The organism is Microcoleus sp. N9_B4 (assembly GCF_036701635.1).
Taxonomy (GTDB): Bacteria; Cyanobacteriota; Cyanobacteriia; order Cyanobacteriales; family Microcoleaceae; genus Microcoleus.
The window spans coordinates 1-57,671 of sequence record NZ_JAUBRC010000043.1; the positions used below are offsets into that span (position 1 = coordinate 1).

41 protein-coding genes, 2 tRNA genes and 1 pseudogene (1 of these 44 running past the window's edge) are annotated in these 57,671 nt (G+C 46.6%); 22 read left to right on the forward strand and 22 right to left on the reverse strand.

The window, feature by feature from the left end:
* Nucleotides 1–31: 31 nt before the first annotated feature.
* From QUA43_RS23950 to QUA43_RS23965, 4 genes are all read right to left on the reverse strand, one after another.
* Nucleotides 32–7,285 (reverse strand): DUF4347 domain-containing protein, encoded by a 7,254-nt coding sequence (locus tag QUA43_RS23950; protein WP_333377036.1) that lies wholly within the window; start codon nt 7,283–7,285, stop codon nt 32–34.
* A gap of 388 nt (nt 7,286–7,673) precedes the next feature.
* On the reverse strand, nt 7,674–8,552 hold the full coding sequence (locus tag QUA43_RS23955; protein ID WP_333377038.1) for an inositol monophosphatase family protein: 879 nt from the start codon (nt 8,550–8,552) through the stop codon (nt 7,674–7,676).
* Nucleotides 8,553–8,851: 299 nt separating this feature from the next.
* Nucleotides 8,852–9,976, reverse strand: coding sequence for a cupin-like domain-containing protein (locus QUA43_RS23960; RefSeq protein ID WP_333377039.1), 1,125 nt, complete (start codon nt 9,974–9,976; stop codon nt 8,852–8,854).
* Between the two features lie 232 nt (nt 9,977–10,208).
* Nucleotides 10,209–11,069, reverse strand: a complete 861-nt coding sequence (locus QUA43_RS23965) for a PfkB family carbohydrate kinase (RefSeq protein WP_333377041.1) — start codon at nt 11,067–11,069, stop codon at nt 10,209–10,211.
* A gap of 74 nt (nt 11,070–11,143) precedes the next feature.
* On the opposite strand from QUA43_RS23965, the gene rsmI reads away from it, so the two are divergent.
* The 4 genes from rsmI (at nt 11,144) to QUA43_RS23985 (ending at nt 14,595) form a co-directional block, all read left to right on the forward strand.
* Nucleotides 11,144–12,025, forward strand: coding sequence for a 16S rRNA (cytidine(1402)-2'-O)-methyltransferase (rsmI, locus tag QUA43_RS23970; RefSeq protein ID WP_333377043.1), 882 nt, complete (start codon nt 11,144–11,146; stop codon nt 12,023–12,025).
* 78 nt (nt 12,026–12,103) lie between these two features.
* Nucleotides 12,104–13,321 carry a glycosyltransferase gene (locus QUA43_RS23975; protein ID WP_333377045.1) on the forward strand — a complete coding sequence of 406 codons (1,218 nt, stop codon included), beginning with the start codon at nt 12,104–12,106 and terminating at the stop codon, nt 13,319–13,321.
* A gap of 225 nt (nt 13,322–13,546) precedes the next feature.
* Nucleotides 13,547–14,050, forward strand: a complete 504-nt coding sequence (locus tag QUA43_RS23980) for a DUF4365 domain-containing protein (protein WP_333377047.1) — start codon at nt 13,547–13,549, stop codon at nt 14,048–14,050.
* Nucleotides 14,047–14,595, forward strand: a complete 549-nt coding sequence (locus tag QUA43_RS23985) for a hypothetical protein (protein ID WP_333377049.1) — start codon at nt 14,047–14,049, stop codon at nt 14,593–14,595. Before QUA43_RS23980 ends, QUA43_RS23985 begins: the two co-directional genes overlap by 4 nt.
* Nucleotides 14,596–14,616: 21 nt before the next feature.
* Here the strand turns inward: QUA43_RS23985 and QUA43_RS23990 are convergent, their stop codons facing one another.
* Nucleotides 14,617–15,615: a DNA cytosine methyltransferase gene (locus tag QUA43_RS23990; RefSeq protein WP_333377051.1), complete on the reverse strand. Its 999-nt coding sequence runs from the start codon at nt 15,613–15,615 to the stop codon at nt 14,617–14,619.
* 78 nt (nt 15,616–15,693) lie between these two features.
* Here QUA43_RS23990 and QUA43_RS23995 point away from each other — a divergent pair, with 78 nt between their 5' ends.
* On the forward strand, nt 15,694–16,959 hold the full coding sequence (locus QUA43_RS23995; RefSeq protein ID WP_333377052.1) for a folylpolyglutamate synthase/dihydrofolate synthase family protein: 1,266 nt from the start codon (nt 15,694–15,696) through the stop codon (nt 16,957–16,959).
* Between the two features lie 5 nt (nt 16,960–16,964).
* On the opposite strand, the gene QUA43_RS24000 is transcribed toward QUA43_RS23995, so the two are convergent.
* Both QUA43_RS24000 and QUA43_RS24005 read right to left on the reverse strand, forming a co-directional pair.
* Nucleotides 16,965–17,540, reverse strand: coding sequence for a Uma2 family endonuclease (locus QUA43_RS24000; RefSeq protein ID WP_333377054.1), 576 nt, complete (start codon nt 17,538–17,540; stop codon nt 16,965–16,967).
* Nucleotides 17,541–17,927: 387 nt separating this feature from the next.
* The gene (locus QUA43_RS24005) at nt 17,928–19,211 is read right to left on the reverse strand and encodes a sugar ABC transporter substrate-binding protein (RefSeq protein ID WP_333377056.1); all 1,284 of its coding nucleotides are present in this window, start codon (nt 19,209–19,211) and stop codon (nt 17,928–17,930) included.
* Between the two features lie 406 nt (nt 19,212–19,617).
* On the opposite strand from QUA43_RS24005, the gene pilM reads away from it, so the two are divergent.
* The 8 genes from pilM (at nt 19,618) to QUA43_RS24045 (ending at nt 36,003) form a co-directional block, all read left to right on the forward strand.
* Complete coding sequence (pilM, locus tag QUA43_RS24010) at nt 19,618–20,712, forward strand: type IV pilus assembly protein PilM (protein WP_333377058.1); 1,095 nt, start codon at nt 19,618–19,620, stop codon at nt 20,710–20,712.
* 427 nt (nt 20,713–21,139) lie between these two features.
* Nucleotides 21,140–22,039, forward strand: a complete 900-nt coding sequence (locus QUA43_RS24015) for a PilN domain-containing protein (protein WP_333377059.1) — start codon at nt 21,140–21,142, stop codon at nt 22,037–22,039.
* Nucleotides 22,039–22,839: a pilus assembly protein PilO gene (locus QUA43_RS24020; RefSeq protein ID WP_333377061.1), complete on the forward strand. Its 801-nt coding sequence runs from the start codon at nt 22,039–22,041 to the stop codon at nt 22,837–22,839. The genes QUA43_RS24015 and QUA43_RS24020 overlap by 1 nt, the downstream gene beginning before the upstream one ends.
* A 480-nt stretch (nt 22,840–23,319) precedes the next feature.
* Entirely contained in the window at nt 23,320–25,704 is a 2,385-nt protein-coding gene (locus tag QUA43_RS24025) for an AMIN domain-containing protein (RefSeq protein ID WP_333377063.1), read from the forward strand.
* Between the two features lie 721 nt (nt 25,705–26,425).
* Complete coding sequence (locus QUA43_RS24030; protein ID WP_333198661.1) at nt 26,426–26,734, forward strand: HU family DNA-binding protein; 309 nt, start codon at nt 26,426–26,428, stop codon at nt 26,732–26,734.
* A gap of 15 nt (nt 26,735–26,749) precedes the next feature.
* Complete coding sequence (locus QUA43_RS24035) at nt 26,750–28,015, forward strand: aminotransferase class I/II-fold pyridoxal phosphate-dependent enzyme (protein ID WP_333377065.1); 1,266 nt, start codon at nt 26,750–26,752, stop codon at nt 28,013–28,015.
* Between the two features lie 424 nt (nt 28,016–28,439).
* Nucleotides 28,440–29,915, forward strand: coding sequence for an NAD(P)/FAD-dependent oxidoreductase (locus tag QUA43_RS24040; protein ID WP_333377067.1), 1,476 nt, complete (start codon nt 28,440–28,442; stop codon nt 29,913–29,915).
* A gap of 613 nt (nt 29,916–30,528) precedes the next feature.
* Nucleotides 30,529–36,003, forward strand: coding sequence for an AAA family ATPase (locus QUA43_RS24045; protein WP_333377068.1), 5,475 nt, complete (start codon nt 30,529–30,531; stop codon nt 36,001–36,003).
* A gap of 416 nt (nt 36,004–36,419) precedes the next feature.
* On the opposite strand, the gene QUA43_RS24050 is transcribed toward QUA43_RS24045, so the two are convergent.
* The 3 genes from QUA43_RS24050 to QUA43_RS24060 form a co-directional block, all read right to left on the reverse strand.
* A tRNA-Ser gene (locus QUA43_RS24050) sits at nt 36,420–36,506 on the reverse strand.
* A 60-nt stretch (nt 36,507–36,566) separates the two neighbouring features.
* Nucleotides 36,567–39,176, reverse strand: coding sequence for a ComEC/Rec2 family competence protein (locus QUA43_RS24055; RefSeq protein WP_333377070.1), 2,610 nt, complete (start codon nt 39,174–39,176; stop codon nt 36,567–36,569).
* A gap of 211 nt (nt 39,177–39,387) precedes the next feature.
* Nucleotides 39,388–39,867: a DUF4079 domain-containing protein gene (locus QUA43_RS24060; RefSeq protein WP_333377072.1), complete on the reverse strand. Its 480-nt coding sequence runs from the start codon at nt 39,865–39,867 to the stop codon at nt 39,388–39,390.
* A gap of 253 nt (nt 39,868–40,120) precedes the next feature.
* On the opposite strand from QUA43_RS24060, the gene QUA43_RS24065 reads away from it, so the two are divergent.
* A complete protein-coding gene (locus tag QUA43_RS24065; protein WP_333156861.1) occupies nt 40,121–41,167 on the forward strand; it encodes an endonuclease/exonuclease/phosphatase family protein in 1,047 nt (348 codons plus the stop codon).
* Between the two features lie 834 nt (nt 41,168–42,001).
* On the opposite strand, the gene QUA43_RS24070 is transcribed toward QUA43_RS24065, so the two are convergent.
* Nucleotides 42,002–42,340 carry a DUF1815 family protein gene (locus tag QUA43_RS24070; protein ID WP_015176985.1) on the reverse strand — a complete coding sequence of 113 codons (339 nt, stop codon included), beginning with the start codon at nt 42,338–42,340 and terminating at the stop codon, nt 42,002–42,004.
* 456 nt (nt 42,341–42,796) lie between these two features.
* On the opposite strand from QUA43_RS24070, the pseudogene QUA43_RS24075 reads away from it, so the two are divergent.
* Nucleotides 42,797–42,999: pseudogene (locus QUA43_RS24075) on the forward strand (RNA-guided endonuclease TnpB family protein); the annotation flags it as partial.
* 32 nt (nt 43,000–43,031) lie between these two features.
* Here QUA43_RS24075 and radC read toward each other — a convergent pair.
* Together radC and QUA43_RS24085 are read right to left on the reverse strand one after the other, a co-directional pair.
* Nucleotides 43,032–43,763, reverse strand: a complete 732-nt coding sequence (gene radC / locus QUA43_RS24080) for a RadC family protein (RefSeq protein WP_333229317.1) — start codon at nt 43,761–43,763, stop codon at nt 43,032–43,034.
* 199 nt (nt 43,764–43,962) lie between these two features.
* Entirely contained in the window at nt 43,963–44,205 is a 243-nt protein-coding gene (locus QUA43_RS24085; RefSeq protein WP_333377074.1) for a hypothetical protein, read from the reverse strand.
* Nucleotides 44,206–44,444: 239 nt separating this feature from the next.
* Between QUA43_RS24085 and QUA43_RS24090 the strand changes: the two genes are divergently transcribed.
* Both QUA43_RS24090 and QUA43_RS24095 read left to right on the forward strand, forming a co-directional pair.
* Nucleotides 44,445–45,461: a succinate dehydrogenase/fumarate reductase iron-sulfur subunit gene (locus QUA43_RS24090; protein ID WP_333377076.1), complete on the forward strand. Its 1,017-nt coding sequence runs from the start codon at nt 44,445–44,447 to the stop codon at nt 45,459–45,461.
* 94 nt (nt 45,462–45,555) lie between these two features.
* Nucleotides 45,556–45,744 (forward strand): chlorophyll a/b-binding protein, encoded by a 189-nt coding sequence (locus tag QUA43_RS24095; protein WP_333106934.1) that lies wholly within the window; start codon nt 45,556–45,558, stop codon nt 45,742–45,744.
* A gap of 239 nt (nt 45,745–45,983) precedes the next feature.
* Here the strand turns inward: QUA43_RS24095 and QUA43_RS24100 are convergent, their stop codons facing one another.
* From QUA43_RS24100 to psbX, 5 genes are all read right to left on the reverse strand, one after another.
* A complete protein-coding gene (locus tag QUA43_RS24100; protein WP_333377077.1) occupies nt 45,984–46,604 on the reverse strand; it encodes a pre-peptidase C-terminal domain-containing protein in 621 nt (206 codons plus the stop codon).
* 132 nt (nt 46,605–46,736) lie between these two features.
* A complete protein-coding gene (locus QUA43_RS24105) occupies nt 46,737–48,188 on the reverse strand; it encodes a DVUA0089 family protein (protein ID WP_333377079.1) in 1,452 nt (483 codons plus the stop codon).
* Between the two features lie 110 nt (nt 48,189–48,298).
* Nucleotides 48,299–49,423 carry a redoxin domain-containing protein gene (locus QUA43_RS24110; RefSeq protein ID WP_333377081.1) on the reverse strand — a complete coding sequence of 375 codons (1,125 nt, stop codon included), beginning with the start codon at nt 49,421–49,423 and terminating at the stop codon, nt 48,299–48,301.
* A 268-nt stretch (nt 49,424–49,691) separates the two neighbouring features.
* Nucleotides 49,692–50,501, reverse strand: coding sequence for a Ycf66 family protein (locus QUA43_RS24115; protein ID WP_333377083.1), 810 nt, complete (start codon nt 50,499–50,501; stop codon nt 49,692–49,694).
* A 280-nt stretch (nt 50,502–50,781) separates the two neighbouring features.
* On the reverse strand, nt 50,782–50,901 hold the full coding sequence (psbX, locus tag QUA43_RS24120) for a photosystem II reaction center X protein (RefSeq protein ID WP_333051895.1): 120 nt from the start codon (nt 50,899–50,901) through the stop codon (nt 50,782–50,784).
* Nucleotides 50,902–51,025: 124 nt separating this feature from the next.
* On the opposite strand from psbX, the gene QUA43_RS24125 reads away from it, so the two are divergent.
* Nucleotides 51,026–51,310 carry a YggT family protein gene (locus QUA43_RS24125; RefSeq protein WP_006634856.1) on the forward strand — a complete coding sequence of 95 codons (285 nt, stop codon included), beginning with the start codon at nt 51,026–51,028 and terminating at the stop codon, nt 51,308–51,310.
* Nucleotides 51,311–51,482: 172 nt separating this feature from the next.
* Here QUA43_RS24125 and accC read toward each other — a convergent pair whose 3' ends face one another.
* The gene (gene accC, locus QUA43_RS24130) at nt 51,483–52,838 is read right to left on the reverse strand and encodes an acetyl-CoA carboxylase biotin carboxylase subunit (RefSeq protein WP_333377084.1); all 1,356 of its coding nucleotides are present in this window, start codon (nt 52,836–52,838) and stop codon (nt 51,483–51,485) included.
* A gap of 228 nt (nt 52,839–53,066) precedes the next feature.
* Between accC and QUA43_RS24135 the strand changes: the two genes are divergently transcribed.
* From QUA43_RS24135 to QUA43_RS24145, 3 genes are all read left to right on the forward strand, one after another.
* A tRNA-Leu gene (locus QUA43_RS24135) sits at nt 53,067–53,150 on the forward strand.
* A gap of 57 nt (nt 53,151–53,207) precedes the next feature.
* A complete protein-coding gene (locus QUA43_RS24140; protein ID WP_333377086.1) occupies nt 53,208–53,420 on the forward strand; it encodes a hypothetical protein in 213 nt (70 codons plus the stop codon).
* 23 nt (nt 53,421–53,443) lie between these two features.
* On the forward strand, nt 53,444–53,656 hold the full coding sequence (locus QUA43_RS24145; protein ID WP_333377088.1) for a helix-turn-helix transcriptional regulator: 213 nt from the start codon (nt 53,444–53,446) through the stop codon (nt 53,654–53,656).
* Nucleotides 53,657–53,729: 73 nt separating this feature from the next.
* Here QUA43_RS24145 and QUA43_RS24150 read toward each other — a convergent pair whose 3' ends face one another.
* Nucleotides 53,730–53,990, reverse strand: a complete 261-nt coding sequence (locus QUA43_RS24150; protein ID WP_333377089.1) for a hypothetical protein — start codon at nt 53,988–53,990, stop codon at nt 53,730–53,732.
* A gap of 118 nt (nt 53,991–54,108) precedes the next feature.
* Here QUA43_RS24150 and nadC point away from each other — a divergent pair, with 118 nt between their 5' ends.
* The gene (nadC, locus tag QUA43_RS24155) at nt 54,109–54,972 is read left to right on the forward strand and encodes a carboxylating nicotinate-nucleotide diphosphorylase (protein ID WP_333377091.1); all 864 of its coding nucleotides are present in this window, start codon (nt 54,109–54,111) and stop codon (nt 54,970–54,972) included.
* A 315-nt stretch (nt 54,973–55,287) separates the two neighbouring features.
* On the opposite strand, the gene QUA43_RS24160 is transcribed toward nadC, so the two are convergent.
* Nucleotides 55,288–56,316 (reverse strand): C39 family peptidase, encoded by a 1,029-nt coding sequence (locus QUA43_RS24160; protein ID WP_333377093.1) that lies wholly within the window; start codon nt 56,314–56,316, stop codon nt 55,288–55,290.
* Between the two features lie 581 nt (nt 56,317–56,897).
* Nucleotides 56,898–57,671: the 3' portion of a pitrilysin family protein gene (locus QUA43_RS24165; protein ID WP_333377095.1), read on the reverse strand. Its footprint extends 555 nt past the window's final position; only the last 774 of its 1,329 coding nucleotides appear in the window; its start codon lies beyond the right edge, outside the window; it ends in the stop codon at nt 56,898–56,900.

The window sequence follows — 57,671 nt, forward strand, 5'->3', positions numbered from 1 at the left end:
TTCAACGGAAAAACTTTGGGGTTCCCACTTTTTACAACTGATAAAAAAATTCCACCCACATCTGCGGAATGTGGGTTCCACCATCTGTTAAGTCGTTCCCCTGATTGCCATTCATCCAATCATTGCCATCAAGACTAAACAGCAAGTCATTTCCTTTTTTACCGCGCAATATATCATCGCTAGCGCTGCCCATAAGGGTATCGTCGCCATCCGTGCTTTCGGTAGTATTTTCCCCATCTTTAACGAATTCAATACCGCTTTCTGGGAATGGTTCATCGGGTGTAGATGGTGCGCTAGAGTCATCAGTATCTAAGGTATTGCGGACTGTTGGGTTGTTAGCTGTCGCCGCCTGAATTTTGGTATTTAGAGATGCACCAGTATTTTCGGAAATCGCCGACTGAATCGTTTTATTTCCGGCTGCGACTTGCAGTAAATCTTGGGCTACTTCTCCTTGTGCGACTTTTTGTATGCGGGCGATTTCTGTTGCGGCATCTGAGGGCGAGGTATTGCTGGATGCGATCGCACCAATTCGCTGATTTACCTCGGCAATAATTTGGGCAGCATCCGAGGCAATACTAGAGAGTTGCGGTGCTTGCTGTTGACTCGCTGCCGACTGAATAATCGCCTCCAATTGGGTGGAATTGCTTAAGTCTAGAGGGCCAGTTTTAATTTGATTGGCAACGGCGGAAATTACGCCATCGGCAATCTCATTTTTCGCGGTAGTTGAAGCACCGCTAATTAAATCTGTGACTAAAACAATGGTATTTTGCACCTGAGCGTGGGCTGCATAAACCGCTAAACCATTCGGATCGTTTTGAGTAATTGCCTGTAACGGATCGTAGCTAGTCAAGTCAATTTCTGACGACAGTCCTAGTGCAGATTTTACCTGAATTTGCGCCTGATTAGGGTCAGTACCTTGCTCGATCAACTCGGTCAATAGGGTAGTTAACGGAGTGACGACAATAGTATCTGGTGTGGCAAATAGAGGCGTTTGCTGTGGCAAATAAGTAGAGGTATTGATGCCATCTATGAGTACAATTTTGCCTTCAGTCGGTTCGAGGTCGCCGCTATTATTTTTGTCGAATTGGTCAAGAGAGACATCTAAGTCAAAGCTGCCCTCTGCGTTAGTAATTGAAAACGGTTCGTTTTCATCCTGAACTCCATTAAAGTTGGCATCGAAGAAGACTGTCGCCCCGGCCATGTAACCGTTAATTGCTTTTCCCCTAGTGCTAGAACTCGGCCCTAAACTAAACTTAGCTAACTCAAATGTGGCAAAGTTATTATCGTAAACTGTTTTGTAATCTAATCCGCAAGGATAAGGTATACTGATGCGCTTCCGAAAAATTTTGAAAGTTTTCTCACAGAATTTGACTGAAATTGTCTTAACTTGAGCACCCAAGAAAGCATTAACTTGTCCTGTTACATCAAACAGTTCCGATGGTTTGCTGATACGGGAAGTAATTTCCGATGTTCGGATTTTTCCGTCGCCCCCTTGTTTGGGCTGGAACTCTCCGATATCTATCAAATCAATGCCTACCTTTCCTTGAATTCCGCCTTTGACATAACCCTCGGCAATGCCAACATCCAACCCTGCACCAACTGCAATGCTAGCGTCAAGTGTGAGTTCGTCAACATCTGGCCCAGTGCCGTCAGCATTTTCGCGATCGCTCACATAAAATCCATCCAAAACTTTGCTAGCAGAACCCGAAGCAAAATTTGATTTTTTCCACTCATTTAATCCGTAGGTATCGTACCCAAATCCTAGATGAGCGGCAGCACTAAACTTGCCTTCCAGTAAACCCTTAAGCGGCCCCCATATCGGAAAATCTTTCCGAATATTAAAGTCAAATCCCAGTTTTGGCATCTGATAGGTAAATACCGGAACATCCGGTTTACCTATCAGTAACTGAATCGCAGTTTGCGGTTTGGTCAAGAGGGGCACATCAAAGCCATCAATGTCTTGTAAAGCATTTAAAAATTCCTTGACCTTGCCACTTGTTTTGGAGTTGATTTGTTGATTGGCGGTTTGCTGTAGGGCCGTTTTTGGCACTGGCGAAGCATTTTGAAGATTCGCACTGTTATCGGCAACATCTATATTCCCCAGAGTGTAGGAACCTAAGTCGATTTTATCGGGAGAACTCGCTATTTGGTTGGCCAAATCAACCACTTTATCAACCTTGGCAACCGCATCTAAAAAGCGAGTATCAATATCGGTATTAGAGATTTTGGCTGCCAGCTCTAGTACACTGACTTTGCCATCCCCATTTTTATCGAATGGTCCCGCTATACCTAGTTTAGAGAGTAATTTGGTGTCGGCATTCAGAAAGTTGATAACTGGTCGAAATGGTTTAATGACATCGGAAATTTTACCGATAATTGGTTTGGCAAAGTTATTGACAAATGTTCCCAAATCTAGTTGCATATTGTTAAATGCAACTGCGGGCTTTTGCGGGCCAGTTAATTGACCGTTATCGTAATTCAGGATCGGCCAATTAACTGCTAAGTCGAAGTTATAGGACGGGAATGAAGCATTGCCGTTGATGCTGGTTTTTGCTGTGAGACCGAGATTAGCATCGCTCTTTAAGCTGGCCTTGAATAAGTCTTTAAATTGATAGTTGCCTTGCAATTCTGGCAAGGTGAGGCGATCGCCATCATTCGGGCCGCCCAGATTGTCTAAGTCATTGAGCTTGACTTCGAGGTTGGCATCGACTTTAGTAGGGTTGTTGGCATCGTTTGCTAGGTCAACTTGGAAAAAACCTAAGTTGCCTTTAGCCTTGAATTGGTCATCTAGACCTAAGTCAATGTTGGCGGTTAACTTAGTTTTGTCAGTATCTATGTAGCACCCGAAATCTTTATTGACACCAACTCCTAGAGACAAGTTGTAGTTGAATTGTGATTCTGCTTTTCCATCTACATCTAAACTTAATGCTGGGACTCCTAAGTTTTTAGAGAGATTAATGTCTGGGAACTGATATTGCCTGCCCAGAGTAATTAGCAAGGTACTTTCATCAGCATTAGAATTCCCAGTTAGAGCAACAGTGTAGTTCGATCCAAGAGCAGTGCGGAGGCTATTTTCTAACTGACTCAAACTTTGATTAGCCCCATTTTTAATCGTATCGACTAGCTTAGTCTTGATGTTGCTAATAAAATCTGGGGAAATGTTCTTCAGCGGGCCGACAATGGGTAGGTTAACTGCCTGTAATTGGTCGTCAAGAATTTTCTCAAGTTTATCCAATCCAGCTTCTACGCCGCACCAATTCTTCTGTGTGTCGATGGTACCAACACGTGTCAGTGGTGTTGGTGTTGGAGTCCCAGTTGTCGGTGTTGGTGTTGGAGTCCCAGTTGTCGGTGTTGGTGTTGGAGTCCCAGTTGTCGGTGTCGGTGTCGGAGTCCCAGTTGTCGGTGTCGGTGTCGGAGTACCAGTTGTCGGCGTCGGTGTCGGAGTACCAGTTGTCGGCGTTGGTGTCGGAGTACCAGTTGTCGGCGTCGGTGTCGGAGTACCAGTTGTCGGCGTCGGTGTCGGAGTTGGCGTTGGTGTCGGAGTACCAGTTGTCGGCGTTGGTGTCGGAGTTGGCGTTGGTGTCGGAGTACCAGTTGTCGGCGTTGGTGTCGGAGTACCAGTTGTCGGCGTCGGTGTCGGTGGCGCTACATCGTTATCCGTAATCGCCACTGTCACCCCTGGAACCACAACCACATTATACTTAGCGTCACCACCGCTCACACTGTGAGTGATATTACCGCTGTGCGCTCCTTCGACAACCGTATCATCTACAGCTTTCACCGTAACGGTTTGAACACTATCCCAATTAAGGGGAGTGAAAGTCACAGGGGCGATCGCCTGAATCTGATTACCTGTTGTGAGAGTGATAGTTACAGGGGCATTCGGTTGGCTGTTGAGTTTGACTGTATAACTGCCATTCGCGCCGCCTTCTGTAGCCGTTGTGTTCGTCGCAGAAATGCTGACACCTGCTGTGTCGTTGTCGGTAATAGCTACATTTACATCCTGAATAGTCTGACCGCTATACTTAGTGTCTGTACTGGTAACAGTGTGAGCGATCGTACCCGTGTGCGTACCTTCGGCTTTGCTATCGTCGGTAGCGGTGACTGTGACTGTTTTGGCAACATTCCAATTCGTGCTGTCAAAGGTAACAGGCGCGATCGCATTTATTTCACTTCCGGCATTAAAGTTAATCGTAACAGGGGCGATCGGCTGTGACGTTAACTTGAGCGCATAATTGCCCGTCGCGCCGCCTTCTGTAGCAGTTGTTGCCGTGGGAGTAATAGAAATACCAGCCGTATCATCGTCTTTATTGCTGAGGCTAACATCCGCTACATCTTGGTTGTTGTAAATCGGATCTGTACTAACAGTAGCCGCCGTGAGAATCTTGTAGCCAATATTGCCGTCAACAATGCTATCATTAACCCCTGTTACTGTCACCGGCTGGGGTGTATCCCAGTTAGCAGGAGTGAAAGTTAAGCTATTAGTCGAAACTGTTCCTTCGGCAACATTGGAACTGTTCAAACCGATAGTCACATCAGCAGTCGGCTTAGTATTCAGAACCACAGTAAAGTTAGCCTTAGTGCCATCTTCACCAGTAGTCAATCCCGCCGTCGGATTCACCGTAATTCCCGGAGTTTCATTGTCACTGTTTGTGACGGTGACATCATCAGGATCGAGGTTATTGAAATTAGGATCGGTGCTGACAGCAGCAGCCGTGACAATTTTGTAAGGTTGAGGGCCATCAGCTACTAAATCGTCAACACCACTCACTGTTATTGTTTGCGGTTCATTGTAGTTACCAGAAGTGAAAGTTAAGCTATTAGTTGAAACTGTTCCTTCGGATAGATTGTCACTCCTCAAAGCGAAAGTAACATCAGCAGTGGGTTGAGAGTTGAGTTTGACTGTGAAGGTAGCAGTGCCACCGACTTCACTTGTAGTTAATGCTGTTGGGTTAATAGTAAAGCCAGCTTTGTCATCATTAGTAATAGTTGTGGTAGCGGTAGCAGTGGTAATTGTCGGTGTTACGCCCGGGCCTGTGGGACTTGAAAGGGTGACGGCTATGGTTTCGTCGGGTTCAGCTAGGGTGTCGCCTAATACATCGAGAGTAATGGTTTTGGATGTTTCATCGGCGGCAAAATTAATTGTGCCAGTAGCAGCAGTTGCCCCTGAAGTGCCACCGATGTTGTTGTAATCGCTGACGTTTGTAGCTGTTCCGGCGATCGTATAATTGACGCTACTGGCCCAGCCTGTGTTGCCACTGCGAGTGGCAGTGAAAGTCAGAGGTTTTGTGCCGCTATTGCCTTCGGGAATGCTGGCAGTACCAGCGGCAATGGCATAAGAAACAGTACCGTTGGCTGCAATAGTTAGTGTTGTTTGTTTTGTTGTACCTGCAACGCCTCCGGTGATTGTGCCAAAGTTGAGAATTGCGGTTTCGGCGTTTTCAGGGAGATTGTCAGGTTTGATAGTAACTGCAACATTCTGGGTGAGAGTAGTAGTGCCGGCGGGGAATGTAATCGATGTAGGGGAAATGGTGTAGTCGGAATTTTCGGTGGCTGTACTGCTGGGGTCGATGACAATTGGTACTGTCACGTCAGCGTCGGGAGTGCCGCTGATAGTAACGGGAATATTGACTGTTGTATCCGCCGTTCCTTCCGTCCCGCTGTAAGTAGTAGCCCCAAAATTTGCGACAACATTGAGCAAAATTGAGACATCGTTAGAACCGCTGTTTGCTGTAGCTAAATCGGAAAATCCGTCTGAATTCAAGTCTGCTACTGCTACGGCACGAGGTCCCGTTCCGACATTAAAGTTGGTAGCAATCCCAAAATTTACTCCACCATCTCCCGACAGAATTGAGACACTGTTAGAACCATAATTTGCCGTAACAATATCTAAATTTCCGTCGGCATTAAAGTCGCCGACTGCTACAGATTCAGGATTAGTTCCCACACCAAAAGCAACAGCAGGGTTAAAGCTATTTGTGGTTGAATTCCACAACAAAACAGAGACATTGTTAGAGCTATAGTTAGCTGTAACTAAATCTGGTTTGCCATCTTTATTAAAATCCCCTACTGCCAGAGAACGCGGATCGCCTCCTACACCAGTAAAGTTAGTCGTAGGGCCAAAATTACCCGTACCATCTCCTTTTAAAAAGTACACCCGATTGAGCACTCTCTTAGTGGGAACTAAGTCAAGATTGCCGTCACCATCAAAGTCTGCTACTGCAATAAAAGTGTCACTTCCTCCTGGCCCTAGGCTAATGTTGGTGGGAGTACCAAAACTACCTGTCGGTGTCGCCAGCAGGATAGAAATTTGATTATTTCCTGTCGCGAGGTCAGTCCGTCCATCTTTGTTGAAGTCTCCCGCAGCGACAAAAGAGGGATTGACTCCGCTAATGTTGGTAGGAGTACCGAAGCTACCTGTACTTGTCCCCGGCCAAATGACAATATTGCTAGAACCGGGTGGCCCCCCACCAGGACTGGCTATTGCTATATCCGAGAAACCGTCTGGGTTAAAAAAGTCGCCAACAGCAATAGATACGGGAAATTCGCTGCTGGAGTTAGGTAGGGGAGTAGCAGTACCGAAGCTGCCCGTACCCGTTCCCAGCAACGCAGTCGCGTTTTTGGTACTGCCAATATTTCCAACAACTAAGTCAGGAAAGTTGTCTGAGTTCAACTTGCCGACTACAAGAGAGAAAGGCCCTGTTCCCCCTGCTGAGAAGGTGGTAGCCTTACTAAAGTTGGCAAAAACATATTCGTAACCTGCTAATACTTCGGCTTCAAATACCAGCGGCGTTTCTATTTTCCCGGTTCTGACTTCCAGTTCCCAGTCCCCGCCCTTTGCTACACTTCCCGTGAGGTTTTGGGAAGCCGCAACTCTTGCCCCGGTTAACTCACTCAACCGTTTGACAAATGCTTTACCTGTCTCGCCTGCTGCTACTGAGCACCCGTACAGCAGGATATTCGGTCGATTTTTGCTGAGTGAGTCGGTTAGGGGCGAAAACCACTGCTTTAGATCCTGCCGATCGCACTCTATATCATCTAAACTCAAGCTACCGTCGCCCAATTGCAAGCTACCCGGAGCACCGTGAGAAACTATGTGAATGCTGTCAATATTGGTACGAAGAGCTAAAATATCAGTAATTTGGTCGATCGCATCCTGCTTCCCATCCAAAACGACTACTTCCGTACCCGGTTTTACCCCGGCAATCAAACTTTTATAATTTTCAACTTGAGTGTCGATAAAGGCGATCGCACTTCCTGAAACTTGATTATTTAAATTTGGCATAATACACCTATTTGATAGCTAAAAAAAGACAATAATTTTCCTGTTTCGCGACTTGCATCGGAAACTTTTTCTGAATGTTGTAGTAACCATAACTGTTTTTTATGAAAATCTATATAAACTTTTCTTTATAAACACTTTTTTAATTAAAGTTTTGATAAAGATGGGGAAATTTATTAAGTAATATTACGGATGAGCCAGCGCGAGGTGGATGAAATATCACAAAAACCGTTCAATAGCAAGTGTGATGATACTGAAATATTAAGAGCGGGATTTTTGATAGATAGGTGCCAGGGGCGGGTTGATGTATAATGTTAGCGATTGCCAAGATTTATGGTAAAAGTCGTCCCTACCAGCTATTCCTTACCATCTTTACGGGCGATCGTCGCACTTACTTCAAACTCCCATCTATCCCTGCTAAAATCGCCTCAGCGTGCCCGCACAAAGCAGCGTGACAGCAACCGTTACTCGCCAACAATCCCCCCCACTGACTCACATCTCCCCGGTTATATTGCAAAGCAGAACCGTCAAAACGAGTAAATTGACCGCCCGCTTCCGTCAAAATCAATTCCGGCGCGGCTAAATCCCAATCCTTCGGCGCAGACTTTCCCGAAAGCGCAATATAAACATCAGCTTTTTGTTCGACAATTGTTGCAATTTTACAGCCGATACTACCGACAGCTATTTGATTTTGACAAGGTAGTTTTTGTAACAATTGATTAAAGCGATCGCCCCGGTGACTGCGGCTGGTTACTATAGATAAATCGGCCACTATATTTCGCGCCGAAACCTGCAATTTGACCGCAGAACCGTCCCGACTTTCCATAAAAGCACCCGCATCGCGGATTGCGTAATAAATCTTTTGCTGTTCGGGCCAAGTCACAACTGCTAATACCGGTCTTCCCTCGAAGGCTAAAGCAATGTGAACAGCAAATTCCCCTGTCCTGTCAATAAAATCTCGCGTTCCATCCAAAGGGTCAATAATCCAAACCCAACTTTGAGGTAAGGGAATTTGACCGTTTTTTTCTAAATAAGATTTGTAAGTTTCTTCGCTGAGATAGCCAAATTGTGCATTCCCTAAAGCCGACTGCAATTCGTCGAGAATGTAAGAATTGACAGCGACATCGGCGGCGGTGACGGGGCCATCTTTTTTCTCTTGGATGTCGAGGTTAGGAGTGTTGGAATCCTGCCGATAATAGGATTGTAGGATATCTGATGCACTCCAGGCGATCGATCGGGCAATTTCGCTGATTTCTTCGAGAGTTTTCATGAATTTCTTTTTTTTTGAACCGCAGATGAACGCCGATTAACACAGATTTCACTTCCAAGCAGAGTTTATTGGTGACAACTTAACGTCAAACCGACTGTATCTCTTGTTTTTATCGAAGTCTAGATCCCCCCTAACCCCCCTTAACAAGGGGGGGACAAGAGGGTTTTCAAAGTCAACCCCTACTCCCCTTATTAAGGGGGATTTAGGGGGATCTAGACTAGATAAAAAGCGACATTTTTTAGGGTTTTAGTCTTAATTTCTCACCAATGGGCTCTGCCTCCTTCTTCCTCTTGGCAAAGTTACCAATTAATATGAGGATATTTCCATTCATAATAATTGGGAAACACAAAATTAGTAAACGAAACCGAAATACTAACCTCCAATGATTTTACATGATGCCACCAACCGACAGGAATAAAAATAGCCTCTCCCGGTTCCAAAATTACTTCAATAATTTTCGCATCTCTGTAAAGCGGGTATTTGTCATAATCGGGATTTTCGCCGTCCACCTTGCTGAAAACTCCGACGTGATTATAAAGCAGAGGTGTTTGTTGCGGAGAAATCAATTTAATTAGTTTGCGGCCAGACACTTGCGCTAAAATTAAATTAACAGGGTCATGATGTAGCGGCGTAATCGTGCCTTTCGGGCCGAACCAAAAGAAAACTCTGCCTTTTGTATCCGTTGGGTTTAGGTATTCTGGGAAAATTTCAATGTCATTGAATAGGGGTTTAAATTCCTCTCTTTCAAGAGTTTGGTTGTTAGCAACCATGTAGTAGTCGTTGCTAGGCCCGCCCTTGACCACCATCTCTACATATTTGCGGAACAAAACAATTTTTTTGTGATTTTCAATCTTGATTTCGTAATTCGGGTCGGAATTGCGGTTTGCTTGAATTTGTACCTCTGCATCGCCATATTTTTGCTGCAAATACTCCGGCGTCCACAACTGCAATGCTTTCCAGTTGTGCATGATATTGGTAATAATTACTGGAGTATTTTTTGCGTAGTAATTTTCAAGAAAATACTCTCTAGAAAGGCTGCTTTTGCGTTCGATTGTGCCAAACTTGGAAGACAATGCAGCTAATTGATTATTAATCCTGAGATGCGATTCTAATTTCTGCAATAACTGCACGTACTGACTACCTGCTTGAAAGTAGGGATGAGATGAGATTTCCCTAACTTCTGCGGTGGCTGTTTCCGCATCTATGCCCGTATTTATTAAGGCTTGAATGATTTCTGCGTCTGGTTGATTTAATAATTTGTTTGCCGCCACCCACTGTTTCATATTGTCGGGGACTTCTTGTTTGCTTGGGCTGAGTAGATTGGGCAAGTTTTGTGTCAGCCATTCTAGGTTAACTTGCTGTTGTTCTGTTAGGGTAATCCGCAAAGGGGGAAGGGTGATAGTTAGGGGTTGGGTGTCAGGCATGATTGGGGTATGTTGTTTTGGGAGTGTTTTGTGTGACTTTAACTTGTCTTACTAATATAGCAATTTTGTTAACGAACCGCGAAGGCGCTAAGGGCGCGAAGGAAGAGAAGAGAGAAGTTCACAAATTTTGTCGAGGTTGCTGTCAGGATTTTAACTTAACAGGTGTTGCTAGTTCAACTTTTCTATCTTTGAGTGGTTTTAACCGGATAGTTTGGTTAATTTTAATTAAAAATTAACTCTTATTCATCCAGGCGCGGGTTCCAAAGTTTTTGCAGGAATGGGAAGCGATTGTAGCTGCTGCGGTGAGAGTATCTGTAAAGTTGTTATTTTGCAAAATGTAGTGACAGAAAGCGCCGTGAAAGATGTCGCCAGCGCCTAAAGTGTCTGTGGCTTGAATTTGAGGTACTTCTATACTGCCATAACTGCCATTGCTGAGGTATAAAATTGATTTTTCGCCGCGAGTGATGGCAATATGGGAAATTCCGGCTGCTGACAGGTAAGCAAAGACTTCTTCGGAATTGTCGCAGTCGGGTGGATGAAAATTATCGGAACATACCGCCCATTCAATAAAAGGTAATATTTCCTCTAATCCGGGTTTCCAACTGCCACCGTCGAGGACAATGGGAATGTTTTTTGACTTGGCAAGTTGAGCAATTTCTTTGCTGGCTGCGATTTGATGTCCGTCAAGCAGTACAATACTAACTGATGTTAAAATATCATGGTTAATTGTTTGACTGTCAACTTGCGATTTCGTAGCATTGATGGAAATTACCGATCGATCGCCCGTTGCTTCAGTTACAATAATCGAGGAAACTGGCGGCGAGTGCGATCGCCCGGGATCCAAATCAATTATCCTGACATTATACTCCGCTAAGTCTGCACGAATTAATTGGGCGATCGCGTGAGTGCCCAAAACACCAGCCCATACCGCCGCATTCCCCAAATAGCTAAAAGTGACCGCCGCATTTGCCGCCGGCCCGCCCGCAGCAATGGTACAATCAGAAGCAACAACTTTCTGATTTTCACCCGGAGGCTGAACAGCCAAATAAACTAAATCTAAAGTCCCTAATCCCAAAAACAATCCAGTTTTCATATCTTCTTAAATATGTTGTGGCATGGGCGTCCCGCCCGTGCTTTATCTGCGGTTAAAAACTTCAAAATATCAAAATGCAGCCAAATCCCAATACAGGAACACTTTACATCGTAGGAACCCCGATCGGCAACCTCGAAGACATGACCTTTCGCGCCATCCGAATCTTGCAAACAGTAGACTTCATCGCCGCCGAAGATACCCGCCATACAGGCAAACTTTTGCACCACTTTCAAATCAAAACCCCCCAAATCAGCTATCACGAACACAACCAACACCAGCGACTCCCCGAACTCATCGACAAACTGCTATTAGGGAAGAGTATTGCCCTCGTTACCGATGCTGGAATGCCGGGAATTTCTGACCCCGGTTCCGAGTTAGTCAAAGCTTGCGCCGATGCTAATATTAACATTATTCCGATTCCCGGCCCGACCGCTTGCATAGTTGGGATAACTGCATCGGGATTACCCACAGATAGATTTGTATTTGAAGGTTTCTTACCCGTGAAAGGTCAAGAACGCCAACAGAGTTTAGAAGCTTTGCAAATAGAATCCCGCACTATAATATTATACGAATCTCCGCACCGATTGCGGCAAACTTTACAAGATTTAGCAAATACTTTGGGAAGCGAGAGACAGATTGTGCTGGCGAGGGAATTGACGAAAATGCACGAAGAGTTTTGGCGTGGTAGTATAGAAAGTGCGATCGCACTTTACACAAATCGCGAACCCCAGGGAGAATTTACGCTTGTAATTGCCGGTATCCAAACAGCAGCCCCAATATTTTCCGAAGACGCCATCAAAGCAGAATTGCAAACATTAATTGCAGAAGGCATAAGTCGTTCCCAAGCCAGCCGCCAGCTAGCGCAACAAACATCCCTCCCCCGCCGCCAAATCTACCAACTCGCCCTCACAATTGGCGACAATGAATCACTAGAACAACCCCTAGATAACTTGTGAATATCTCTCTTCTTCTCTGCGCCCTCTGCGCCCTCTGCGGTTAAATAAAAAAAGCTAGATACTCACACTCAGAATTATATGGTACGCGGAAACTACGATCGACAAAAACCATATTTACGCAACCCCCACATCAACAAACCAATCGCCGAAATTTATGCAGACTTAGACGCCTTTACCTGGGAGATATTTGAAGACCAACCCCACCGCTTCGATACAGTCAGTTTCTACGTCTTGCTTCCCCCACTATTTTACGAAGGGCGTTTCATCAAAGGAATTTACTTCAGCGAAGCAGTCGAACTCATCAACAAACTATTTCCCCAACTTTCCTCAGTATTTTTCTCCTTCACCTATTCCCCCGGAATCTCCTACTCCTGGGCCCCCATAGCTGACGCCTACTCCAGTTTATACAAAAACCCGCAGCGAGAAAAGTGGTTTCGCGAAACTTATGTCGATCGCGCCCACAAACCAATCATACCACTGCAAGACACTGACTTCATCAACGAATACTTAATTTCCCCTCGCAACGTCCCCGTCAAAGACATAGACTTGCTAGCCGTCTCCCGAATTTCCGAAGAAAAAAATTTGCCAATCATAGCCAAAGCCTTAAAAGTTTACCGCCAAAAATATCCGCAAAAACCGATAAAATTAACAGTAGTCACTGGCCACGAATTTGATGCTAGCAACCTGAATACTCTCGACGAGTACGCATTAAAAGAATGGCGACAAGTCGAGGCAATTTTAGGCAATCCCTCCGACTACATTAACTTAGTGCCAAGAGTAGACTACTACAGCGAAATCCCCACATATTATTCGCGAGCCCAAGCATTCGTCCTCGGTTCCCTCCTAGAAGGAAAAAACCGGGGAATTACCGAAGCCATGAGTTGCAACGTACCAGTAATTTGTTTTGAAGAATTCAACCAATACGCCAGAGGAAACTCGCCAGTTTTCCCCGAAGGTGCGGGTCTTTACGCCAAATTTGACCCAGAATCTCTCGCAGATACTATATATACAGTATTGGAAAATCCAACAGAATTTAAGCCGCGATATCAGTATTTAAAGCATTGCGGCCGCAAGAACTTTTTCAATACTTGTATAGACAGTTTTCCTTACTATCAGCACAACATTCCCGACTACAAGCCCGGAGATGCAATTAACAATTTGTGGCTAGATTTAGCAGTTCAGCAAAATTATCAAGTTAGTTTGAATAGCTTTTTGTATGGAGGTTCTCCGCTGTCTCATATTCGCGGGATAAATGCGATTCAGCACAATCTCGGTCAGTTAACAAAATTCAAATAACAGATGATATACTGCTGTAAAATCTTGGCGAGTTAACAAAATTCAAATAACAGATGATATACTGCTGTTATTATTCACCATCATAGAAGACTACGAACCCAAACTCTTTGAAGTATAAATGAGCGATTAAACAAATCTGGCTTTTGCCATAAAATGTCTATCAGAACATCAATTAATTGTTTTATATCATTATCCTATTGGAAATAAGACCGAATTAGCAGTTTAATGGACATCAACACCAAAAAAGAAGAATTTAGCTATGCCTACATTTACGCCGTTGCCTCAGCAGCAGGGTGCATCTGCCAGCGAACAACTACTCCTCTAGACAAGCTGGGTGTAGACCTAATTATCACGGGAATAGCAGCATCAGGTTTACCAAACTTTCCCATTCTTTACCTTCAAGTCAAATGTACCTCAAGAGATATCCTCAACGAAAATAGCCTTCGCTATCCCCTAAACATTAAAAACTACGAAGAATTGAGCACAAGCAACGCCTATCCTCCTAGAATTATAATTGTGGTCATTGTTCCCGATAGAGTAAATGACTGGCTGCAACAAACAGAAGCGGAACTCTGCTTAAAACGCTGCGCTTATTGGATATCATTAGAAGGTGCAGCATCTACTGAAAATAAAGAAACCGTCACTATTTCCATACCCAGAACAAATATATTTTCGGCTGAGACTCTGACAACTATCATGCAGCGTATCGCAACCGGGAGACAACTATGAATGTGACAATAAAGGATATTGAATTGCTCAAAAATCTCCAACCTCAGCAAATCAGTTACTACTTAGAAGCAAAAGGTTGGAAACAAGCACAACAAATTGACAGCCGCGCTATTATTTGGACAAGCAGCGATATCAAGCCAGAAGCCCCTCAAATCGTTCTACCTTTAAATTCCACTCTTCCTGACTTTCCCGTGTCAATGAACTTGATGCTAGAGACATTGGAGGTTATCGAAAAGCGCTCTCAACTGGAAATATTAGCAGATTTAATTACCGGGCTTCCTAATACAACTATTCAGGGAATCGTGATTCAAATTCACACTCCTAACGCCGACAAATTAAGTGGCGAGATTACCTTACTAGGTGTCATTGCCGACCAACTACGGAAAATTAAAACGGAACTTGCAGACAAAGACTACATCCTCGCCATCAAATCTTATCAAGAACGCTTGCCCGTTTTCTGTACGGGAGACTTAATCAAAGAAAATCAAGTATTTATTGTCAAAAATACCCGGAATTTTACCCTAGATGACCAATGGCAAAACTAACCAAGAATATTAGTGTAAAGTCTAGGACGTTAATCTGCTCGACTTTCTAATATCCTCAAAAATTTTACTTGCCAAAACTCTAGCAAAATTCACAGGAACAGCATTGCCGACCATTTTGTATCCATCAGCAATATACTTGTACTTAAAAATAAACTCATCCGGGAAAGTCTGAACTCTCGCGCACTCTCGCACAGAAAGCCGACGGTAAGGCAGAGGCGAATTGGGGTCAAAAATGCGTTTGTCTTTGCCAACCAAAATCATTTTACTAGCTTGAGGATGGAGAGGTGCGTGTCTGCCACTTGCCTGAATTGTAAAAGAAGGTTCTGACCAACTTCTAACTCGATTACGCGACATATAAATGCTGGAAAACCCCAAATCCGCACATTCGTGATTTGGGACATAATCGTGATAATTATCTAATTTACCCTTAACTGACATTGGCGCGATCGCGTGCAAATCAAAAATCGCATTTTTCAACGTCAAAACCTCGGTTCCAGGTTGGGGATACTCAAAACCAAAACCCAGATTCTGCCGATAACCAACAACAATCACCCTTTGCCTATCTTGCGGAACCCCAAAATTTCTAGCATTCACCAACTTGTACGAAACCCGATACCCGATGTCCTCAAACTGCGATAATATATAAGTGAAAGCATCCTTGTTTCTGGGGGCCAAGATACCGCTAACATTCTCAGCTAAAAAAAACAAAGGCTGCTTGTCCCGCACAATTCTGATATACTCCCAGAAAAGTTGACCCCGACTGTCATCAATCCCCCGTTTCGCCCCGGCTTCACTCCAACTTTGACAAGGAGGCCCGCCGATTATCCCAATACAGTTGGGAATTTCATCAGATTTGATTTTTCTGATATCTCTGCGTTCTAAAAGAGTTTCAGGATGGTTAAACTCGTAGGTATCCCAAATAGACTTATCATATTCATTCGCCCAAACCGGATTAAAGCCAGCTAAGCGAAAACCCAAATCCAACCCGCCACAACCCGAAAACAGAGAAATAATATTCATACCAATCGACATCTATCTCCTTTCTTCCTTCGCGCCCTTCGCGCCTTCGCGGTTCGTTAAAAAATCCAATAATCCTCAATGAATGCAGAATCCATCCTTCAATCTTACCAACATTTCGGCGTCCATCTGGGCTTAAAAAGAATTCACCAACTTCTCCAAAAATTAGACAACCCCCACCAACAAGTACCCATTATCCACATTGCCGGCACCAATGGCAAAGGTTCCGTTTGCGCTTATCTCTCTTCCGTACTCGCCGAAGCAGGCTATCGAGTTGGACGCTACACATCCCCGCACCTAATCGATTGGACAGAAAGAATTTGCATTAACCAACAACCAATTTCTACAACAGCATTGCAACAGTGTCTAGAACGAGTTGTCGCAGCCACCGAAAACAACACCGAAACTCCCACTCAATTTGAAATAATTACCGCAGCAGCTTGGCTGTATTTCGCCGAACAAAAAACAGACATCGCAGTCATAGAAACTGGATTGGGCGGTAGATTAGACGCGACTAACGTTTGCGAAACACCTCTCGCTAGCGTCATCACTTCTATCAGTCTGGAACACTGGCAAATACTCGGCCCCACCGTCGCAGATATTGCTGGGGAAAAAGCGGGAATTCTTAAAGCAAAATGTCCGGCAGTTATCGGAGAATTGCCAGAATCAGCTAGAATAGTAGTAGAAAAACGCATTCAAGAATTAGAGTGTCCGGCAACTTGGGTAAAACCAGCAATAGATTTAGGACAAGGATTTGCCGAATATCAGTTTAATCGAAATGCGGATAAAATAAAATATCAATTGCCGCTGCTGGGAAAAATTCAACTAATGAATTCAGCAATTGCGATCGCAACTTTGCAAACTCTCCAAAACCAAGGATGGCAAATTTCCCCAACCGCCATCGAAAACGGTATCGCCAAAACCCAATGGCCCGGAAGACTCCAGCAGACAACTTGGAAAAACCGCAACATATTAATTGACGGCGCGCACAACCCAGCCGCAGCTATCGCCCTGCGCGAATATGTCGATCGCCTCAACAATCACCCGTCACCGATTAACTGGGTAATCGGCATTCTTGCGACTAAAGACTGCGACGATATATTAAAAGCATTACTCAAAAAGGGCGATCGACTTTACCTAGTACCCGTACCCGATCAAAACTCATCATCCCCCGCAGAATTAGCCACCCTAGCTCAAATTATCTGTCCCGAATTAACCCTCTGTCAAGCCTTCCCCGACTTAACAACAGCTTTAGATGCTGCTGTTAGAGGTGACAACCTAACAATCCTTTGCGGCTCGCTTTATCTCGTCGGCTATTTTCTGCAACAACAACAATCCCAAGCTTAAACCCATCAGAATTGTGTTTCTTCCTCAGTAAAGATAGGAGGCCACAATTCCGAAACGGGCAATTCCCAACCGGGAAAAAGTTCTGCTACTGTTAAGATATCGCCATTTCCTAAAACAGTCGGTTCACCTGTAGAGCGATAAATAGTCACTGTTTCTTCATCAGGATCGATCAGAATTCCGACGATCGCACCCAATTCTATAAACTTCAAAACCTTGGTTTCTATAGGCTTAATGCGATCGCTCTGAGATTTAATCTCCACCACCAAATCGGGGACAAGTTCTCCAAAATAACGCGGACTTTGGCGCAAGCGGGCGGCACGCACAAAAGAAACATCCGGTGCTTTGACATTCGTATCCGGCATGATGAAACCGCCTGCGGAGTCAAAAACTCTCCCCAAGCGACGGGGATTTATCCAAGCGAAAAGAAAGGCGATGAGACGGCTACTGATTTCACTGGATACGATGTCTGATGGCCCCATAATTGAAAGTCTCCCGTCTTCTAGTTCAATTTTGTAATCTAAACCCGCTTCGGAAAAAAGGGTTTGAACTTGGTTTAAATCTTTGAGTGTCATCGCTGGCATAAGAATTTTCTCCTATTCTGAGCTTTGATTTTAACACAAGTCAAATTTATGAATATGTGAGGAATTAAGGTTATCTTCGTACAAATCATCAATCAAGCTGAATTGAGAAAGGCGATCGCACGGGATAAATAAACCCGGTTTCTGGGATGAGCGAGCCTTCTGATCAAGAAACATTTACCTCTAAAATAGTCGAGATTGACCGCTCCAGGGTTCTCCTCGGACTCCGCGTTGTGAAGAGGCGGTAATTTCATCATTCGATAATAACTTAAAAGCGGATATCTGCTTATATATGGCGACACAGATTCCCATTATTTAATAATACGTCAATCTGCAAAAAAAAGCAAGGGGCGAACTAAAAAAAAATCCCGCCCCAGCTTCAATAAAAAACTACCTTTGATCCCAAGCCTTAGCCGCATCAGCAACAGCTTGGTCTACCGACTTCTCATCCAACATTGCCGCCTGCAAATTGTCATAAATCGCCTTTTGCAGCTTCTTAACATCCTTCAAAGGCGGAATCAATAGCTCGGCTGAACTCAACCCCGAAGCACTAACAACCCGAGCTCGATCGGCTGCGGGAGCATCAGTCGGAACGTTCTTAAAATAATCGTCCTGCAAAGCCTCAACCGTAGAAGGCAAAACATTGGCAGCCTTAGCAAAAGCCAACTGATTTTGAGAATTAGTCACGTACAAAGCAAACTTGACAGCATCATCAGGGCGCTTGCTGTCGCGGGGCACAACCAAATTCATCACCGCCACAGTCTTCTTGCCTGTTTCCCCCGTAATTTGAGGCGCAGCAGCCGAAACAGCACCAATACTCGGCGCATTCTCAGAAATGGCCTTCAAAAACTGAGGCCCGGAAGCTAAAAAAGTAGTTTCCCCAGCTTGATAAAGCTCGATCGCCCTACGATGTCCCTGCACCAAAACATCCTGCGGCAAAAGTCCGTTCTTGTACAAATCCACCCAATACTGAAAAACAGCTTTGCCCTTAGCAGTATTAAAAGCCGCCTTGCCTTTAGCATCAACCAAAGGCACACCCATCTGCACGAAAGATTGCAAAACTTCCGCCGAATCTTCCGGCACAAAAGTCACAAAAAAAGCAAACTTACCAGTCTTCTCCTTCACCTGCTTCGCAACAGTTGCCAACTCGGCATAAGTAGCAGGAGGCTTAGCAATTCCCGCCTTTTTCAACAACTCCGTATTGTAAATTGTCACCCCAGTCGTGAGATACCAAGGAATGCCAAAAGTCTTGCCGTCGAGTACACTAGCTTTCCAGATATTTGGGAGATAGAGCTCACGAACTTGCTGCGGAATCCGAGAATCCAAATCCAGCCAAGCATTGCGTCCCGCCAACAGCGAAGCAAAATCGGGATTTAGGTTCACCACATCCGGCGCAGTTTTCGCCGAAACAGCCCCCAAAATCTTGCTTTCCATCGCCGACCAAGGAACGTCCACCCAACGCACCTTCACCCCCGGATTTTCCGCTTCAAAACCGGCGATCGTCTTGTTGAAATACTCAGTAAACTGAGGTTGAAGCTGCATAGTCCAGAACTCGATTTCCTGCGTATTATTTGCCTGGGAATTAACAGCAGGCTTGCTGCAACTCACCACCGCAGCCAGCAGCAGTCCCACCAGCCCAAAAACAGCAAAAAGTTGCCAAGATTTACGTTTCATAGAATAAAATTTGAGAGTTATGGGAACCGTTAGACAAAAAAGCGTGAAGCGAAGCTATCCCGTAGGGAATCGCCCGAATCAAGCGCTATCGAGTCAGTAACAGAGTTTTGTACCTGGGCACGGCGAGCGAAATAGTCGGTTTTTGTGCAGAATCGGCAGGTTTTCGGTCGATCGAGCTGGAATTTATTGACATTCGCAGCAGAATAGCTATTGTCAAGTAAATTGGATAGCATAAAATCGGAACTAGCGATCGCGCAACACAGACTGAGCTGTGCAGCTACGGCGGGATACCGAGATTACAGCACTCTTTCGGCAGTTGGAACCCAACCCTCCAACACGCCTGCGCGCTGAATCAGGCTGGCCAACTACAAAATAAAAAAATAGCAATTACCGGCGACCCAATCACATGGTTAACTTTTTCAAAGGTCTACTTTCCCAACGCCAGCCAGGAATCGGGATCGAAATAGCCCCAGACCGCATCAACATCATTCAGCTCGAAAAGAAAGCTCAGGCATTAAAATTAGGCATCCTAGCCTCAATAGAAGTTCCAGAAGACTATGTACAAGAAGGACAAATAGTCGATCCGCCGGGAATGGCAGAACTAATACGTACCGTCCTCGCGGACAACAAAATCAAAGCCAAGCGAGTAGCCACAGCCATTCCCGGCCGCGAAGCCGTCATCCGCCTCATCCCAGTTCCCGCAGAACTCAACGAAGAAGAACTGCGGGATTACATGAACGCAGAAGCAGGACTGTACTTGCCGTTTCCCAGAGAAGACGCCGACGTAGACTATCAAAAAATAGGCCTATTTGTAGATGACGACGGAGTAGAAAAAGTGCAAGTCGTGTTAGTAGCCACCCGCAGAGAAGTTACCGACACATACATCGAAACCTTCAAAGAAGCCGGACTGATTATAGACGTACTAGAAGTAACCAGCTTTGCCCTAATCCGCACCCTCAAAGAACAACTGCAACAATTTTCCTCCCAAGAAGCAGCAGTTCTCACTGCCATAGAATTTGACAGCACCGAGTTAGCTATAGTAGTGGACGGCATACCTCAGTTCAACCGTACCATCCCGATCGGCACCTACCAAATCCAGACCGCCCTCAACCAAGCCATGAACCTGCCGCCAACCAGAGACACCAGCGAACTGCAAGGCATGACCCTGCCCGTCACAGATACAATGGGCGCATCGGGAGACGCCAATCCCGGCACAAATGCGATGATTAAAGTATTGGGAGAACTAGCAGACGAACTGCGCCGCTCAGTAGACTTTTACCTCAACCAGAGCGAAGAACTCGAAGTAGCGCAACTGCTGCTAGCAGGCCCGGGAGCTGCGATCGGCAAACTCGACGAATTTTTTATGCAAAGATTAAGCTTGCCCGCATCTCAAGTCGATCCCATCGAAACCCTAGGGATCGAAATCAGTGAAGAAATTACCCCAGAACAGCGAGCAGGTTTAGGAGTCGCCCTAGGTTTAGGACTGAGGGAGGTTATGTGACCTAACAGTTTTAGATGAGAGAAAAACCGATTTGAGAATTTTAGGTAAAAGCCCCTGCCAAAAAAAGAAGGCAGAAAGCAGAAGGTAGAATATTGGAGGTAGAAGATAGAAGGTAGAAGGTAGAAGGTAAAAGGTAGAATATATCTGAGGTAGAAGCAGCCCCTTCCTTCAGTAGAAGGCAGAAAGTTGTTTCTTTCTTCCCTAAATAAATCCTTCACTTGTACCAGCAATCTTGGGTTCTGTCAAAAATCTAAAATTTCTAATTTAAATCTATAGCAACAGCCAAGACTGTTAGGACATTCTTAATTGCTGAAACATCAGCGGTAGATCACTTTTTCCTTCTACCTTCTACCTTCTACCTCGTGCCTTCTACCTTTTACCTTGTGCCTTCTGCCTTCTTCCTTCTGCTATAAAATCGAGTGAAGCCATGTACAGCCTAGATATTAATTTTCTCAACGACCGTCCGGACTACAAACCCGTCGCAGCAGCCAAAAGCTCAGCTAAAAAAAGTTCTGGTGGAGCCAAAGACCAACTGCCCCTAATTGGGGCGCTGCTGTTTGCCTTCGGCATCAACGCCGCAGTCATGGGAGCCTGGTGGTGGGCGACTAACGACAATAACAACTTGGCCACAGAACAGGCAGCCATCGACCAAGAACTGGCAAAGTTAAACACTCAAGCCAACACCATCAAAGCCATCAACGCCGAAACCGACCAAGTTACCGCCGAATACAAAGCATTAGCCGGAGTATTCGACCAAATTAAACCTTGGTCGGCGATGCTGCAAGACCTCAGTGCCCGTACTCCGGCGGGAGTGCAAATTGGCAAAATCGAGCAAATCGACCCAAGTCCCTCCCCCGTTGCAGCAGCACCCCCACCCCCCGCAGCAACTCCTGCTGCCTCCCCAGGGGCGAGTCCGTCTCCAGCAGCCAGCCCCACCCCGGCAGCACCTCCCCCCCCCGTCGTCCCGCAGCAGGCATCAAAAGTACAAATTTCAGGGATAGCCAGTACCTTTGCTCAAGTTAACGACTTTATGTTGCTAGTCCAGCGCTCTCCTTTCTTCCTTAACACCGATACCAAACTGATAGCGGCCACATTAAAAAACAACCCCGCACAATTACAAGTGCGTAACCAAAACGCAGCACCACCAGAACTTCCCAAACTGCGACCGGTGGTGGAATATAAAATTGAAACGACGCTCAGCCCGACGGGGGCCTCCGAGTTGCTCTCCGAGCTGCGAAGCAAGCAAGCAGACGGGCTCGCAATACGGATAGAAACACTTCAAGAAAAAGGAGTGCTAGAACCACAAAAACCAGAGGTGAAAAAATAATGACATTCGCAAATGAGTATAGTCCTAGCGGACAAGCAGAAGATACAGGGGCTAAGGAAATATTCGGCATTAAGCTGACACCCCAAGTCCAAGCAATCGGCATCGCGGTTCTGGGCCTCCTCCTTGCTGGCGGCCTCGGCTACCAGTTCGTACTTCCCGAATTCCAAAAAAGCGGCGAATTCAAGCAAAAACTTAGCGAAAGCAAGCAAACGCAACTGCAATTGCAAACTCAAATTCAAAAAAAGGCAGAAGCAGAAGCCAAGCAAGAAGAAGCAAAACAGCGCCGCGCCAACGTGACGGCAATGTTTGCTAGCGACGCCAGCGCCAACACCCTTTTGCTTGACATGACCCAACTGGTTAATAGAATCAACGCCGGCGTGCAAGGAGATGACCTCAAGGCTAAAATTACCAAATTTGAGCCGGATATGCCCCCAGCAACAGCAACCGCCGCGCCGGGAGCTCCAGACCCTGATATTCTGGCCGACACCTCCTTCGGGCCGTCCCTAGCTGGCAAGCTCAGACGCAAAAAATTTAAGGTAGAGTTTGAAGGCACTTTCGCTCAAACCCGCAATTTTATGCGTAACTTGGAGTTGATGCAGTCGCTGTTGGTAGTTAGGAATTTGAAATCTGAATTGCTAGCATCAAATCAGCCAATTGAAGTTGACTTTTTGAAAGGGAAAATAGTTCCTGTGGAGCAGCCACCAACTAAAATTAAAACTGCTTTTGACTTGCACGCGCTGCTGCCGTTAAAGCAAGAAGAAAAACCGCCAACTCCGGCTCCGAGTCCTGGTGCTAAGTAGCGGTAGTTTGGCGGATAGATATTAGCTATTGTTCCAAAATGGCTCTTTAACAAGAAGTCAGAAGGCAAAAGGTTGAAATGGGAAGAATTGAAGGTAGAAGTCAAAAAAGTATGAAGGTCAGAAAAATATTTTTTAGATGGCAATCAAAAATTGGCTCTAAAATCTAATTTCTTCTAATACCAGTTTCAAAAAGTAATGGAACTGTATAGCAATCCTTGCATGAGTCGTAATTTTTTTACCCCACCCCAACTCTCCCCTTTGTAAGGGGAGGGAGTAAGAAATTCACAAATGATGCAAGGATTGCTGTAGGATAGCTTCTAACCCTTATGTCATCTGTTATTCCCAATCGAAAATTAAAAATCGAAAAGGGCATAACTTCTTCCTTTAAAAAGGCTCGAATCGAGAATATTTTAGTCAGTTTAGCAGCTAGCGACAAAAGACTGCGAACAACAAATAACAAAGTGTAGTGGAGGAGAGAACGTGAAACAGCATCTACGGTTAAGTGGAGGACTCTTATGCAGCGTTGCAGGAGTTCTGATCGCCCAAGCGCCCGTCTTGGCAGTGCCGACTCAGGTCACAGGAGTGCAAGTAAGTCAAGGTAATAATGGCGTAAATATTGTGATGGCGACAGAAAAGGGCGATCGCCCGCAAGTTTTCGCCATCAATAACGGCAATACTTACCAAGCCACAATTATCAACACCCAGCTCCGCTTGCCACAAGGCAACAGCTTCCGTCAAGATAACCCCGCTCCGGGAATTTCTTCAGTAGAAATCAGCCAGGTAGAGGCTAACAGCATCCGCGTTGTGGTAGCCGGCACCAACGGAGTTCCCAACGGACAAATTGTGCCGGGACAAGGCCAAAGCATCGTCCTCAGCGTTTCCGGACAGGGTGGTACAGTACAGTCTGCCCAAACTCCACCCCCGCCGCCTCCAGGACTGCCGCTGAGCCAAACACCTCCCCCGCCGGCTCCCCAAGTCCGCACCTCGCAAAACCCAGGCGTGTTGCTGCCAAATCCCGAAGTTACTGTTACCAGAAACGATCGCCCGCCCCTCCCCAGCGAAATACAATCCCAGACCAATCAGGCTGCGCCTTTCCAGCCGCGGGCAGTTGCTCCGCCCTTGGGAGATATCGCGGTGTCTAACATCGCCCCCGGCGCGGGAAATATTGAACTGAGTTCGGGAGAACGCATCCCCCGCTTGGTGCTGCGGGATGCCCCAGTCCGGGACGTTTTGGCTCTGCTGGCCCGCGCTGCTGGCTTGAACATTGCTTTTACAGGTGGCGGGGCCCCTGCTCAACCGGGCCAGCCCGCAGTGCCTGGTCAGCCAGGAGCCTCCGGCTCAGATGAAGGGCCAAAGATTTCTTTGGACATCGAAAATGAGTCGGTGCAAGATGTCTTTAATTACGTGCTGCGGCTCAGCGGGCTGCAAGCTAACCGCCAGGGGCGGACGATTTTTGTAGGGACTAGCTTGCCGATCGACTCACGCAATATTATCATTCGGACTCTGCGGCTCAATCAAGTTCGCTCTACGGATGCAGCTAACTTTTTGAGTGCTCAAGGCGCGGAAACTCAACTGCCGATTACTCGGGTGACTATTCAAAGCGTGGGGCAGGGAAATGCGGCGCGAGATGTGGAAATTCGGGAACCGGACATTAAGGCGATCGGCGCTAGAGATGGCAATGGGCCACTATTGTTGAGGGGACTGTCGGTGCTTGCGGATTCTCGCCTCAATTCCATCACTTTGGTGGGCGATCCGCGCAAAGTTGATATCGCCGTAGCTTTCTTGACGCAGCTAGATTTGCGCCGCCGTCAAGTAGCTGTCAACGTCAAGGTGATCGATATCAACTTGGCGGGAAACAACAGCACTAGCAGCAGTTTCTCTTTCGGGATTAATAACAATTTCTTCGTCAATGACAATGGGGCGGCAAGTCTCAATTTTGGTGGCATCAATCCGCCCAGTGGGAGTGCCCTTGGGGGGATCAACGCTCGACCGATCGTCAACAACCCCCTAGGAACCCCGGATGTTTTCTACGATGCGAACGGCCGACGTATCGTGCCGTTTACAGGTCAAGGTCTCGAAGGCCCAGCCAAAGGTGTTTTCCTCGAGCCGACAGCCCCAATTACTAATGACCCGACGCGAGTTGGAATTACGGATTACACTCCAGGCTCGGCAACCACTTCGGGAAGTGCAGAGTTCGGCCTGTTCCCGCTGTTCCAATATCCCAGGAGGTTCCTGTCGGCGTTGCAGGCCACTATTCAGAGCCAGAATGCCAAAATCCTGACCGATCCGACTTTGGTGGTTCAAGAAGGAGAAACGGCGAATGTGAATATTACTGATGAGGTGATCAGTAACATCACGTCCGACACCCAGACTACCGGAAATACAAGTACCACAACGGTGACGGCAGTCAAAGACAGGGCTGGTTTGCAGTTGGGGGTGGCGATCGACCGCGTTGACGACAACGGCTTTGTGTCTCTAAGGGTGAACCCGATTATCAGGACACCGGGCACCCCGCAAAACCTGAGTACGGGCCCGAACACAAATACTATCAGGCTGCTGGGCGAGCGATCGTTGCAATCGGGGTTAATTCGCCTGCGGGACGGTCAGACTTTGATTGTTTCGGGAATTATCCGCGACGAAGAACGGATTACAGCGAACAAGATTCCGATTTTGGGAGATTTGCCGATTATCGGTTCGCTCTTCAGGAGCACCAATAAGGCTAACCAGCGAGCGGAGTTGATTGTATTGCTGACTCCGCAGATTTTGGATGATAGCGATCGATCGAACTTTGGCTACCAAAACAACATCAGTCCCGACGCGCGCCAACTTTTGCAGCGCAGTCAGCCCGTCCAGCCGAGACAGTAGGAACGAAGGAAAAATGCCTGGCTGTCAACTTTCCACGCTCTTTCCCCTGAGCCCGACAGTCCGACAGGGGTTGAAACCCCTGCCTCAAAGCTAAAGTCCTCTAAAAGAGGACTAAAGAACTCATTAGTCCTCTGCAAAAGGACTATAAATCACTCTTTCAGTCGTCTGAAGAGGACTTTCGCTATTAGCCAGGGGTTTCAACCCCTGGCGGGTTTCGGGAGAATGAAACAGCCCTGCCCCACGGGAGGAAAGAAAGAGGGGAAAGAAAGAGGGGAAAGAAAGAAGGAAGAAGGAAAAAATTTTTCCTTTAGCCCTTGACAAATTACATTTTGTTCTTTCTCTTTCTCCTTTTTTTCGGTTCAAAAATCCACCGAGGCGAGAAATCTTGTCTCCAAGGTGGTATTTTTTTACCTAAATTTTGGGATTAATTACAAAAATTAGCAAGTTGCATATAAATTAAAGGTTCCACCGATCCATAACGGTCGGCAAGACTTTAGAATAATGCAGTGAAAATTAGATGCTGTGGGGTTTTCAGCAGTTAGAAACAAAAATTCCTTTTCTGACCAATTACCCTAGGGTAATTGGTATTCAGCAGGAGTTGTGATTCGGGGAAGCGGACGGGAGCAATCGGGAACCACCCAAACCTCCCCATCCACACCTCAATCCAGTTGATAACTCGCAGCTAATAGTTGAACTAACTCTGTTTAACGTAATTTTGCAAATCGAGAAGGAGTTCGCAATGAACAAAGGTGAATTGGTTGATGCAGTGGCGGAAAAGGCTAGCGTGACGAAAAAACAGGCAGATGCTGTTTTGAGTGCAGCCCTGGAAGCAATCATGGAAGCTGTCTCCGATGGCGACAAGGTGACGCTGGTCGGTTTTGGCTCGTTTGAGTCGCGGGAACGCAAGGCCCGCGAGGGTCGCAATCCCAAAACTGGCGACAAGATGGAAATCCCGGCCACCAGAGTTCCTGCATTTTCCGCAGGGAAGTTGTTTAAGGACAGAGTTGCACCGCCGAAAAACGCGGAATAGCTGGCGAACTGAGTCTTGATTAGACCTGTACACGGTGGGAATTTAGCTTGGGCAGCCGCACTGGCAGGCTGCCCTGCCTCTGCTATTGTCGATTTTTCTGCGAGTATCAGTCCTTTGGGCCCTCCTGAGTCGGCAGTGGCTGCAATTCAATCACACTTGAGCAGTCTGACGGCTTACCCAGACCCGGATTATGGGGAGCTCAGGACTGCTTTGGGGGAGGCTTTGAATGTTGACCGGGATTGGATTTTGCCAGGGAATGGTTCGGCGGAATTGTTGACTTGGGCGGCTTGGGATTTGTCGAAGCTGGAGGCGACTTATTTGGTGACTCCGGCTTTTGGCGATTACTCGCGGGCTCTTTCGGCTTTCGGCGCGCAGGTGCTGAAATGTCCTTTGGATCTTAAATCTTGCACCATTGTCAAGAAGGGCCAAGATGCCCATTCCACAAGAGATGAATTTTCTTGTGGAACAGGCATGATGCCTGTTCCTAAACAAGTAATTGAGCATGGTGCCATATCTCAGTTGGAACTGAAATCGTTGGACGTTGGGGCAGGAAACGAGTTAGTAACCGATGATTTGTCGGTTTCTAACCGTTCCCTGGTCTCCCCTGCTTTTCGTATCCCAGTTCCTCTTGGTCTCGATGCAGCCTCTCGACGAGGTTTGCTACTGAACAACCCGCACAATCCTACGGGTTTGCTGTTTGCTAGGGAGGCGATTTTGCCTTATGTGAAGCAGTTAGGTATGGTGGTGGTGGATGAGGCCTTTATGGACTTTCTACCGCCTTCTGAGCAGGAAACTTTGATCGATGCTGTTGAGGAGTTTCCGAATTTGGTGATTTTACGATCGCTCACTAAATTCTATTCTCTGCCGGGACTGCGGTTGGGCTGCGCGATCGCCCATCCCGATATTCTGCGCCGCTGGCAGTTACTGCGCGATCCTTGGCCTGTGAATGCTTTGGCTGCTGCTGCTGCTGCTGCTGTGGTGCGAGATGCTGCTTTTGAGCGGCAAACTTGGGATTGGCTGCCTGTTGCTCGCCGAGAGCTATTTGAGGGTTTGGCTAATTTGCCGGGTTTGCAGCCAATTGCCGGGGCGGCTAATTTCTTGTTGGTTGAGTCGTCGATGTCGGTTTCTTCTATTCAAAAAAGTCTGTTGGAACGACACCGGATTTTGATTCGGGATTGTTTGAGTTTTCCTGAGTTGGGCGATCGGTTTTTTCGGGTGGCTGTGCGCTCCAGGGCGGACAATCTGCGGCTGATTGCTGGACTTTCCGAAGTTCTTCGTTAGCTGACGGTTGACTGTTGACGGTTGACGGTTGACTGTTGACGGTTGACTGTTGACCGTTGACTGCTGACGGTTGACTGTTGACTGTTGACTGTTGACTGTTGACTGTTGACTGTTAACAACCAATAAAAGTTGACAAACCGATTTTATTGGTCGTTTGAGCCGACATCCCCAAGAAACCCGGTTTCTATGATATAGCAATCCTTGCAGGAGTCGTAAATTTTTGATCCCACCCCAACTTTCCCCTTATAAAGGGGAGGGAGTAAGAAATTCACAAATGATTTAGGATGGCTATAAATCTTGGGTTTTGCAGCGAAGTATCTAGGAAGAAACCGGGTTTCTGACCCCGCGCGCGGATCGTCCTAAACTACTAACTAATGACTACTAACTAATGACTAATGACTACTGACTACTGACTTTTTTATTTATGCTTGACTATGATTTAGTGATTATTGGTGGAACTCCGGCCGGACGTTATGCTGCTTTGACTGCAACTAATTTCCCGGCCCGCGTTGCTTTGGTGGAACCGCTAAGTAATTCCCAAGATTTGCCGACTGGGGGGAAAGAGTCGATCGACCTTGGTTTGAGATACAGCCAAACTTTGAGGGAGGCTGCTCGTTTTGCCCAGCAGATCAGCCGCCAGCAGTTGGGGGTTCGTTGGGAAGTCGCGAATTCCTCCATGCCCCTCAAATTGCGGTTTGACGGGGTTCTCAAGTGGGCAGATGATGTTGTTTCTAATTTGTCAGAAATTGATGATCTCGGCCTTTTGGCTGCTCGTGGTGTCGATGTTATTTTTGGCAGTGGCGAGTTTGTGGCGAAACCGGATTTGGCTTTTGTTGTCGGCGGGCGAAAATTGCGATCGCTCTGTTATTTGCTAGCTTGTCCAACTCGGCCGGCGATTCCCAATATTGAAGGACTTTCGTCTGCTGGCTTTTTTACTTCGGAAACTGTCGGGGAATTAGCAAAACTTCCAGAGTTGCCTAAAAGTTTGGCTGTAATCGGCGCAGATCCCAGCGGTGTAGAAGTGGCTCAGACTTTTGCTCGGCTGGGGGTTGCTGTCACTTTGGTAGTGAAAAGTTCGCACATTTTGGCTAAAGAAGACCGGGAGGCTGCTGGGTTGGTGCAAGCTGCAATGGAAGCTGAAGGAGTGCGGATTCTGACTGCTACTGAGGTGACTCAAGCGAGGGTGATTGAGGGTAAAAAGTGGATTCAAGCTGGGCCAAGGGCGATCGAAGCTGAGGAGATTTTTCTGGCCGCCGGTAGAGGACACAATTTTTCATCGTTAAATATCGAAGTGGCTAAGGTTAAATTCAGCGATCGGGGGGTGATTTTAAATGAAAAGCTGCAAACAACTAATCGCCGCATTTACGCGATCGGCGATGTTGCTGGGGGTTATCCTTTCCCTCACATCGCTAATTACGAAGCTGCAGTTGCTGTGAAAAATGCTTTGTTTTTACCAATGTTTCAAATAGATTATCGTGGGATTCCTTGGGCGATTTTTTCTGATCCCCAGTTGGCGAGGGTTGGCTTGACTGAAGCGCAAGCAAGGCGCCGTTTTGGAGACGATCTGATTGTTTGTCGGGAATATTTCAAGAATGTTGAAAGAGCTCAAATGTCTGGGGATACAACTGGTTTTTGTAAGATTGTTGGGCGTCGCAACGGGGAGATTTTGGGAGCGAGTATTGTGGGGCCGCAAGCTGCTGAGTTGATTCACGCGATCGCTTTGGCTGTGCGTCACGGGATGAAGGTTGAGGCGATCGCCGAACTTCCTTATATTTGGTCGAGTTTTTCGGCAATTAACGGTCAAACTGCTGCTGTTTGGGAGTCGCAGCGCTTGGGTAGCAATAGTTTTATGCAGAATTTGTGGGAGAATTTGTTTCACTGGCGCCGGTATTGGAAGTGAAACAATCAAAGGGGTAATTGATAATTGGTAATTGTAAGTATGTGAGTGGCAAAATATAATTGACTTGGGCTAGTTCCATAGTCTGCTGAATTTTGGCATTTAATGCCTGATTCACTTATTAGAGTGGGGCAGCTTGTTGTGGCATCTGGACAAATAATTCGGGTGGCGATTCCAGGAATCCCAATTTATCCCAAATCTGACACACAAACTCAATTTCCTCTGCTTCCCGCTTTAAATTCCGCTCCGAATTGTACTAATGACATTAAATTATTACCTAAACTAGACATTAAGATTTTATAGGCGATCGCATTCAAACATCGGTTTTAAAACTGCTCTTAAGTACCTAATTAGCCTCTTAAATTCCTCTTCTATCCACTGCTGCCGTTCAATCAGCCTTAGCCTCCTTCATCTTCAACTTAGTCTTAAGTAAACTCTAAACAGCTCTTACATAAAAAATTAAAGTATTGTTTTAAACTCGTGCTTTCATAAGTTGAGCCACAAAGTATATTAAGAAAAATGTAATTCACTCAATACCACAGCAGAGCGAGCGAAAATAGTAGATAGTAACTCTCAGAAGCTTTTGGCTTGACAGAGGCAGTAGGAATACGTAGATATGACTAAGATCACAAAGATTTTCCTAGGATATCACATTAACGAGCAAATATACGCAGGAAATCGAACTCTAGTGTATCGCGGCCTTCGGTGTTCAAATGGGCAGCCAGTAGTGATCAAACTGCTGCGAAATGACTTTCCCCGCTTCCACGAACTGGTTCACTTCCGCAACCAATATGTCATTGCTAAAAACTTAGAGATCCCTGGCAGTGTTAAGGCATACAGCCTAGAGACTTACCATAACCACTATGCTCTGGTGATGGAAGACTTTGGCGGAATTTCCTTAAGTCGCTACATGGTTAGTCTAGCAGAAGCTAGCCAGGAACCCCTAAAAGGCTTGCCCGTTAGCGAGTTTCTGCCTATTGCGATTCAAATCGCCAACTCCCTCGACGGACTTTATCGCCACCACGTCATCCATAAAGACCTCAAACCTGCCAACATTCTGATTAACCCCACCAGCAAACAAGTCAAGCTGATTGACTTCAGCATCGCTTCCCTACTACCGCGCGAAACCCAAGAAATTCAAAATTCCAACGTGCTCGAAGGCACCTTACCTTACATATCTCCCGAACAAACTGGGCGAATGAACCGAGGCATTGATTACCGCACAGATTTCTACTCGCTAGGAGTAACATTCTACGAATTACTAACAGGAAAGTTACCATTCCAAACAGACGATCCAATGGATTTGGTACACTGCCACCTCGCAAAACAACCACTGGCAGCCTCAAGAGTTAACAATAGCGTTCCATTGGTGCTGTCTGAGATTGTCAGCAAACTGATGGCGAAGAATGCTGAAGACCGCTATCAAAGTGCGATCGGACTCAAGTACGACTTAGAAACTTGCTTATCCCAGTGGCAAGAGAAAGGGACGCTGGCTAACTTTGATTTAGGGCAGCGAGATTTGTGCGATCGCTTCATCATCCCCGAAAAATTATACGGTAGAGAAAGCGAAGTATTCTCCCTGCTATCCGCCTTCGAGCGCGTGAGTGCAGGAAGCGCCGAAATGATTCTGGTGGCTGGTTTCTCCGGCATTGGCAAAACCGCTGTCGTTAACGAAGTTCACAAACCAATTGTGAGACAGCGAGGCTACTTTATTAAAGGCAAATTCGACCAATTCCAACGTAACCTCCCCTTTAGTGCATTTGTCCAAGCTTTTCGCGACTTTATGGGACAATTGCTATCGGAAACAGATGCTAAAGTTGAGCAATGGAAATCGAATATTTTGGCAGCTTTAGGAGCTAGCGCTGGGGCGATCGTTGAAGTCATTCCCGAACTAGAACGTATTATCGGACCGCAACCGCCAGTCCCAGAACTTTCTGGCAGTGCTGGTCAAAATCGCTTCAACTTGTTGTTTGAAAAATTCATTCAATTATTCACAACAAAAGAACATCCTCTAGTGATTTTCTTGGACGATTTGCAATGGGCAGACTCAGCATCGTTGAAGTTGATGCAACTGCTGATGAGTGCTCATGATCACCGCCATCTCTTATTAATTGGAGCTTATCGGGATAACGAAGTGTTTCCAGCGCATCCATTAATGCTGACGTTAGTAGATATTCAAAAAACTGAAGCAAAGGTGAATACTATTACCTTAGATCCCCTTGCTAGCTCAGACGTAAATATTTTAGTTGCCGATACTCTAGCTTGTTCTACAGCGTTGGCTCGGCCTTTGACAGAACTCGTTTATCAGAAAACCCTAGGCAATCCATTCTTCAGCACACAATTCCTAAAATCTTTGCATGAAGATGGGCTAATTGAATTTAATTTTGACGCTCGGTATTGGCAGTGCGATATTGCCCGAGTGCGAACCTTGGCAGTAACGGATGATGTAGTAGAATTCATGGCACTTCAGTTGCGAAAGTTGCCAACCAGGACACAGTCCGTTTTAAAGTTAGCTGCTTGTATTGGCAATCAGTTCGATTTGGCTACTTTAGCAATAGTTGATGAAAATTCGCCAACAGAAACCGCATCCGCTTTATGGAAGGCACTACAAGACGGGCTAATTTTACCCATTAGTGAAATTTATAAGTTTTATCAAGCAGAGGGGAATAGCAAATTAATAGTCGGGAATGGGAAGGGATTTGACCAATTATCCATTACCCACGACCAATTACCCAAATACAAGTTTTTACACGATCGCGTTCAACAAGCTGCTTATTCCCTGATTCCAGAAGATCAAAAAAAAAACGCTCACTTAAAAATTGGGCAACTGTTACTAACTCATTCATCGGTTGCCGAAAAAGAAGAAAAACTGTTTGAGATCGTTAACCAACTAAATATCGGCAAATCCCTGATCGTCCATCCATCGGATCAAATAGAACTCGCCCAACTCAATCTGAAAGCCGGACAAAAAGCGAGAGCCGCAACTGCTTATACAGCCGCATTTGAGTATGGCACGACCGGCATCGCCTTGTTAGCTGAAGATAGCTGGCAAACGCAGTACGAAATAACCCTAGCCCTCTACGAAGCTGCCACTGAAGCCGCTTACCTGAGCGGCAACTTCGAGCAGATGAAACAATTGGCGGAAATCATTGCAGAACACTCTAAAACTCTGTTGGATACGATTAAGGTCTATGAAGTTCTAATTCAAGCAGCTCAAGCCCAACATCAATTTCTAGAAGCCGTACAGATTGCCCTCAAGAGTGTGGAGCGTTTAGGACACAGTTTACCAGAGCAACCCAGTCAATCTGATACTGCTAAGGCATTCGAGGCAACTAAATCCATCTTGGCTGGGAGGCAACCGCTGGACTTAATAACTCTGCCTCAGATGAAAGATCCTAACAAGTTAGCGGCTTTACGGATTCTTACAGCGGTCTCTTCTTCTGCCTTTGTTGCCACTCCAGCGCTGTTACCGTTTATTGTCCTCGAACAGGTAAATTTATCTGTTCAATATGGCAATACTTCATTCTCTGCAAATGGATATGCTTACTACGGACTGATGCTTTGTGGGGTGGTAGGAGACATTGACTGTGGCTATCAGTTCGCACAACTAGCATTGAAGTTACTTGATCGTTTCAATGCTAAAGAACTGAAATCCAGAGTCTATGTTGCAATTCACTGTAGCGTGTGCCATTGGAAAGAGCCGCTGAAGAACTCCTTACCGTTTCTCCGGGAAGGCTACGAAGTTGGATTGGAAACGGGAGATTTAGAATCGGCTGCTATTTGCGGATTCACTTACATTTCATACTGTTGGTTTATCGGCCGAGAATTAAACGATCTCAGCCGAGAGAGCGCTGCCTTCCGAGAGCAACTGGCGCACCTCAAGCAAGAAGGACTTACCAGCCATTTGACCGTTTTTCAGCAAGCTATTTTGAATGTGATCGGCGATTCTGCCGAACCTTGGCAACTGACTGGAGATGCGTTCGAGCGCGAGGAAATCGTGCCAGCGCTCAAGCGATCGGGAGATCTAACTGCGCTGTACTATTTCTATGCCAGCGAACTCACTCTGTGCTATCTGTTTGGCAAGTTTGAGTTGGCGGTGGAAGCCGCGCTCCTTGCCGAAAATTATATAGGTAACGCGACAGGCTTATTCATTGTTGCGATCTCGTACACCTACGATTCTCTAGCTCATCTGGCACTCTATTCTCAGGTTTCCGAGGCACAACAGCAACGCATTCTCGAACGGGTGGCTAAAAACCAGGAAAAGATGAAAAAGTCGGCTAACCATGCTCCAGAAAATCACCTGCACAAATTTTATTTAGTTGAAGCCGAACGATACCGAGTTTTAGGACAAAAATCAGAGGCGATAGAATTTTACGATCGCGCGATCGCTAAAGCAACAGAAAATGAATATCTCCAAGAAGTTGCCTTAGCAAACGAATTAGCGGCCAAATTCTATTTAGAGTGGGGAAAAACCCGCGTTGCTAGAGACTACCTGCACGATGCTTACTATAGCTACGCTCGCTGGGGAGCCGCAGCTAAGGTGAGCGAGCTGGAACAATCATATCCTGAACTGTTAGCGTTAATTTTGCAATCGGATCAATTACAGCTCGCATCAGAAATAACGCTCCATGCAACGAATACCATTTCATCCCATACGATTAGCAGATCGTCTACATCCAGCAGCAGGAGCATATCTGCTGTATTAGATCTAAAAACGGTTCTCAAAGCCTCCCAAACCCTCTCTAGCGAAATTCATCTAGAGCGATTACTCTCGACGCTGCTGCAAGTGGTCATTGAAAATGCCGGCGCGGACAAATCTGCCTTGTTATTGCTCAAAGGGAATCGATTAATTGTTGAAGCAATTAGCACAGTCGTTTCCTCCTCGACTGTGCTGCTATCAATTCCGCTTGAGGAAAGTCAGGAGCTTCCCATTGCGTTAATCAACAGCGTTAAACGTACCTTACAACCATCACTGATTAGTAATGCAACAACTGATTCTTCGCTGATGGCAGATCCTTACATCATCCGCCAGCAGCCCAAGAGCCTGCTGTGTGCGCCAATTCTCCATCAAGGGAAGTTGATAGGCATTATTTACCTGGAGAATAACCTGGCTACCGGAGCCTTTACCAGCGATCGCGTCGCCATCCTCAACATCCTGTGCTCGCAAGCAGCAATTTCCTTACAAAACGCCCGACTGTATCAACAATCCCAGGAATATGCCCAAAAACTAGAGCAGTCTATCCACGAGCTCAAACAGATGCAGTTGCAATTGGTGCAGGGTGAAAAAATGTCTGCTCTGGGAAATTTAGTTGCAGGTGTAGCCCACGAAATTAACAATCCCGTAGGCTTTATCGCCGGCAACTTGCAACCTGCTCAAGAATACGTGGGGGATTTATTCAACTTGATTGATTTGTATCAAGAAAAATTTCCCAATCCGGGAATTGAAATTGAAGCAGAAATTGAGGATATGGACTTGGAGTATTTGCGAGAAGATTTGCCCAAATTGATTGGCTCGATGCAGGAGGGAGTCGATCGCATCCGCAATATCAGTACGAGTTTGAGAACGTTTTCGAGGGCAGATAGCGATCGACCAGTTGCTTTCAATATTCACGATGGACTTGAAAGCACTCTGCTAATTCTCAAGCACCGTTTAAAAGCCAGCGAGTTCCGCCCTGCCATTGAAGTTGTGAAAGAGTATGGTAACTTGCCCCTAGTGAAATGTTTTCCCGGACAGTTAAACCAGGTATTTATGAATGTGCTGGCTAATGCCATTGACGCTCTGGAGGAGTCAAATAAGGGGCGGAGTTTTAGTGAAATTAAAGCCCTACCTAATCAAATTACGGTTCAAACTGCTCTGAGCGAAGACAAGAATCAGGTTTTGATTCGCATTAAGGATAATGGAGTGGGGATGTTGGCTGAAGTTAAGGAAAACATCTTTAACCACTTATTCACCACCAAGTCGGTGGGTCAAGGAACTGGATTAGGATTGTCGATCGCCCGCCAAATTGTTGTGGAAAAACATGGAGGTACATTAGTAGTAAATTCTTGTCTGGGGCAGGGTTCGGAGTTTGTGATTTCTCTTCCGGCGTGAGCAGTTCGTAGTAGGGCTTGAGCGCAATTAGCGCCGCCTCGGAATTACCAGCCCTGTTATTAGGATAAACAGGAAATGGGGCAGGGGGAACGAGCCACAGGCTAGGGGTTTTCGTGCTAGGAACTAGCGACTATGGAATAGGGAAACAAAAAATCTAGACTAATTCCCCCATCTTCCGCCCGTACCTTATTCGTGATTGAGATAGCGGTTTACAACTGCCTGCCTTACCAACTCTCTTCCCTTTTTTTATGCCCAGTTTTGAGTTAAGAGTTCCCTTGAGATTTTAAGCCTCTACCTTACCGAAATGAAAGCAGCTATCATGCTACTGAGATTGTGGAGTTGAATTTCATAAAATGATAAGGTACGCGCACCCTAGGTTAATAAGGTGCGCGCTTGACGCTTGACGCTGAGATGTACGGAGAGGGTGGGATTTGAACCCACGTTAGAGTTACCCCTAAAGTAGATTTCGAGTCTACCGCATTCAACCGCTCTGCCACCTCTCCAATTAACTTGAGATGTGAGCTAAAAGTATTTTACCGCACAGTGCGCCACATTGTAAATCATTATAAAAAAGAAGTTTGATTTTCTTCAGATTCCAGAGTGGTCTTAAATCCCCCTGCTGGAGTCCACTGGAGGGCTCCGTCGCGCCCTGTCCAGAATATCTGGGTTTTGCTTTGGCGCAGTTGGGCTGCGGTTTCTGGGTCGATTTCGTTAGCAGAGGCGATCGCCACTTGCGGCCCCACTGCGCCCAATAACTCAGCCGTCAGGGCTTTTCCTGACCACCACAGCACTTGAGCCGGCTTCAATGTTCCCGTTGCTGCCAATTTTTTTTGCGCTTCGGGTGTCATTTCACCGACGAGCAACCAAGTTCGATTTCCCACCAGGAATTCTACCACCGGAATCTCCGCATTCACGAACTGCAACCGCGTCGAACCCAGATCGACGGTACTGTTAGTTTCTAAAGGAAAGTAAACGCCTTGGCGAGATTGCACAGCCGTTATAAATTCCTGATTGTTGCCACGGTGAATTTGTTTCGGAGCCTGGTTATCATAAAATGTTTTAATTGGCAAGCGTTCTAGTAATTTTCCCCAACCACTGCTCAAACCTAAATGACCGTGACTGGCGATCGCAAAATTCACCGAATTAACTCCTTGCTTCTGCAAAAAAGGCAACACTGTAAACCTTACGGTATTTTCATCACCGCTATTAATTAGCGCCACTTTTCCCCTATCTTGAATTACTAACACTGGTTCCCCAGATGTCGCCAGCAAAGTAACTTGAAATAAAGATGCTTGAACGTGCCAAGCTGGCAAAACTATGATACTTATTCCCGCCACAAGCGCCAGCGGTAAAATCCAAGCCGCCGAAAAAACCGGCAGCCTAATAACTCTGCTTTTCCCCTTCTTCTCTCTCCCCTTTTCCTGGTTTTTCCCTCTGACTGCTTCCGGCTTCAGTCTTTTTTCTTCCTTCCTCCTTCTATCCGTTACATCCGTTACATTGCTCGTTACCGAACTTCCCCCGATCCAAACCCAGCAAATTAAACTGTAAAGCGCGATTAGCTGAAACACTGATACTTGACCGACAGCTACCGAATTACCGGGTAATTGCGAGAAATATTGGGCGATCGCAATTAACCCCTTTGCCGGATAGTCCAGCAGTTGCGCTAAAACACTGCCAGCCGGCGGAAAAATTAATCCAGCTAAAGCGCTAACCATCCCCCCAATACTCAAAATCCACAGCAAAGGAGCCGCAATAATATTAACTAAAATGCTGTAAGGTGATACCACGCTAAAAACGTAAAGTAACAACGGCAATACCCAAACTGAAGCCGCGATCGGAACCACAACAATCGAAGCGATCGCGGGCGGCATCCAGTCCAACTTTGCCATCAGCGGGGGCGTTGTCACTATTAATCCCAAAGTCGCCAAAAAACTCAGTTGAAAACCTAAATCCCAAATCCACAAAGGGTTAACTAGCAATAAAATAGTAGCAGCGATTAACAGCAATCCCAGCGGCTTAACTTGGCGGTTCAGCACCAAAGCAAATAATGTTCCAAATCCCATTAAAGCGGCGCGGCATACTGAAGCTTCAAAGCCAGTTAATCCCACGAGCAAAAATAAAGCACCGACGCCAAAGCTAAATTGTAATTGTTTGGAAAAACGCCTGGTTAAAGCTAGAACTAAAGCCAAAACCATCGAAACTTGAGTGCCGGAAGCTGCGATCGCGTGGGCTAATCCAGCCTGCACAAAAAAGTCGCGGATGTTGTAAGGTAAATCTACTGCTTGTTTGCCGAGGGCGATCGCACTGATCAAGGGCCCTTCGGGAACATTTAACTGCGATAGTTGCGATCGCACGATCCGCTGCCGCATCGCTTGAATTTTCGATGGCCGCATCCCGCTGGGTTCCCAGAAAGCATCCGCTTGGTTGTTAACTCGATTGACATCCGCGATCGCCTTTTCTCTCCTCCAGTCAATTTGACGCCCTTTTAGCCCTGCAAAAGCTCCTTCTCTGGCTAAATATTCTTGAAAATCAAAAGCCCCCGGATTCGACGGCGGCTGCGGTTTGTACAAGGAACCCACAACTGCGATCGTATTGTCGGCGTACAAACTTGTTGCTTGCAGCAGCGGCACTGTAACGTAGAGTTTGCCGGATACTGGGCGGTTGACAACTACTCCTCCCTCGCCGCCGTTGATTTCGCTAACTAAATCTGTTTCTAGCCAAAATTGCGATCGACCCGATCGAGTCAATCGAGGCGTACTGACAACTCTACCGCGAACTGTCACTGCCACTTCTTGAGTGTTTCCGCCAGCCGGAATCAGTTTGCTGATGTCATCCATTGCCGGTTGGGGCGATCGAACTACAAAATAAACGCTAGCTAGAAATGCCAGCAAACCCGCAACTGCCCACACCCATTTCCCTCTCGGCAGCATCTCCAACAAACTCAACTCTTCCCTCGCATCTAAGGGTTCTTCAAGAGCATTTTCTTTTTGTCTGCTGCGTCTTTTCTTAGTAACTTTGACAGAATTTTTAGTATATTTTCGCAACAGTTTTGGCAGGGCAATCGCCACCGATATTCCCAAAGCAAGTATCGCGTATCTACCCCAAGAAACCGCTGTAGAAATCAATCCCAAAATGTAGGCAAGACAGAAGATGACACCCGTTGCTTGATTCATTAATTAGCAATTTAGAGGGGGAATATTTCAGGGAAACCTATGCGGAAATTATGCACTCCTTACTAACGAAAGCGGGTTTTTCAACCGGGGTAAAGGGCTAAACGCCGTGAACTTGGGTAAAAAACCCGGTTTCTGGCTACCCGTGCGTAAGTTATGGCAAAAATTCTTTCCTTACATTCTTTCCCTTCCCGTTCCCCTTGCTCTTCCTCTTCTAAATAGACAGCCCCAATTTTAAACCGAAAGCCGCGTGCAGCACCATAAGTGCAAGGGCCGTCGTGCCTAAATAAGCGTGAACCGCGCGCAGTGCCAGCTTATTGCCCCCAAAACCCGTCAGCGAAATCAAGCTGCCAATAGCCAGCAAAACCAGCACTGTCGAACCTGTCCAAAAATGCGGGCTTTCCATGACTGGCTGGTGCTGCATCACCAGCGACAGCAAGCCGCCTGTATAGCCCAAAGCTAGAAACAGAAACATCCACGGTGCAAGCTTGCGGTGATCCGAGCGACTTTTGAGTGCGACATCTTTATCGGTGGCCAAACGTCCCTGCCATCCCGTATACCCGACAAAACTGCCCATTGCCACTACCACGATCCCCATCATTACAGGGTGTCCCCAATGGGTAATTGGTTCGGGAATTCCCAGACTGCGAAATTGACTGGCGATGGGTTCGAGTAGTTCGCTGAGATTGATCATTTGCTTGAGATTCCTAACTTTGCGATCGCTAATTTTGGTTTAACCAACAACTTACTCTAAATAGCAATATTATCGATCGTGATTTTCAATCACTGTTCCCAGCCAGAAGTCTGTATAAAATAAAAGAGCCGGACACATGAGAAGTGTATTACCTAGCCTCAGTAGGGGATCTGCCATTTCAGTTAATTTGAGCTGAGCAGTATCCAGTTTTTTGTCCCCACACCAGTAAGAGGATGCTATTGCAGACGGCGCTATGATTAAGCCTTACCGATTTTTGCAGCGAATTGCTCAACTGTTCGCCTACGCCTACTCAGCACTGATTGTCGGCTATCTGATTCTGAGACTGATCTTTTGGGACAGGTTGTGGCCGGTTGCCTTGATGGGGGATTTTGTTCCTTGGATTTTCTTGCCAATCTTCCTGCTGCCAATTCTAGGGTTTTTTCTCATAAAGAAACGCTGGTTCGCGATTGTTTCATCTGTGGCTAGCCTCTGCCTGCTGGGTTGGCTACACGTCACCTACTTTTCTCCCCAGCCTGCGAACATCAGTGACTCCCCGCCAACGCTCAAGGTTTTTTCTCTCAACCTCGGCTGGCATCACAAATCCCCACAAGCCTTGATTAATCTAATTCAGGAAGAAAAACCCGACCTCATTTGTTTGCAAGAAATTAAGGAGGATTACGCCAAAGAAGTATTCTCTAAGTTGGCCGCATTATACCCGCACCACCTGGGGCGCGGATACCATGTGATTCTCAGCAGATATCCCATTCGCTCTTTCCAAAAGTTACGGCTAGCCGGTGGGAACGAACCACAAGAACGAGCTATTATCGAAATGAACCAGCAAGATGTAGTTCTTTATAACATTTCAACAACCCCACCGTGGTTTCGCCAGCATAAAATTTTGCCTTTCCTCAAAATCCCAGTTTACGAGTACGGCGACCGACCGGCACAAATTCAAGATTTAGTGCGGCGACTCCAAAAAGAAACGCTGCCGACTATTGCCGCCGGGGACTTTAATCTGACTGACCAGTCTCAAGACTACTATTATTTGAAAGCGGTTATGCAAGATGCTTTCCGAACAGCAGGAGTGGGTTTTGGCTTTACTTTTCCTCACGGGTGGGATCTGAGTTTACTGGTTAAACAGTTAAACTGGAAATTAACTTTTCCCCTGGTGAGGCTTGACTATGTTTGGTATTCTCACCACTGGGGGGCAAAATCAGCCAAGGTTTTACCGCCAATCGGTTCAGAGCATCTGCCGGTGTCGGCCCAACTGGGGATGCAACCGGAATTTGGACGAGTGTAGGGGGTTGGCAACACTTTGGTGGGGCGACCACAAGGGTATTGGTGTCAATTTAAGCTCGGGGCGAAGAGCGTGATGCTGTTGGCGAATCCGTGAAGGGTGACACCTCACATTTGCTCCCGTCGCACCCCTCTTAGATCGTGTCCGGATAATTCCCCGCAATTAATTTTTCTATCCTTCTTCCTCTTTCTTCTTCCTTTTTGGCGTACTTGGCGTCTGGGCGGTTCATTATTAAACCCCCCAAAGAAACAAAGTATTGATTCGCCAACAGTCTCATGGAATTCGCGACTATACCAACAGGGAATTTTAGACAAATGAAGATGTTTTCAACCAAGCACAGACTAATGGCTCGAATTAAGCCTTACCGACTTTGCAGTTGACCGCTGAATCGCCCGTAGGCTATAGCCCTCGGTCTGCGCTTCACCCAATCTTCACAGCCTCATCCTCACTCTGGATGTTAAATCCTACCTGCCTGCTCAAAGTTAATTTCAATTCCTTGAGTTTTGAATGGCAAAGTGAGAAATTAACATCGCAGCCGACGAGCCGTCACACTTCTAAATTTTGCTAATCGCTCTCAAGGGAGAATCAACTGCGGAAAAAAAACTAGAGGTTCCAAGTTTGAGACTTCTGGCATAAAGTATGCCGTCTGCCCAGGCTCACTTCGATCGACTGAGCGCTAAACAGTCTCAAGGCACCCTGATAGCACTCTTGTCTGTTGAGCAGCCATAGCTGTGCACCTAAATGAATCCTCTCAACTAACTCGCTGGGGATTCGGTTTTAGCAGACAAGCAGCCACTTTCTTGCGTCGCCTTCCTCGGAACCGTGCAATCGCTACACTCACTGCGCCGTCGCTAAAGTAGCTTCCGAAGGTTGGATTTGATACTTTACGAGATTTGCCAGTTCTTGTAACTGATTAATCGCTTCTGCACCTTCTAGTTTCATGAGTTCGCGGTCATCCCGCATCTCAGTCCAAGTGATACCGTAATCTGACACTAAGAATCGAATCAGATGGTTGTCCGTCAAACTGACCATAAATGAGGCACTGTTCATCTGACCCCCGCAAGTGTAGCAGGATGCCAGATAACCCCGATGCTCTAGCACGATCGCTAAAGCTTGGAGATTCATTACCAAATCTTGAACGAATTTACGGTGTTGTTCTGCAAGTCTCAGAAACACAGTTCTCCTCCTATCACCACACCGTGTATTTTACAGCCCATTTAATAATTTCTTAATAAGTGGGTATTTAGGTGCTGGTTCAGTATACGTTTAGTATGCTCAAAAAAAATCGGATTAGCGACCTCTTCAGCCTACCTATACTAGATTAACCGAGTTGTGCTCGAAACGAAGTATCAGCAGCGACATTCAGCCAAAACAGGCTCTAGGGGGGGACTCCAGCCGGAAAATTTGCCTGCTGTCACGGGTGATTCAGCCGTCGGAGAGCCCAAACATACAAATAACTAATGATAGTAATCAAATTAGTTAAGTATTGTAAAACAGGATTGAGTTTCTCGTCAAAGATAGTCAGGAATAGTATATGCTGACTCAGCAAAAGGATTCGCACTGCCCAAGCAACCGCTTTCAACGCGGCCTTTATTGACGAGCCACGCCTGTAGCTCATGCAGCTAGCCGATTGGCAAACGCATCCACAGAGGTTTGTACAAAACCGCAGATGGTTAATTAATGCTGACGTGAATGGGTCTTACAATATCATGAGAAAAGCAATCCCAAATGCTTTGTGCAATGGGATAGGGAGCTGCGTAGTTCAGCCGAGGCGGGTCAATCCGCTTAAAGTAAAAAAGAAAGGGGAGGGACTTAAAGCCTCCCAGGTCATGTGATAAATGACTATACTTTTACAAGCTATAAGAGTTCAATCGCCCTGGGGATACTCGTCCCAAAGCGTCGTCGTCTGCCGCAAGCTCCGAAAATCGCCATTCCCCAAAATCAAGTGATCCAGTAGCGGAATTGACAAAAACTGCGCTCCCGCTAGCAACTGTCGCGTCAAAGCAATATCCTCCGGGCTGGGTTCCACAATCCCCGATGGGTGATTGTGCGAGATAATCGCCCGCGTCGCCCCCTGGCGGATTACCTCGCGAAAAATATCCCGTGGGTGAGCCAAAGTTTCCGTTGCTGTGCCGATCGTAATTACCTGAGTACCCAGCAGCCGATTTTTCACATCCAGCAGCACCACAGCAAAACGTTCCTGAGACTGCCACATCAAATCCTGACTCAGGGCATCCGCCGCCGCTTGCGGAGAGTCAACCACAGCCATTTCCGGTGGGCGCGACTGAAACACCCGCTTCCCCAACTCCACCGCAGCCAAAATCGAAGTTGCCTTAGCAGGGCCAATCCCATGAATCTGCGTCAACTCCTGAACGCTAATAGTGCGTAGCACAGCCAGAGGATCACGGGAATGCAAACTCAACTGATTTAAAATATACTGTCCGAGCCCGACGGCGGAAAGTTTGCCGGGTCCCTGACCCGTGCCCAGGAGAATCGCAATCAATTCTGCAGTCGCCAAACTTTTCGGGCCACCCGCCATCAGCCGTTCCCGTGGCCGTTCACTCGTTGGCAAATCGACAATTCTCAAGCTGTAAGTCATAGCTGCACCCGCACCGCAAGCTCAACAATTACACAATTTTAGCCGATCGATTTGCCTTATTCAATTCGTACAATCACCCAAAAAAGCCTTCATGATTAACCGCGGCTGTTGGCAGATCAAATCTAACCTAGCGTTTCGCAAGCGATCGAGTCTCGATCTCGATACCATAAAAGTGAGGTGCAGACTCAGCACCCTGCGTTCAGCGCAAAGGTGCGCTTACCCTAAATTCTCGCCATTCAGTTGAGGCCAGCAGCCCCGAGGAAACTGGTTGCGGCGCCTTAGGTGCTGTAACCCCAAGCAAAACGAACGAAACTGCCATCAACCCGCCGTACAAGGCAGCCGATCGCTTGCGAGTGCCCAATCCCACCCATTGAGGATTTAGCAGACCCAGACAAAAAGCCGGTGTGGAAAACATGAAAGTTAATACAAACAAGCTGGACATCACACACCTCCGACTAGCGAATTGCAGCGATTAATTACTTGTATCTCCAATTAATAGCTCATAAATCCGCTGAAAAAAAGTTGCAATTTAGGATTTATAACTTTAGAATTATTGATGTCGATCAAACAAGAATAAATTTCTTAAAACATCTTACTTTAGGTAGTTGTTAAAAAAATAATAGCTTTCTCGACCGTCCAAAAATTTAGCTTAAAATAGATACTAAATTCTTTACTCAAAATATGAAAGTCCGCTTTAACGTAGTCCGCCAAAATCAAAACGAGGCTCCCCGGGTTCACACTTACACCATAGATGTGGAAGAGAGCAATACCATCCTTGACTGCCTCAACAGTATTAAGTGGGAACACGACGGTACTTTAGCTTTTCGCAAAAATTGCCGTAATACCATTTGTGGCAGTTGTTCTATGCGAATTAACGGTCGATCGGCATTAGCTTGCAAAGAAAATGTAGCCAGCGAACTGGCAAGACTGCAAAAAATAGCTGATTCCAGCTCAGCAGAAAAGCCGGCCGATTTCATCCCAGAAATCACCGTCGCCCCAATGGGAAATATGCCGGTTATTAAAGATTTGGTTGTTGACATGACCAGTTTTTGGGACAACCTAGAAGCAGTTGAACCCTATGTAAGCACCGCCTCGCGAGCAATTCCAGAACGGGAATTTCTGCAAACTCCAGAAGAGCGATCGAAACTCGACCAAACTGGCAACTGCATCCTCTGTGGTGCGTGCTATTCTGAGTGCAACGCCCGCGAAGTCAACCCGGAATTTGTCGGCCCCCACGCCCTCGCCAAAGCTTACCGCACGATCGCCGACTCCCGCGACAGCGAAACCGAAAATCGACTGGAAAAATACAACGAAGGCACCGCAGGCGTCTGGGGATGCACGCGCTGTTACTACTGCAACTCGGTTTGCCCGATGGAAGTCGCGCCGATGGATCAAATTGGTAAGATTAAACAGGAGATTCTCGATCGCAAAGACGACCAAGCCAGTCGATCGATCCGCCACCGCAAAGTCTTAATCAATCTCGTCAAAGAAGGTGGCTGGATAGATGAGCGGAAATTTGGCATCGAAGTAGTAGGAAACTACTTCCGCGACGTTAAAGGTTTGCTGAGTCTGGGCCCGTTGGGTTTGAGAATGATCGCTCGCGGCAAGTTCCCGCTGTTTTTTGAGCCTTCTGAAGGCACTGAAACCGTGCGAAATCTGATCGAATCGGTTCAAAGTTTAGAAAAGTCAGCAGATTAGCGATCGGCTGTCCTTTTCCTGGTAAATTACAAGTTGTGCGATCGCAAAGCTTCCCCAAAATCATCACTCAAAACTCGAAACTTAAAACTTTTAAATGACTGCTCAAACTCCTCCCTCCCCAAAACCGACAACCCCAAATACCCCAAAACCAGAACCAGCGTTTGGGTGGAATGCCTACGCCGAACAAATCAACGGACGATTTGCGATGGTGGGGTTCGTGGGACTTTTGCTGCTAGAATTCTTCACCCGCCAGGATTTTTTTACCTGGCTGGGTCTGCGTTAAATTAATCTGAATTAAGCAAAAAAGGAAGCTGAAAAATTATTGAGATTTCAGCTTCCCTTCTATTTTTAAGCGTTATTTAAAATACAGATTCTCAATTTATAGATGCAGGATTATAACATTTATAGTTGCATACAAACATATGAATTTACCAAAGTTGATAGTAGTTGCTTGTAGTGCGATCGTCCTTGAATTATAGGGACACGGCAATGCCGTGCCCTGACTGCCAAGTTTCGTTCAAACTAATTTCCAGTTGTTTCACGGACGGTCAAACTGTACTTGCCTCTACCTTTTGGAGGCGGATCGTAAGCATTGACAATGACGCGATAGCGACCATTCGCAGACAAGGTAACAGAAATCTCTGAATTGGAATTTTGCTGCGTTGCATCATCATTTTCTCCAAGTAGCTCGCCCTGGGAGTTGAAAATAGCGAGATAAGTATCAAACTCGGTACTTTCTACGGTAATAATCACTTTTTGACCCTGAGTGCCTTCAAAGGTATACTCGTCGTACAAACTGCTGTCTGAGGGCAGTACAGAAGACTTAGCAGGGCTGAGTTCTCCGTTTTGCTCTAAAATGATTTTAGATGAACCCGCATCAGGACTCGGCCGAGGTTCTACAGTAGGGCTCTGAGTTGGCGAACTTTGTGGTGATGGCGACGGGTTGGGACTTGCTTGAGCTAAAACACCCTTTTCAGCAGGCTTCGCATCAGTTAAATTTTGAGGAAATTCTGCTGAAATGAGGGTGGAACTACTGTTAGCAACTCCACCTAAATTTGAAACTGGCGGCGAGACAGTCGGCTTGCCAGAAAAAGTAGCTACCAGAGCAATTGGCGCGATCGCCCAAAATCTAACTTGACGCATGAATTACCTCGGTTTGCAAGGAAGAAGGAAGAAAGAAGTCAGTAGTCAGTAGTCAGTAGTCAGTAGTCATGAGTTATTTGTTAGGTGCTACCAATGCCCAATGCCCAATGCCCAATGCCCAATGCCCCATTTTCACCGGACTGTTAGAGTGTAACGGCCCCTGCCAGAAGCATCGTAAGCATTGACAATTACGCGATAGCGACCCGTAGCGGGCAAAGTAACGGTCAGAAACGCATTTTTAGTCGAATCGCTCTCATCGTCATTTTCTGCCACCAATCGGCCGTTAGGGTCAAAGATCGCCACATAGGGATCGAAATCTGTACTTTCGAGGGAAATGGCTACAGACTGACCCGATCGACCTTCAAAAGTATACTCTCGATACAGACTGTTGTCAGACGGCAATACTGGGCCGCCTGCGACTAAAGCGCCTTCTTCTTGCAAAATCGCCCGAGAAGGCGCGGTAGGAGCACTCGCTTTCAGTTCTAACGTATAAGCCCCTGACTGCTTAGCTTGGTAGGAATTTGCCACTAACGTGTAAGTCCCGTCTGCTGGCAGCCTGACTGTAATTCTGGCGTCTTTACTGCCTGCCCCGTCATCGTCTTGCGCGATTTCGCGCTGGTTGGGCCCGAGCAAAATTAAATAAGGGTCAATCTCTTGACTTTTCATTTCTATTGTGATTTGCTGGCCCGCTTTTCCCTCAAAGGAGTAGAGGTCAAAAAAGCTGTTGTCGGTGGGCAGAACGCTAGACTTGTCGGTGAGGAGGCCGCTGACGGGGGGCCCGTTTAACGCAACTTTTTGAGGTGATTGGTTGCCACCAAAGGGCGATCGGGCTTGAGCCACGCGGGGAGCTCGCCCTTCTCGCACCGCTGTCAGGAAAGCGGGTAATTTGTCTGCGGAAATTGCAAAACCGATACCGATACTGCCACCGCCCCGACCGCGAGTAAAAATAGAAGTATTGACGCCGATTAATTCTCCTGAACTGTTGAGCAGTGGGCCTCCAGAATTGCCGGGATTGATGGCGGCGTCGGTTTGAATTAAGCCCCGCTGCTGGTCGATGCGGCTGACGATTCCGACTGTCAAAGTACCTTGAAATTGACCGAAGGGATTGCCGATCGCAAATGCTTGTTGCCCGACTTTCACCGAACCGGGACGGGCTAAAGGAATGGTGGGCAAATTGTTTTGACCGCGAATTTTCACTACGGCTAAGTCTAGACCTTCTTCGCCGAATCCGATGACATCGGCGACAAGTTTTCTGCCGTCTGACAAAATGATATTGACGGTACCGCCTGCCGAAACAACGTGGGCGTTCGTTAACACCATGCCGTCGGGGCTGATAATTGTGCCACTGCCGTTAGATTTATCTGTATCGACTGTAACAACCGCCGGACTAGCCTTTTCGTAGACCCGAATATTGGTTTGTTCTTCGACAGTTTGGGCGATCGCACCCTGGGAATGCACCGAGTTAAATTCCGTTAAATCTGTTGATTGCCGCACAGGGGATGTGGTAACAACCGCACTGGCGCTGGCTGCAACCCCAACCGTTAAAATTCCCGATACTGCTAAACTTAGAAGTTTGAAATTCATGGCGATCGATTTAGTATTTAGCGATCGGTAGCTAGGAATTAGGTTTTGTGGTTAACCGCTAACTACCTTCTGTAATTATTTTAGGACTTGCACCACGGTAGTGACATTCCTCACGCGGGTTCTCCAATTCGGGAATCTGAATCAGCAGCTAAATACTTAAAATTAGCTTGTCGTACCGCAGCATCCTCATTGCCGTAGAAAAAAGACAGCAAAGCAAAACGCTGGCCGCTAATCACCGGCGTCGCTTCATGCAGCAAAGAACACGAAAAAATAATCGCCGTGCCAGAATCCCCTTTATAACCGTGCGGCGCGTACTCTGGAAACCGTAAAAATCCCCCCGTGTACTCTCCCACATTCAAGTTTAGCGTCATCGCAAACCTGCGGTGCAGCGTAGCTTTGCTAGTGTTGTCGCGGTGCGGCCGAAAATAACCGCCACTGTCAGCATCGTAACAACCTATCAAATACCGTTCAAACCTGGTAATTGTAAACTGAAAAGCTTTCTCTACTTCCGGCCGCACCCGGCGCAAAATAATCGCATTCAATTGTCGCTGGAAATCCTCGTCTTGAATAAAGAAATCTCGGCGCTTCTTAAAAGTGTCGTCGTGCAGGCCAACTGTTTTCCCGCCTATTTGCCTCATAAAGCCCGAAGGACTGCCACCGTGAGTTTTGTACATATCGATTAAACTGCGGCAAGATACTTTGTCCAAAACGTTAGGAATTACCAACACCGGGGCGTGGCGAGTGGCTGGTCGGCCTTCCTCAATTGGGGGCAAAGTTTTGATAAAATCTAATACTTGCTGGGCGTGTTGGTGCGGTTCGCCCATCGGCAAAATATTAATTACCTGAAGGTTTTCGTTGAGAACAAAAGTTTGTGGTGCATAGTGAACTCCGGCAACTCCATTTTCTTCGACTTCTCGGAAAACACCGTACTGCTGACTGACTTTTTTGTCTAAGTCCCAGAAAAAGATGAATGACGGAGCAATTGTTGTTGGTCTGTTTTGTTCTTTGTCTGCTGGGTCAACGCTCACTCCGAACCTCGGTACTTGCAAGCTTTGGAATTCTTCTGAAAGCTCTTGAAAGCTTTTGAGGATAACTTGGATTTGTTCAAAAGCTGCGCTGGCAAAGAAAAACAGCACGACTCGCCGGCCGCCAACAGTCGGGAAATGAAATAAGGGGTTATTTGTAGAAGGGACGGAAAACCAGGGAGCCGGATCTCCTATTTCGAGTAATGGCATCTTGCTGATTTAAGATTTGGGATTTTATATTTAGATTATTATGCTGTTGATTAGTTCCACAGATTCGGTATGTCAAAATAATTTTGAAAAAATATTAGCTTTTATTTGTGTATATCTATGTGGGTCTGGGGTTTCACCCTCGCAATTTACAGTCTTTTTGATCAATTTCATATCTGAGAATAAGTAGATGGGCATCAATAAACGCAACTTATTTTTTTGCCGGCGGGTACGATAAAAGTTTAGTTTCACCCATCTACTTAGTGTTTGCCTATTTGTCGAAACTGGGGGAATTATCCGGTTGGTCTTCCGGGTATTCTACAGGTCGATACTCCACGTAGTCTGACGGCGGTGCTTCCACATCGCGGTTGCTGGGGCGAGACCTCGATGATTCCGTAGGACGGGGTTTTTTGGTTCTCGGCGGCGTATCGGAACTGCGGTTTTCCGAAGCAGGGGGGCGACTGCTGCGGCTGCGGGTCGCTCTTTCTTCGGGGTTGTCTGAAACGTCCCAGTTGTCAGACTCTTGGGCAGGCGGGGCTTCTGGGCGAGAGGGACGTTTGCGCGAGGATCGATCGGGCGAGTCGGGCCTGGAGGTGTTAACGCTGCCGTTGCGATTCGAGGGGCGGCGACGGGGTTCATCGTCGTAGGCTTCCCGAGAGGAACGGTTGTCTTGGCTGCCTCTGATCCTGGGACGCTGGGGATAGTCTTCCTCTGGTTCTAGCTGTTCCATTTCGGCATCGTAGCCGTCGTAACCGTAGGCGTTGCTGACCGGTCGCTCTTCATCGACGTATTGGGCGCGAGTTTTGGCTTGGGCTGTGGTCGCTCCTCGCAGTTTAATGCTTTCTGCTGCAAAAAATATGGCGGTACCGCTGAGCAGAAATTGACCGAATGCCAGAATGGGGTCAAGCCGCCATCCTTGAAATAACAGAATACCGCCGCACAGTAAGCCGACTGCTGCAAAAAAAATATCGTGGTCTCGGGCTAGTTTGGGACGCCACGATCGCAGAAAATACAGTCCTGCCCCTGCTACTGCTAGGATAATCCCTAACAGGCTGCTCCAGTTCAATCCTAAATTGACCATTAGCCTATCTCCTATGTCTTTCCTATGTTAGCGAGTTAGATTTTACATCTATCATTAAGTCTGTCAGCCCGACTGTGCTTTCTGGGGCAGCGTCCGGTCAGGGTTTCAGCTTGGGAAGTGAGTATAATAATGAGTTTAACGGGAAAAAACCTCAGCTTGGCCGTCAACTGAAGGTTTTGCCTTGACAGTTGCTGGTAGCTGAGGTTTCTCAGATCGGGAAAAGGCCTGACGTGCAGGCGAAAATTGACTTTTACTCCTGACTTGAAGCCCCCCAGACTTTTTAGGTGCGCTTGATTTTGTCTTTTTGGCTGATGAAGATCAGGGCGATCGTTGCTGGAAGCACTACTACCACCACGCCCACCAGCAGGCTGTACAAAAAGTTCGCTAGAGAAGGAGTCATAGATTCCAAGCCTTTGTTACAACAATTTGATTTTTATTAATTTTATACTTTCGATCGCACCTGTGAAACGGTTAAAATTCTGAATAGCAGACTTAACAAAACTTAAAATTTCGAGATAAGACCCATGACTGGTATTACCGTTGCAAGTTGGATTCTGGGATCAGTCCTAGTCGTGATGACTTTGCTGTTTATTTTTCGCATCGTCCTGACTTGGTATCCCGAGGTGAACCTGAGCAAGTTGCCGTTGAGTCTGATTGCTTGGCCGACTGAACCTTTTTTAGCCGTAACTAGAAAGATTGTACCGCCGATCGGCGGGGTGGACATTACGCCGATTATTTGGGTGGGTATCTGTAGCTTGCTGCGAGAAATGATTCTCGGTCAGCAAGGGCTGCTGACAATGATGATGTAAGAGTCATTAGTCATTAGTCATTAGTCATTAGTGGGATTAAGGTGGCAATGCCAGTCCAGCCTGTGTCAAGTGGGTGAAGAAACTCCTTAAGCGCTCGAAATTTCCTTTCTTGCGATCGTCAAGACTCCTGCTAATGACTACTGACTACTGACTAATGACTACTGACTACTGACTAATGACTGTTTTGGTTCAAGAACTGTTCGACGAAATTCGTGTAAACTTCGCCGCTGAGAAACTCGGGGGAATCGAGGATTTTTTGGTGGAAGCTGAGGGTGGTAGGAACGCCGGTGATGGCGCACTCCCGCAATGCCCGTTTCATCCTGCGGATGGCTGTCGGTCGATCGCGCCCCCATACAATTACTTTACCGATTAAAGAATCGTAGTAAGCGGGTATTTCGTAATCGGTGTAAACGTGAGAGTCCATCCGCACGCCGGGGCCACCGGGAGGCAAATAACCGCTGATTATGCCGGGGTGAGGGCGGAAGTTGCGATCGGGATCTTCAGCATTAATGCGGCACTCGATGGCGTGGCCGTTGAGAATTACTTGGTTTTGCTTGATTTGCAGTTTTTCTCCTTGGGCGATGCGGATTTGTTCGGCTATCAAGTCGAGGCCTGTAATCATCTCGGTGACGGGATGTTCTACTTGGATGCGGGTGTTCATTTCCATAAAGTAGAACTTGCCCGATTTGTCAAGTAAAAATTCGACAGTACCCGCACCCGTGTAGTTGATGGATTTGGCAGCGGCAATGGCGGCGTGACCCATTTGATCTCGCAGTTTCTGGCTGAGGGCGGGGCTGGGGGCTTCTTCGAGGAGTTTCTGATGTCGCCGCTGAATCGAACAATCTCTCTCGCCGAGGTGGATGACGTTACCGTAGTTGTCGGCGAGGATTTGGATTTCGATGTGCCGGGGTTTTTCGATGAATTTTTCGAGGTAAAGTCCGGGGTTGCCGAAGGCTGCATCGGCTTCGCCTTGGGCTGCGGAGAAGAGTTTGGGGAGTTCGCATGCTTCTCTCACTAACCTCATCCCCCGGCCACCACCGCCGGCTGTGGCTTTGATCATCACAGGATAGCCGATTTCGCGGGCGATCGACAAAGCTTCGCGATCGTCTGCCAGCAATCCCTCGCTACCGGGAACTGTGGGGACTTTCACCCGCTGCATGGTTTCTTTGGCGGTGGATTTGTCGCCCATCGCCCGCATCGCCGCAGGAGAAGGGCCGATGAAGGTAATTTGATGGTCGGCGCAGATTTCGGCAAATCGGGCGTTTTCGGCGAGGAAGCCGTAACCGGGGTGAATGGCTGCGGCGTTGCGCGTCAGGGCGGCCGCGATGATGTTGGGGATGTTTAAATAGCTTTTGCTGCTGGTGGGGGGGCCGATGCAAACGGCTTCGTCTGCCAACTGGACGTGCAAGGCGTGTTTATCTACGGTGGAGTGAACGGCGACCGTGGCAATCCCCATTTCCTCGCAGGTCCGCAATATGCGGAGAGCTATTTCTCCCCGATTAGCGATTAAAATTTTCGAGAACCCCATCTTCGCTGCTTAATTCACTCAATATTCTGTACAATAATGCCTTTCGGTATGTTCTGGATAATCGTTTTCCAGAAATTGTTCACAAAAATTTATTTTACATTTGGCTGGTAGTGGTGCTATGATTGTAAATCGGCGGTGCAAAAGGGCAAGTCACAAGTTAAATGTCAGGAACCTCAACCTGTGAATCTTTAACTCGTAACGCAAAAATCCCGGAGATTGCTAGAAAGAGCGGATGTGGCGGAATTGGTATACGCGCACGCTTGAGGTGCGTGTGGCATTATGTCCTTGCGAGTTCGAGTCTCGCCATCCGCATTGAATATATAAAACAACTGTTGACGGTTTTGGCTGTCGGCAGTTGTTTTGTATTTGATGGGTGGGTGGGCAGAAACCGGGTTTTTGCGAGATACTTTGTTACGGTGGGAAGATTTGGGAAAAAACCCGGTTTCTTTGATTGTGCGCGAGTACCGATCGGGTGCGGATTCATCAGATATCTTTAAGTGCGATCGAACTTCTGACAGATCCGCACCATACAAAATACTCTTTAACTGTCGATCGACAATTGTGTTTGAATTAAAAACATAGATAGTTATCGTTTGTCAAGTAGAATGGGGTTAGTTAGGTTCCGAATCCGAGAGTTGGCTGATGAAAAAGGATGGACGTTAAAGGATGTTGCCGATCGATCGGAGGTTCCGTACAGCACAGTCAGGCACTATGCTCGATCGGAAGGACTAGCAACGGTTGATATCACATCAATTCAAAAAATAGCTTGCACGCTCGATGTTTTGATTGAGGAATTAATGGAAGTTGTCAAAGAATGAACCGATTTATCAGTAAGTCGCAAGGATATGACTGCGAAAACAATAGGTATGAACGCCGTGGCATATTCTGGCGTTACTTAATCATGGTAGGAAAAAAATAACTTGAAAATCCCGAAGTTTTGTGGATACTGGTTTCTATAAGTTGCATATTTCGGCTTTCATACCCTAAATCAGCAACGCCGGTTAACGCCACAGGCGTTAACCGATGGAGCGGTGGAGCTAGAGGTTCAAAATGCAAGTTGAGAATGTAAACGCCTCGCTGAGATCCAACTTGCCTAAAATCGCCCGATCGACTATTCTTCCTAGTAGCAGTTATGGACGCAAGGGTACTCAAAAACCGGGTTTTTTCCGAGATCCTTTGTTACATACCGGTTCAATGGTAACACCTTCGACTTCGCTCAGTGCTTTGGTTATGATGCGTAATTCCTGTTAATATAACAACTGACAAAAACATGACAGCAATATTACCGCCTTGGATAGTTTTAGACTCCCTATTGCACAACTGGCTGCTCGAAGATATCGGTAGGGGCGATCGCACAACATCGGCCTTATTTCCCGCAAACAGCATCCAGGGTACTGCTAAATGGATAGTCAAAGAAGCTGGAGTCATTGCGGGATTGCCAATTGCCGATCGCACATTTAAACTTTTAGACAGCAGCCTCAGTTTCATCCCCCAAGTACCAGAAGGGAAACTGTGCAAAAAAGGAGAAGTAATTGCCGAAATTTCCGGCAATTTCGATGCGCTGCTAACCGGAGAAAGAGTAGCATTAAACTTGGCAATGCGTTTGAGCGGCATCGCTACTTTAACTCAAAAATATGTTGACAAAATTGCCGATTTGCCCGTGCAATTGGTAGATACGCGCAAGACAACGCCCGGATTGAGATTGTTGGAAAAATACGCAACTCAAGTCGGCGGTGCTTGCAATCACCGGATGGGGTTAGATGACGCGGTGATGATTAAAGACAATCACATTGCCGCGGCTGGGGGAATTGCAGAGGCGATCGCCCTAATTCGCAATTCTATCCCCTATCCGCTGACAATCGAAGTCGAAACCGAAACTCTCGCCGAAGTAGAAACAGCTTTACAGCACAAAGCTGATATTATCATGTTAGATAATATGTCCTTGGATTTGATGCGGCAGGCAGTGGCAATAATTCGCCAAAAGAGCGATCGGGTAAAAATTGAAGCTTCCGGCAATGTTACTTTAGAAACAATTAGAAGTGTAGCGGAAACCGGAGTTGACTATATTTCCACGAGTGCTCCGATTACGCGATCGACTTGGCTGGATTTGAGTATGAAAATTCAGAGTCATTAGTCATTAGTCAGCAGTCATTAGTGATAGAAAACATGGTCAATACCAAATTCAGAGTCATTAGTCATTAGTCAGCAGTCATTAGTGATAGAAAATATGACCAATACCAAATTCAGAGTCATTAGTCATTAGTCAGCAGTCATTAGTGATAGAAAATATGGCCAATACCAAATCAGGCTTTCATACCCATTTTACTCTTTAGTCTCCCTCTGCTCGGACTTCGTTCGACTCTTAAGCGATTTGAATCGCCGAATAATTCCAGAGGCAACTTATCTCTTAGCTAATGACTAATAACTAATGACTAATGACTCTTAACAATTACTTCGAGATAAAATGAACCCAAAAATTCCCGTCAGGTATACAGAGGCTGCGGATTAAGCGGTAAGTATAGTGCAAGTAAGCACCGCTGATACTTGTATCGTAGCCAGTTCGGAACCACTCGCCATAGGGATCGTGGACGAAGAATCCCTCGCTGTCGTAGCCTGATGCAACTATAATGTGACCGAAAGACGTGAAGTATCCGTGGATGACAGCCGGATTTCCGCTGGCTAGCCAATCTTGAACGTCATCAATAGTTGCATTCTCGGTAAAGAAATCTTGAGCGCCGTAATCTCTAACAATCTTTGCTAAATCGTAGGGGTCCCAGCGACTGTAACCTTTGGCGATCGCATATTCGTAAAGTTCGTCTTCATATTGCCCGGTTTGTTTGCGCCGTGGCACCTTCAAAAAGTCCAGACACATCGCTAATGAAGTTACATTGCAAGAACCTGTAGGATTATTCAAGTTATCCATTTGCGATAGATAGGGAATGCCAAGCCTGACTGTTGGGGGATTCGGTTTCGGAAAAAGTAGAATGCTGTCTTGAGTAATTTGAGCGTGCCCTCCGAAAACATACCAAACCCCTGAACCTTTGAAAGACTCGTTGCGGAGAGCAACTCTGAGGTGACCGCGAGCCGGAGCAAAAGCCAGGATCTCAAACTCTTTTCCTGCTGGTATTACTTGTTTTTCCGAGTCCTGAAGTTGAGAAGACGCCACCGGTTTTGATTTAAAAATGGTGTCTCTGAGCGTTTTCAGGATCAGGGGCTGTGTGGGAATGTCCTCTGGCTTGGTTTCGATCAGCTTTTTGGCTGTGACTGCTCCCAAAAAACCCGGTTCGCCGCACTTCATCAGAGTTTGAAATCGGTGGAGGGTAGCGGTAGACAGAGGGCCAAAAATTCCGTCTACCGGAGGCTTCAGTAAACCTAGGTCAATGAGGCGGCTTTGAATTTGGCCACTGAGTTCGTCGTCTGCAGCAATTGCTTTGGCATCGTACCTAATTTCTGAGTTGAGAAAGTTTTGTAATTTCATGCTTGCGTGCCCTGTCAATCGATTTTAGATTTTAGATTTTAGAATTACGATGCCGATAAATCTGGTTTCCTAGACTAAATTGCTTGCTCGTCAATAATTCCCAGTTTATCGTCTCATAAAATTACGGTAATTTTACCTATCGATTTTAGATTTTAGATTTTAGAATTACGATGCCGATAAATCTGGTTTCCCTAGACTAAATTGCTGGCTCGTCAATCATTCCCAGTTTATCGTCTCATAAAATTACGGTAATTTTGCCGTTCAATCGATTTGAGATTTGAGATTTGAGAATTACGATCGCCGATAAATCCGGTTTCCCTAGACTAAATTGCTGGCTCGTCAATCATTCCCAGTTCATCGTTTCATAAAATTACGGTAATTTTGCCGATCGCCCGTACCTTAAAGGCTTCATATTAATTATTTGATACAAAACCTTCAAGGCGAGAGCCGATCAAATTTCACGCACTCTTGACTAAAAATCCCTCGTGCGCGTTGACATTGTTTCTGCCGAATGCCGAATGCCGTTGGATGCCTCAAAAGCAGACGGATGGCAGAATTCCCCTGTTGAGGCGAAGTCAGATTTATGCTTCTTCCGGGCGAATTACCACAACACCCATCGCGTCGGGAGACAGATATTTGACAGCGGCTTCTCGGAGATCCTCGGCAGTCTGAGCTTGGATGCAGGCGGCATAGTTGAGGGCGGGAGCGATATCTCCTACCATTGACTGATAGTAACCGTACAAACTTGCTCGATCGCTCGGAGTTTCGTTACCAAAGATAAACCGATTTGCGACTTGAGTGCGGATGCGGGAAATTTCGGCATCTGTCACCAGTTCGGTTTGGAGAGTGCGGATGTGTTGGACGATGGCAGCTTCCACTGCTGCCAAGTTTTCTGTCGGTAGTTGAGCGGAAATTGAGAAGACGCCGCCGAGTCGCTGAGTCATGTTGCTGACCGAAATTGACGACACTAGCCCTTTTTCTTCGCGCAAATCCTGAACCAAGCGAGTTGTGCGGCCGTGACCCAATATTGTCGCCAAAACGTCGAGGGCATAAGTTTCGGACATTTCCATGAAACCTGGCACTCGCCACATCACGATCAGTCGGGCTTGCTGAAGGGCAGAGTCTACAAATTCGCGGCGGACTGTTTCTGTAAACGGCGATTCTTGGCCGTAGTTCAGGATTTGGGATTCTGGGTGAAAGTTGCTGACAGCAGGCACATTTATTTTGTTGTTTTGTGATGTACTTTTTGCTGCAAAACTGTCTGCGACAATTTCTATTAGTTGATCGACTGGCAAATTGCCTACAGCTACGGCTGTCATGGCCCCTGGGTGATATCTGCTGCTGTGGAAATCCCG

Excerpts from the sequence above, each read along its gene's own strand:
- QUA43_RS24055 (WP_333377070.1), bottom strand. The coding sequence starts at position 39,176 with ATGAATCAAGCAACGGGTGTCATCTTCTGTCTTGCCTACATTTTGGGA.
- QUA43_RS24105 (WP_333377079.1), bottom strand. The coding sequence starts at position 48,188 with ATGAATTTCAAACTTCTAAGTTTAGCAGTATCGGGAATTTTAACGGTT.
- QUA43_RS24000 (WP_333377054.1), bottom strand. The coding sequence starts at position 17,540 with ATGCCAGCGATGACACTCAAAGATTTAAACCAAGTTCAAACCCTTTTT.
- QUA43_RS24060 (WP_333377072.1), bottom strand. The coding sequence starts at position 39,867 with ATGATCAATCTCAGCGAACTACTCGAACCCATCGCCAGTCAATTTCGC.
- QUA43_RS23965 (WP_333377041.1), bottom strand. The coding sequence starts at position 11,069 with ATGAAAACTGGATTGTTTTTGGGATTAGGGACTTTAGATTTAGTTTAT.
- QUA43_RS24095 (WP_333106934.1), top strand. The coding sequence starts at position 45,556 with ATGACTGCTCAAACTCCTCCCTCCCCAAAACCGACAACCCCAAATACC.
- QUA43_RS23985 (WP_333377049.1), top strand. The coding sequence starts at position 14,047 with ATGAATGTGACAATAAAGGATATTGAATTGCTCAAAAATCTCCAACCT.
- QUA43_RS23980 (WP_333377047.1), top strand. The coding sequence starts at position 13,547 with ATGGACATCAACACCAAAAAAGAAGAATTTAGCTATGCCTACATTTAC.
- pilM (WP_333377058.1), top strand. The coding sequence starts at position 19,618 with ATGGTTAACTTTTTCAAAGGTCTACTTTCCCAACGCCAGCCAGGAATC.
- QUA43_RS24125 (WP_006634856.1), top strand. The coding sequence starts at position 51,026 with ATGACTGGTATTACCGTTGCAAGTTGGATTCTGGGATCAGTCCTAGTC.
- QUA43_RS24090 (WP_333377076.1), top strand. The coding sequence starts at position 44,445 with ATGAAAGTCCGCTTTAACGTAGTCCGCCAAAATCAAAACGAGGCTCCC.
- QUA43_RS23960 (WP_333377039.1), bottom strand. The coding sequence starts at position 9,976 with ATGCCTGACACCCAACCCCTAACTATCACCCTTCCCCCTTTGCGGATT.
- QUA43_RS24110 (WP_333377081.1), bottom strand. The coding sequence starts at position 49,423 with ATGCCATTACTCGAAATAGGAGATCCGGCTCCCTGGTTTTCCGTCCCT.
- rsmI (WP_333377043.1), top strand. The coding sequence starts at position 11,144 with ATGCAGCCAAATCCCAATACAGGAACACTTTACATCGTAGGAACCCCG.
- QUA43_RS24115 (WP_333377083.1), bottom strand. The coding sequence starts at position 50,501 with ATGGTCAATTTAGGATTGAACTGGAGCAGCCTGTTAGGGATTATCCTA.
- radC (WP_333229317.1), bottom strand. The coding sequence starts at position 43,763 with ATGACTTACAGCTTGAGAATTGTCGATTTGCCAACGAGTGAACGGCCA.
- QUA43_RS24140 (WP_333377086.1), top strand. The coding sequence starts at position 53,208 with ATGGGTGGGTGGGCAGAAACCGGGTTTTTGCGAGATACTTTGTTACGG.
- psbX (WP_333051895.1), bottom strand. The coding sequence starts at position 50,901 with ATGACTCCTTCTCTAGCGAACTTTTTGTACAGCCTGCTGGTGGGCGTG.
- QUA43_RS24015 (WP_333377059.1), top strand. The coding sequence starts at position 21,140 with ATGTACAGCCTAGATATTAATTTTCTCAACGACCGTCCGGACTACAAA.
- QUA43_RS23950 (WP_333377036.1), bottom strand. The coding sequence starts at position 7,285 with ATGCCAAATTTAAATAATCAAGTTTCAGGAAGTGCGATCGCCTTTATC.
- QUA43_RS24020 (WP_333377061.1), top strand. The coding sequence starts at position 22,039 with ATGACATTCGCAAATGAGTATAGTCCTAGCGGACAAGCAGAAGATACA.
- QUA43_RS24085 (WP_333377074.1), bottom strand. The coding sequence starts at position 44,205 with ATGTCCAGCTTGTTTGTATTAACTTTCATGTTTTCCACACCGGCTTTT.
- accC (WP_333377084.1), bottom strand. The coding sequence starts at position 52,838 with ATGGGGTTCTCGAAAATTTTAATCGCTAATCGGGGAGAAATAGCTCTC.
- QUA43_RS24040 (WP_333377067.1), top strand. The coding sequence starts at position 28,440 with ATGCTTGACTATGATTTAGTGATTATTGGTGGAACTCCGGCCGGACGT.
- QUA43_RS23990 (WP_333377051.1), bottom strand. The coding sequence starts at position 15,615 with ATGAATATTATTTCTCTGTTTTCGGGTTGTGGCGGGTTGGATTTGGGT.
- QUA43_RS24160 (WP_333377093.1), bottom strand. The coding sequence starts at position 56,316 with ATGAAATTACAAAACTTTCTCAACTCAGAAATTAGGTACGATGCCAAA.
- QUA43_RS24100 (WP_333377077.1), bottom strand. The coding sequence starts at position 46,604 with ATGCGTCAAGTTAGATTTTGGGCGATCGCGCCAATTGCTCTGGTAGCT.
- QUA43_RS23955 (WP_333377038.1), bottom strand. The coding sequence starts at position 8,552 with ATGAAAACTCTCGAAGAAATCAGCGAAATTGCCCGATCGATCGCCTGG.
- nadC (WP_333377091.1), top strand. The coding sequence starts at position 54,109 with ATGACAGCAATATTACCGCCTTGGATAGTTTTAGACTCCCTATTGCAC.
- QUA43_RS23975 (WP_333377045.1), top strand. The coding sequence starts at position 12,104 with ATGGTACGCGGAAACTACGATCGACAAAAACCATATTTACGCAACCCC.
- QUA43_RS24145 (WP_333377088.1), top strand. The coding sequence starts at position 53,444 with ATGGGGTTAGTTAGGTTCCGAATCCGAGAGTTGGCTGATGAAAAAGGA.
- QUA43_RS24045 (WP_333377068.1), top strand. The coding sequence starts at position 30,529 with ATGACTAAGATCACAAAGATTTTCCTAGGATATCACATTAACGAGCAA.
- QUA43_RS23995 (WP_333377052.1), top strand. The coding sequence starts at position 15,694 with ATGAATGCAGAATCCATCCTTCAATCTTACCAACATTTCGGCGTCCAT.
- QUA43_RS24005 (WP_333377056.1), bottom strand. The coding sequence starts at position 19,211 with ATGAAACGTAAATCTTGGCAACTTTTTGCTGTTTTTGGGCTGGTGGGA.
- QUA43_RS24065 (WP_333156861.1), top strand. The coding sequence starts at position 40,121 with ATGATTAAGCCTTACCGATTTTTGCAGCGAATTGCTCAACTGTTCGCC.